This is a genomic window from Allobosea sp. BE125 (genome assembly GCF_031456075.1).
Taxonomy (GTDB): domain Bacteria; phylum Pseudomonadota; class Alphaproteobacteria; order Rhizobiales; family Beijerinckiaceae; genus Allobosea.
The window spans coordinates 452,201-508,325 of the sequence record NZ_JAVDTY010000001.1 but is presented as its reverse complement, the minus strand read 5'-3'; the positions used below and the strand labels follow the sequence as shown (position 1 = coordinate 508,325).

Genomic DNA, 56,125 nt, shown 5'->3' with positions numbered 1-56,125 from the left:
AGGGCGTGCCCTCGGCCATACCCGACGAGAAGCTGCAGAAATCGGCCGATTATGAGATCTATGTCCGCGATCGCACGCCTTCGGTGCGTTTCACCGGCAAGAACTATGTCCTGCCGCGCACCGGCCAGCAGGGCATCCCCGTCGTCTCCGTCAATGCCGACCGGCTCGACCTCGAGGTCATGCGGATCGGCGACCGCAACCTGATCAATTCGGTCCATTCCGACGATTTCCTCGGCCAGCTCGGCTCCTACGCCTCGAAGCAGATCGCCAGCGACAAGGGCCAGAGCGTCTGGACCGGCTCGATGGAGGTGAAGTCCGAATTGAACAAGGACGTGATCACGGCCTTCCCGGTGATCGAGGCGGTCGGCCGCCTGCAGCCCGGCGTCTATGTGATGTTCGCCAAGCCCACCGGCGGCAAGGCGGCAGCAGCGCAGACCGATTCCGACAGCGACTATGACGACGGCACGACGCGCGCGACGCAATGGTTCGTCGTTTCCGATCTCGGCCTGACCTCCTTCTCGGGGCCCGACGGCGTGCATGTGCTGGTGCGCTCGCTCGCCGACGCCTCGCCCGTCGCCAATGCCGAACTCAGGCTGCTCGCCCGCAACAACGAAGTTCTGGGGACGGTGCGCTCCGACGCCAATGGCTATGCCCGCTTCGATGCCGGGCTGGGCAAGGGCCAGGGCGGCAATGCGCCGGGCCTCGTCACCGCGTTGCTGGGAGAAGATTACGGCTTCCTCGATTTGAAGCAGACCGCGTTCGATCTCTCCGATCGCGGCGTCAAGGGCCGTGTCGCGCCTTCAGGCCTCGACGCCTATCTCTACACCGAGCGCGGCGTCTACCGCTCCGGCGAGACGGTTTATCTGACCAGCCTCCTGCGCGATGCCAAGGGCGCGGCTGTGACCGGCCTGCCATTGACCATCGTGGTCAAGCGGCCCGACGGCGTCGAGTATCGCCGCCGCCAGGTCGAAGATCAGGGCGCCGGCGGCCGGGCCCATTCGATCCCGCTGCTCTCGGGCGCGCAGACCGGTACCTGGCGCGTCCAGGCCTATGCCGATCCGAAAGGCCCCGCGATCGGCGAGGCCTCCTTCCTGGTCGAGGATTATGTCCCCGAGCGCCTGGAATTGACGCTGACGCCCAAGACCCCGCTGCTGCAGGCGGGCGAGCCGGCCGAGATCGACGTCAATGCGCGCTATCTCTATGGCGCGCCGGGCTCCGAGCTCGACGTCAACGGCTCGATGACGATCCGCGCCGCCGCCCAAAGCGCGATCCCCGGCTTCGCCGGCTATCAGGTCGGCCTCACCGACGAGGAATTCCAGCCGGTCCAGACCGATTTCGAGGAAAGCACCACGACCGACGCCTCAGGCAAGGTCACGGTCTCGAACCCCGTCGCCCAGCCCGAGACCAACCGCCCGCTCGAGGCTGAATTCACCATCCGCGTCGGCGAACCGGGCGGGCGCGCCATCGCCCGTTCCGTGACGCTGCCGATCGTGCCCAAGGGCGCTGCGATCGGCATCAAGCCGCTGTTCAAGGATGGCGAGCTCGGCAACGGCCAGACCGCCGGCTTCGAGGTCATCATGGCCAACGGCGATGGTCGCCGCCTCGCGCGTCCCGGCGTGAAATGGACCTTGTCCAAGGTCACCCGCAACTATCAATGGTTCTTTCAGGACGGGCGCTGGAATTTTGAGGGCGTGAAGCAGACCCGCCGCGTCGCCGATGGCGAGGTCGCGGTCAGCGCGAATGCCGCCGCCTCGATCTCGGCCCAGGTGCAATGGGGCAATTATCGCCTCGACGTCGCCGCCGACGGCCCTGATTCCACCGAGAGCTCGCTGTCCTTCACCGTCGGCTACGAGGCCGACAAGACCGCCGATACGCCCGATGTCCTCGACGTCGCGCTCGACAAGAACGCCTATGCCGATGGCGAGACCATGCAGGTGCGCCTGGCGCCGCGCTTCGCCGGCAAGGCGACGCTCGCCGTGATCAGCGACCGCGTCAACGAGATCCGTACCATCGATGTCGCCGCCGGCGGCTCGACGGCTTCCATCCCGATCAAGGCCGAATGGGGCGCGAGCGCCTATCTCGTCGTGCTGGCGCACCGCCCGATGGACACCGCCGCCCAACGCCTGCCCGGCCGCGCCATCGGCCTGTCCTGGTTCGCGATCGGCAAGGAGAACCGCACGCTCGCCATCGATCTCGGCGCACCGCCCCTGGTGCGCCCGCTGACGACGCTGTCCTTGCCGGTCAAGGTCACCGGTGCGAGAGCGGGCGAGGACGCCTTCGTCACGGTCGCCGCCGTCGATATCGGCATCCTCAACCTGACCCGCTTCGAATCGCCCGATCCAAGCAAGTTCTTCTTCGGCCAGCGCCAGATCGGTCACGAACTGCGCGACCTCTATGGCTATCTGATCGACGGCATGCAGGGCGTACGCGGCGCGATCCGCACCGGCGGCGACGGCGCGCCTGCACTTGGCGGCGAAAAGCCGACGCAGGAGCCGCTCGCGCGCTATTCCGGCGTGGTCAAGGTCGGCGCCGACGGCATGGCCAAGGTCGATTTCGACCTGCCGGCCTTCAACGGCTCGGTCCGCGTCATGGCCGTGGCCTGGTCGGCCGGACGCACCGGGCAGGCCAGCGCCGATGTGATCATCCGCGACCAGATCGTCGCGCAGGCGACGCTGCCGCGCTTCCTCGCCATCGGCGACCAGTCGCGCTTCCATCTCGCGATCAACAATGTCGAGGGTCCGGCCGGCCCTTATGTCGTCGATCTCGATGTGAGGGGCCCCGTTCTGGTCGCTGCCGACGCGACGCGCAAAACGCTCCAGCTCGCGGCCGGCGCCAAGAGCGAGCTCACCATTCCCGTCACCGCGGCAGGTCTCGGCCGCGCCGAATTCGATGTCCGCATCACCGGGCCTGGCGGCATCGGCACTGTGCAGAATCTTGCCGTGCGTGTGCAGCCCTCGGCCAATACGATCGCGCGGCGCATCGTCAGGCCGATCCCCGGCAATGGCGGTTCGATCACGGTCTCGTCCGACCTGATGGCCGATCTCGTGCCGAATTCCGGGCAGGTCTCCGTCTCGGTCTCGCCGCTCGCCTCGCTCGACGTGCCGGCGCTGCTGAAGGCGCTCGACCGTTACCCCTATGGCTGCACCGAGCAGACAGTGAGCCGCGCCTTGCCGCTGCTCTCGGTCAACAAGCTCGCCACGCTGGAGAACCTTGCGCTCGACGCCAATGCCGATGAGCGGGTCAATGGCGCAATCGAGCGCGTGCTCGCCCGCCAGGGCGCCAACGGCTCCTTCGGGCTCTGGGGCGTCGGCGGCGAGGATCTCTGGCTCGACGCCTTCGTCGCGGATTTCCTGACGCGGGCCCGCGAACGCCAGTTTCAGGTGCCGCAGATCGCCTTCAACCTCGCGCTCGACCGCCTGCGCAATCAGGTCGTCAACACCAGCGAGGTCAACAAGGAGGAGGCCGCCGGCATCGCCTATGCGCTCTATGTGCTCGCCCGCAACGGCCGGCCGGTGATGGGCGATCTGCGCTATCTCGCCGACAACAAGCTCGCCGATTTCGCCACGCCATTGGCGCGCGGGCAGATCGGCGCCGCGCTCTCGGCGCTGGGCGATCGCGGCCGTGGTCGCGCCGCCTTCACCAGCGCGCTCGGCCTGTTGCAGGACGCGCGCGACGATGGTCTCTCGCGCCCCGATTACGGCACGCGCCTGCGCGACGGCGCGGGTGTGCTCGCCTTGATCGCCGAAGCCAATGGCGAGCGCGCCGATATCAGCCGCGCCGCCACGATCGTCGACACGGCGCGCGGCAGCGCGCGCTACACCTCGACGCAGGAGCAGATGTGGATGGTCGTCGCCGCCCAGGCGCTGGCCAAGGACGCCGAGGGCATGACGCTCACGGTCGATGGCGCCGAGCGCAAAGGGCCGCTCTACCGCACCATCTCCGCCGAAGCGCTGGAGGCCAAGCCGTTGACCGTCGCCAATCCAGGCGCGGCCACGGCGCAGGCCGTGATCACCGTCTCGGGCATTCCGACCGGCGCGGAGCCGGCGCTGAACCAGGGCTTTGGCCTGGAGCGGGTGATCTACACCATGAAGGGCGAGAAGGCCGATCCGGCTCGGTTGCGCCAGAACGAGCGCTACGTCGTGGCCTTGAATGTCACCGAACCCGCCTTGCGCTATGGCCGGGTGCTGCTGGTCGATCCCGTGCCCGCCGGGCTCGAGATCGAGAACGCCAACCTGACCGAGGGCGCTTCCGTCGCCGGGCTCGACTGGCTGAAGCAGGAGGTGACGCCGGTGCACACGGAAGCCCGCGACGACCGCTATGTCGCGGCCTTCGATCGCGACGGCAGCTCAAGCCAGAAGCTCGCCTTCACCATCGCCTACATCGTCCGGGCCGTCTCGCCCGGCCGCTATGTCGCGCCGGCGGGCGTGATCGAGGACATGTACAGGCCGGATCGTTTCGGGCGGACCGCGTTCGGAACGGTGGATATTTCGTCGGCGCGGTAGAGGCTTCGCCGTGAAGGCACAGGACGACGAGACGGGCGCGACAGAACCCCCTCTCCCACCCATCTCGGGCTTGCCCGAGATGGGCAAAGAGGAGTGCCAAAGTCGGGAACACCCGACTTTGGCGCGGGAGAGGGTTGGGGTGAGGGAGGGCGAGACCTTGCCGCGCTTCAGCCGACTGCGCCATCACCTCGACCGCATGTTCCCTTCCCTCACCCGTCAGCGCTTCGCGCTGCCACCTTCTCCCCCGAGGGGAGAAGGGATAGGCCCCTACCGCCTTCGCAAGCTGAAGATCACCGCAGCCGCTCTTGGGCTCGTCGCGACAGCCTCCATCGCCGCCCTCCTCGCCTACGCCGCCTCCCTGCCCCCGCTCGACCTCGCCGCCGCATCTGATCGCTCGACCGTCGTACTCGACCGCGAGGGCAAGCTGCTGCGGCCCTTCCTGACCGATGACGGGCGCTGGAAGCTCCCCGTCACCACTGAGGATGTCGATCCGCGCTACCTCGCCATGCTCAAAGCCTATGAGGACAAGCGCTTCGACAGTCACTGGGGCATCGACCCGCTCGGGCTTGCTCGCGCCGCCGGCCAGATGCTGCTGAGCGGGCGCGTGATCTCCGGCGGCTCGACCCTGACCATGCAGGTCGCGCGCCTGCTGGAGCCACGCGAGGAGCGCTCGCTATCCGCCAAGCTGCGCCAGGTCATCCGCGCGATCGAGCTCGAACGCAGCTTCGACAAGCGAGGCATTCTCGACCTGTACCTGACACTCGCCCCCTTCGGCGGCAATCTCGAAGGCGTACGCGCCGCGAGCTTCGCCTATTTCGGCAAGGAGCCGAAGCGCCTCTCGACGGCGGAAGCCGCACTCCTCGTCGCCCTGCCGCAATCGCCCGAGACGCGCCGGCCCGACCGCCTCAACGAGGCTGCCCGCAAGGCCCGCGAGCGGGTCTTGGCGCGCGTCGAGGCGGCGGGGCTGGCGACGACCTCGGAGGTCGCAGCCGCCCGGGCCGAGCCGATCCCGACGACGCGAAAGCCCTTCCCCAACCTCGCTCCCCATGTCGCCGAGCAGGTCGTGGCGGAGGCGCCCGACGCCCATGCCCACAGGCTCGCCATCGATGGCCGCCTCCAGGCCAATCTGGAAAACCTCGCCCGCGAGCGCAGCGCGGGGCTCGCAGCCCAGGTCTCGATCGCCATCCTCGTCGCCGACAATGAGACCGGCGAGATCCGCGCCTCGGTCGGCGGCGTCGATTATTTCGCGGCCGAGCGCGCCGGCTCGCTCGACCTGACGCGGGCGCTGCGTTCGCCCGGCTCGGCGCTGAAGCCCTTCATCTATGCGCTCGCCTTCGACAACGGCATCGCCCATCCCGAGACGATGCTGGAGGACCGGCCGGCGCGCTACGGCATCTATGTGCCGGAGAATTTCGACCTGAGCTTCCAGGGCATGGTGAGCGCACGAAAAGCCTTGCAGCTCTCGCTCAACGTCCCCGCCGTCGAGCTTTTATCCGCGCTCGGGCCGCAGCGCTTCCTGTCGCGATTGCGCGACGCCGGCGCGGCCATTGCCATGCCGAAGGAGGGCGGTGCGCCGGGCTTGGCCGTCGGTCTGGGCGGCCTCGGCATCACGCTGCAGGATCTGACGCGGCTTTATGTCGGGCTCGCGCGCGGCGGCGAAATGACCCCGCTGCGGTTGAAGGCCGAGGCTCAGGCGAGCGAGCCCTCGCCGCGCCTCGTCGACCCGGTCGCGGCCTGGTATGTCACCGATACCTTGCTCGGCGCGCCTGCCCCACTCAACGCGCTGCCCGGGCGCATCGCCTACAAGACCGGCACATCCTATGGCTATCGCGACGCCTGGGCGGTCGGCTTCGACCGCAAGCACACCATCGGCGTCTGGGTCGGGCGGGCTGACAACGGCGCGGTGCCGGGGCTGGTCGGGCGCGTGGTCGCGGCGCCGATCCTGTTCGACGCCTTTGCCCGGGCCGGCATCGACCCTCGCCCCTTCCCGCAGCCGCCCAATGCGATTATCGCGACCGCAGCCCATCTGCCGCCGCCCTTGCGCCATCTGCGCCAGGACGTGCCCAAGACGATCGCCGCGATGACGACGCCGGTGCTGAAGCTCGCCTTCCCGCCGGAGGGCGCGCGGATCGATCTCACTGCCTCCGCGCTCGACGGCCGCAGCCAGCTCAACCTCAAGGTCGCGGGCGGCGCGCCGCCCTATACCTGGCTCGTCGACGGCGCGCCTGTCCTGGAGCCGACCCGCCGCCGTGAAGCTGCCTGGCAGCCACCTGGAAGGGGATTCGTCCGGATCTCGGTGATCGACGGCACCGGCGCGAGCGAGAGCGTGTCGGTGCGGCTGCAATAGGCGCTCACCGCTTCCCCGTCATTGCGAGCGCAGCGCTCGCAATGACGGGGAAGCGCCGACTACTCCGCCGGCGCCGGATGCGGCTCGTGCACCGCATGACCGTGCACCGAGCGCTTCGCCCCCGCCAGATAGGTATAGGCGACCGGCACCACATAGAGCGTCAAGAGCGTGCCGAAACTCATGCCGCCGACGATGACCCAGCCGATCTGCGAGCGGCTTTCCGCGCCAGCGCCATGCGCCAAGGCAAGCGGCAGCGCGCCGAGCACCATCGCGCCCGTCGTCATCAGGATCGGCCGCAGGCGCAGCTCCGCCGCCTCGACCAAAGCATCGGCCATCTCCTTGCCCTCTTCACGCAACTGGTTGGTGAATTCGAGGATCAGAATGCCGTGCTTGGTGATGAGGCCGACCAGCGTGATCAGCCCGATCTGGCTGTAGACGTTCATGGTGCCGCCGGTGAAGTACAAGGCGGCGAGCGCGCCCGTCAGCGAGAGCGGCACCGAGACCATGATCACGACCGGATCAATGAAGCTCTCGAACTGCGCCGCCAGCACCAGATAGATGAAGCCCAGCGCCAGCAGGAAGACGATCGCGATCGACGAACCCGACTGCTTGAACTCGCGGCTCTGGCCGGAATAGTCGATCTGCACCGTCTTGGGCAGCACCTTGGCCGAGGCCTGTTCCAGCACGGCAAGCGCATCGCCCAATGAATAGCCCGGCCCCGGCACCGCCGTGATCGTGGCGGAGCGGAGCTGGTTGAAGCGGATCAGCTCCTTGGGAGCGACGTTCTCCTCGATCGAGACCAAGCTCGACAACTGCACCGTCACGCCGTTGCGGCCCATCAGATAGATCGATTGCATCGCCTGGGGCGTGTTGCGGTCCTGGCCGGCGACCTGGACGACGACGTCGTATTGCTCGCCATTCATGTTGAAGCGCGTCACCTGCCGGCCGCCCAGCAGCGTCTCCATAGTGCGCCCGATCACATCGACGCCGACCCCGAGATCGGCGGCGCGCTGACGGTCGATCGAGACCCTGAGCTGCGGCTTGTCGAGGATCAGGTTGGATTCGATGTTGGTCAGCACCGGCGAGCCCGCAACCTCCGCCAGGACCTGGTCGACATAGCCCTTGATCTGCTCGTAAGGCTCCGACGAGCGCAGCACGAACTCGACCGGCTTGCTGTTGGCGCCGCCCTGGCCGAGCGAGGGCGGGTTCGTTGCGAAGAGCCGGATGCCGGGGATCTGCGAGAGCCCCTTGTTGATCTCGGTGACGATGTCCTGCTGCTTGCGCGTGCGCTCCTCCCAGGGCTTCAGCCGGGCAAAGGCGATGGCGCGCGTCACATCGGGAAAGCCGACGATGACGAGATAGTTCTGCACCTCCGGCAGCTTGGAGAAGAACTCCTCGACACGGCGCGCATAATCGGCGGTGAAGGCCAGCGTCGCGCCTTCGGGCGCCACGCCAATCGCGGTGATCGAGCCGCGATCCTCGACCGGCGCGAGCTCCGAGCGCAGATGCGTGAAGAAGTAATAGCTGCCGCCGGCGACGCAGAGCGCCAGCAGGACGATGACCGGGCGTATCGCGAGCGCCGCCCGCAGCGAGCGGCGATAGCCGCGTGACATCGCCTCGAACCCGGCTTCGAGCAGATTGTAGAGCCGCCCATGCGAGCTTTCATGCTTGAGCAGCTTGGCGCACATCATCGGCGTCAGCGTCAGCGCGACGAAACCCGAAACCAGCACGGCGCCGGCCAGCGTCAAGGCGAATTCGACGAAGAGCTTGCCGGTGCGCCCAGTCGAGAACGCCATCGGCGCATAGACCGCGACCAGCGTCAGCGTCATCGCGATGACGGCGAAGGCGATTTCGTTGATGCCGCGCACCGCCGCCTTGTTGGCCTCCATACCGTCCTCGATATGACGGTGGACATTCTCCAGCACGACGATGGCGTCGTCGACGACGAGGCCGATGGCGAGCACCATCGAGAGCAGCGTCAGCGTGTTCACGGTGAAGCCGAAGGCATACATCAGCGCAAAGGAGCCGATCAGCGAAACCGGAATCGTGACCAGCGGGATCAGCGTCGCGCGCGCCGAGCGCAGGAACAGGAAGATGATCAGCACGACGAGGAGAACCGCCTCGCCGACCGTCCGGTAGACGGCCTCGATCGAACGATCGATGAAGATCGAGGTGTCGTAGGAGGTCTCGATCCCCATGCCATCAGGCAGGTCGTCGATGATCTCGGGCAGAGCGGCGCGGATGCCGGCCGAGACGTCGAGCGGGTTCGCCGTCGCCTGCTTGACGATGCCGATCGTGACCGAAGGCTTGCCGGAGAACCAGGCGGCGTTGCGCTCAGCCAGCGCGCCGAGCTCGACCTTGGCGACATCGCGCAGCTTGACCGGGAAGCCGTTGGCATCCTTGACGACGATCTGCTCGAACTGCTCGGGCGTCGTCAGGCTGGTCTGCGAGAGCACCGTGAATTCGCGATTGTTGCTCTCGATGCGGCCGGACGGGATCTCGACATTCTGCGCCCGCAGCGCCGCCTCGATTTCCTGCACGGTGATGGCGTAGGCCGCCATCCGGGCGCGATCGAGCCAGATCCGCATGGCGTAGCGGCGCTCGCCCTGGATGCGGACCTCGGCGACGCCGGTGATGTTCTGGACGCGGTCGGTGATGAAGCGGTCGGCGAAATCGGTCAGTTCAAGCGGGTTATGACGCGAGCTGATCAGCGAGAGATACATGATCGGCTGGGCGTCGGCCTCGACCTTGGCGATGATCGGCTCGTCGATCTCGGTGGGCATGCGGCCGCGCACGCGGCTGACCCGGTCGCGCACGTCGGAGGCGGCGACATCGGGGTCGACATCCGGGCGGAAACGCACCGAGATGTTGCTGCTCTCCTGCCGACTGGTCGAGGAGATGATCTCGATGCCCTCGATGCCGGCGATCGAGTTCTCCAGGATCTGCGTGACCTGCGTCTCGATGATCTCGGCCGAGGCGCCGGTATAGGTCGTGCGCACCGAAACGATCGGCTCGTCGATATTGGGATATTCGCGAACCGTCAGGCGCGTATAGGAGACGACGCCGATCAGGATGACGAGCAGGCTCAGGACCGTCGAGAGGACGGGGCGGCGGACGAAGAGCTCAAACAGGCTCATCGCAGGGTGCTCGCCGGGACGGTTTCGGCCGCGCTGGTCTGCAAGGCCGGCTGGGCGTTCTTGATCGCCACCGTTGCGCCGTCACGCAGGCGCATCTGGCCGGCGCTGACGAGCTGCATCTGAGAGGTCAGCCCCTTCACGATCTCGACCTTGCCCGGCAGCCTCTTGCCGAGCTCGACCGCGACGCGCTTGGCCTTGCCGTTCTCGACGATGTAGACGATCTTGCCGACGCCGTCGGGCACCACCGCCGTCTCGGGGATGATCAGGGCGTTCTCACGCTGGTCGATGACGATGACGATGCGGGCAAACAGGCCCGGCTTCAGCAGGAGATCGGCATTGGGGATGGTGGCGCGCAGCCGGATGGCGCGGCCATTGACGTCGACGACCGGATCGATCGCGAAAATCTTGCCGGCAAAGTCCCGTCCTGGCACGGCGTCGAGCTTCACCTGAATGGTCTGCCCCACCTTGACCCGGGCGAGGAATATCTCGGGCACGCGGAAATCGACCTTGATCGGGTCGATATTGGTCAGCGTGATCAATTGCTTGCCGACCGAGACATAGTCACCGACGCTGACCGAACGCAGGCCGACGACGCCATGGAACGGAGCGGTCAGGGTCGACTGCGCCAACTTGGCCTGGGAGAGCTGGACGCGGGCCTCGTTGGAGGCAAGCTGGGCGGTCGCCTGTTCGAGGGCGACCTGCGTGCCGGCGCCGCGCTGCACCAGTGACTGGTTGCGCTGGAAGGTGTCGCGCGCCAGGCTCAGATCCGCCTGCAACTGCTTGAGTTCGGCGTCGAGGATGGCCGTGTCGAGCTTGACCAGCTCCTGGCCCTTCTGGACGCGCTCACCCTCCTTGAAGCCGAGCGCGATGACGCGGCCCGCGATCTCGGGCGCGATCACCACCGATTCGTCGGCGGCGAGCGTGCCAAGAGCCTCGACCTCCTCATAGACGGTCGTAACCTCGATCTTGCCGATCTCGACCGGCACGCCAGCCGGCGGCGGAGCAGCCGCACGGGCCTGCGTCGGCTGCAGGCTGGCCTGATAGCGCTGGTAGCCATAGTAGCCGCCACCCGCCAGACCGGCGATCAGGATGAGTAGGATAAACCGCTTCATGACACTGGACGCTCCGGGATCGCGGCACTAACCTAGACTGGACGGTCCAGTCTGATAAGGGCCTATATGGGCGGAAGCATGTCTGAGGCCAACTCTCTGCGGGCCACGCCGACGGATGCGCAGGACTCTGTGCGCATGCCTGCCGAGCTGTCGCGGCCCGACAAGCACAGCGCCATCACCAAGGCCGCAGCCGAGATGTTCCTGGCCGAAGGCTTCGAGCGCTCCAGCCTCGACCAGATCGCCCATCGCGCCGGCGTCTCCAAGCAGACGATCTACAGCCACTTCACCGACAAGCAGGCGCTGTTCCGCGCAATCTGCGCCGAACTCACTGAAAAGCTGACGATTCCGCTGCGCAAGCCGCGCAAGGCCGGCGCCGATCTGGCGAGCATCCTGATCCGTCTCGGCGAGGATACCCTCGCGACGATGCTGCATCCCGCGGCGCTCGATCTGCACCGTTTGGTGCTGAGCGCGGCCGCGCGCTTTCCAGACCTCGGACGGACCGCCTATGAGGCCGGCGTCGAGCGCATGATCAGCGACCTCGCGACCCTGCTGATGCAGCAATCACAACTGCGTGACGGGCTGGCGCAACCCATCTCCAATGCGCAGGCCAGGCGCATGGCCGAGCAGTTCATCGGCATGTTGCGCGGCTTTCATCAGCTTCGCGGATTGCTCGGCATGCCCGCCATCCCCGCCGGCGAGCGCAAGGCCTATGTCCGCTCCTGCGTCGAGATGCTCCTGCGCGGTGTTGCGCCGGCCTGAGTGGAACCTGCTTTTCAAGGAGATTGCGCGGGCTGCGGTTTCCACCTCTGATCGGCCCTTCACCGGAGGAGCCGAGATGTCGCAGCAACGCCCGCCCTTGCCACCTTTCACGGTCGAGACCGCCGCCCAGAAGGCCCGCATGGCCGAGGACGCCTGGAACTCGCTCGATCCGCAGCGCGTCTCCCTCGCCTATACCCAGGACAGCCGCTGGCGAAACCGGGCCGAGTTCTTCTCGGGCCGCGAGGCGATCGTCGCGTTCCTCCAACGCAAATGGGCCACGGAGATCGAGTACCGCCTGATCAAGGAGGTCTGGGCTTTCCACAACGACCGCATCGCCGTGCGCTTTGCCTACGAGCACCATGACGACGCCGGAAACTGGTTCCGTTCGCATGGCAACGAGCAATGGGAGTTTGACGAGAACGGTCTGATGCGCCGGCGTGAAGCCAGCATCAACGACGTGCCGATCCAGCAGAACGACCGCAAATTCCTCTGGGAAGGACGGGTCAGGCCGACGGATCATCCAGGGCTGACGGGCTTGGGATTGTAGCAAGCGGGGACAGCTCCTCTCCCTGTCACTGCCCTGTCATCTGCGCTGGCTAGCTGATCATCCCGTTCGAAAGCGCGACCCTGGACGGCCCTCGGCCGCTCCGGGCGATGTTGCGCTTGGCCGACGAACGGAATTCGGCATGCTTCGGATCGAAGGCCTGACCAAACGCTTCGGCGACAAGAACGCCGTCGACAACGTCACGCTGTCCATCCCCAAGGGCGAGATGGTCGGCGTCATCGGCCGCTCCGGCGCCGGCAAGTCGACGCTGCTGCGCATGCTCAACCGCCTCGCCGACGCGACCAGCGGCAGCATCTTCTGCGAGGAGCGCGACGTGACCGCGCTCAAGGGTGCCGCCCTGCGGGCCTGGCGCCGCGACACGGCGATGATCTTCCAGCAGTTCAACCTCGTCGGCCGCCTCGACGTGCTGACCAATGTCCTGCTCGGCCGGCTGAACCATCGCTCGGCGGCCCTGACCCTGGTCAAGAGCTTCTCGCAGGATGACAAGATCCGCGCCATCGCCGCGCTCGAGCGGCTCGACATGGGCCATCTGCTTGCCCAGCGCGCCGAAACGCTGTCGGGCGGACAGCAGCAGCGCGTCGCCATCGCGCGTGCCCTCGTCCAGGAACCCAAGGTCATCCTCGCCGACGAGCCGATCGCCTCGCTCGACCCGCGCAACACCCAGGTCGTGATGGATGCGCTGTTCCGCATCAATCGCGAGGACGGCATCACCGTCGTCTGCAATCTGCACCATCTCGACATCGCCTCGAAATATTGTGACCGCCTGATCGGCATGGCTGCCGGCAAGGTCGTCTTCGACGGCCCGCCCCATGCTCTGACCACCGAGATCGCGGCCGAGCTCTACGGCATCGAGGCCAAGGATGCCGGCGCCGAGGCGCTCGATGCGCTCGATGCCATCGCGGCTTCCGAGGCCCAGCGCGCCAAGCAGAACGTCGCCTGACCGGGCCAGCCCGGTCGGGAACGCCCGCCCAGAAAACTCAATGAACCCGCAACAGGAGCTCACCATGCTGACCCGTCGTCATACGCTCACCCTCGCGACCGCGGCCTTCGCCGCCTCGCTCGCCGCCCCCGCCTTCGCCCAGGACTGGAAGGCGAAATATCCCGAGATCATCTTCGCCATCATCCCGGCCGAGAACGCGTCCGGTGTCGTCGAACGCTACACCCCCTTCGTCAACTATCTCGCCAAGGAGCTCGGCACCAAGGTCACGCTGCGCATCGCCAGCGACTATGCCGCCCTGATCGAGGGCCAGCGCGCCGGCAACATCCATATCGGCATGTACGGCCCCTCCTCCTTCGCCCGCGCGCTGATGACCGGCGCCAAGATCGACGCCTTCGCGATCGAGACCAATCTCGACGGCACCAAGGGCTACTACTCGGTCTTCTACGTGAAGAAGGATTCGCCCTATCAGAAGATCGAGGATCTCAAGGGCAAGAATCTCGGCCTGGTCGACCCGAACTCGACCTCGGGCAATAACGTCCCGCGCTTTGCCCTCGACGGCATGAAAATCGAGCCCGAGACCTATTTCTCCAAGGTCGTCTACACCGGCAGCCATGAGAACGCCGTGATCGCGCTCGGCCAGGGCACCGTCGACGTCGCCGCCAACTGGTGGAACGACGAGCAGGAATCGAACCTCCTGCGCATGGCCCGCAAGAACATGGTCAAGGCCGAGGATTTCCGGATCATCTACAAATCCGCGCAGATCGTGAACTCGCCGATGGCCTATCTCTCGGAGCTGCCGGAGCCGCTCAAGGCCTCGATCCGCGACGCGGTGTTGAACCTCGCCACCAAGGACAAGGTCGCCTTCGACAAGATCTATGAAGGCAAGCAGGGCCCGCTCGTCGCCGTCGACAACAAGGCCTACGACCCGATCATCGAACTGAACAAGTTCGTCGACGCGCTCCGCAAGAAGAAGTCCTCGTAAGCTTTGGCTTAGCCGTAAGAGGCCCGGGGAACCCTCTCCCGGAGGGAGAGGGCAGGGTGAGGGGTCGGCCGTTTGACGCCTTGGCCATAACCTCACCGCAGCCCGCTGCCATGTCGGCGCTCCACTACTCCGACGGCCGACACCTCACCCCTGCCCCTCTCCTTACAGGAGAGGGGTTCCCCGCGCCTGACGCGGCAAGGGAACGACCCTTCATGACCCTCGCGATCGAACGCAACGACCCTGTGATCAGCGGCCATGCCGAGAGCTATCGCCGCGCCATGTCGGCGAAGCGTCGGCAGACTCTGATCGGCGCGGCGATCTTCCTCGTCTGCGTCTGGCTCGCGGCGCTCGGCTCCGAGGTCGACCCCGGCAAGTTCGTCGAGAACGCCTGGCGCTTCCCGAAATACATCCTCGAGACCATGCCGACCTTGCGCTTCGCGACGCTCAGTGCCGACATGGCCGAATGGTTCTGGGGCATCAAGGGCTGGCTCAAGCTGCTCTGGCAGACCATCCTGATCGCCTATACCGGCACGATCCTGGGCGCGCTCGGCGGCTTCCTGCTCTGCTTCGTCGCCGCCGCCAATCTCGGCAGATCGAGCTGGCTGCGCTTCGCCACCCGCCGTTTCCTCGAATTCTCCCGCACCGTCCCCGAGATCGTCTTCGCGCTGATCTTCGTCATCGCCTTCGGCCTGGGACCGCTGCCCGGCATGCTCGCCATCGCGATCCACACCATGGGCGCCATGGGCAAGCTGTTCTCCGAAGTGGTCGAGAACATCGACATGAAGCCGGTCGATGGCATGACCGCGACAGGTGCCGGCTGGTGGCAGATCATCCGCTTTGCCGTGGTGCCGCAAGTCCTCTCCAATTTCGCCAGCTATTCGCTGCTGCGCTTCGAGATCAATGTCCGTGGCGCCTCGATCATGGGCTTCGTCGGCGCCGGCGGCATCGGCCAGGACCTGATCGAAGCCATCCGCAAATTCTACTTCACCGACATCAGCGCCATCCTGCTGCTGATCATCGTCACCGTGATGCTGATCGACTACGGCACCGAGCGGCTGCGCCACGCCCTTCTCAGCCTGGAGCACGGCCGATGACGCTCGCTCTCTCCGCCGACGACCGCGCCTCGCTCGTCGCCCGCCACAAGGCCGCGATCGACGGTTCGCTCAAGACCGGGATCGTCACGATCGCGATCGTCACCGGGCTGCTTGGCCTGTTCCTCTACGGATTGACGACGCTTGAGGTCTCGCTCTGGAAGATCCTGAATGGGCTCGGCAATCTCGGCACCTTCGTCGCCTTGATGCTGCCGCCCGATCCGGGCTCGTTCGGGCGGGCGCTGCTCTTCGTCAAGGCTTTGTTCGAAACCATCGCGATTGCCTTCCTCGGCACCATCCTGGCGGCGATCCTGGCCTTCCCGCTCGGCTTCATCGCAGCCAAGAACGTCGTCGCCAACCGCGTCGTACATTTCCTGGCGCGGCGCTCGCTCGACACGGTGCGCGGCGTTGATGCGCTGATCTGGGCCTTGATCTGGGTCAATGTCGTGGGCCTTGGACCTTTCGCCGGCATGCTCGCGATCATGACCAGCGATCTCGGCGCTTTCGGCAAGCTCTACTCCGAGGCGATCGAATCGGCCGACCGCAAGCCGGTCGAGGGCGTGACCTCGCTGGGCGGCAGCAAGCTCCACGAGATTCGCTTCGGGCTGATCCCGCAGGTGTTGCCGGTGATCGCGAGCCAGGTGCTCTACTACATCGAATCCAACACCCGCTCCTCGACCATCATCGGCATTGTCGGCGCCGGCGGCATCGGGCTTTATCTGGCCGAGACCATCCGCACCCTGGAATGGCAGCAGGTCTCGTTCCTGATCCTGCTGATCCTGGCCGCTGTGACCGCGATCGACTTCCTCTCCAGCAAACTGCGCTTCGCGATCATCGGGCAACGGGCGGTGTGAGGGCTTTTTCCTCCGCTCGCGAGAGAAGGTAGCTCAATCCGAAAACCAGCAAGCGCGGGAGCCCTCTCCTGTAAGGAGAGGGTTGGGTGAGGTGTCGGCCGTTTGACGCTTTGGCCGTAACCTGACCGCTGCTCCATCGTCATTGCGAGCGCAGCGAAGCAATCCAGGGAGGCGTAGAGCGTGCCCTCCTGGATTGCTTCGCTGCGCTCGCAATGACGGCAAGGTCGTCACACAACTGGTCCAGGGGCCTACACCTCACCCCTGCCCCTCTCCTTGCAGGAGAGGGGTTCCCCGCGCCCTTTCGTCATGGCCGGAACCATGACGGCCCCAGCCCTCACTCCTTGAACGGCTCGACCACCATTTCCATGCGTTCGCCGGTGAAGACGCTGTTGACCAGATGGATCGGCGTCAGATCAGGCAAGGCGTCTATCGCCGCCGAGACCATCACGGCGGCGCCGGGCGCGATCTCGAGCAGCAGCGCCTCGCGCTCACTGGCGAGCCGCGCGGTCAAGCGCGTGGAGAGGCGAACATAATCGTCGATACCGACAGCCTTGAACGCCGCAGTCATCGAGGCGCTCGCCTCGCGGAAGACGCGGTCGAAATCCGGGAAACGCTCGACCGAAAGCCAATGCGTGCCTGTCCCCATCGGCGTACCGTCGGCACGGCTCAGGCCTTCGATCCGCCACAGCGGTGCGCCCGCCTCCAGGTCGAGTTGCGCGCAGGTCTCGGCATCACCCGTCACCATCGCCGTCGACAGCGTCTCGCTCGAGCCGACGATGCCGAGCTTGCCGAAATTGGTGCGCATGCTGACACGCCGGCCGATCGGATAAGGCACGCGCCGCGCGCTGACCTGGGTGCCGCGGCCCCGCGCGACCGTGACCAGCCCCTGCTCGGCCAGATGGCGGAAGGCCTGGCGCACGGTGTGGCGATGCACGCCATAGCGCTCAGCCAGCACGACCGAGGCCGGCAGCGTATCCCCGACAGCGTAATCGCCGCGGCCGATCGCAGTTTCGAGCTCGCCGGCGATGCGGCGCCAGGCCGTGCCGTGCTCCTCGATGGCCTCGCTGACATCCGGGGCAGCGCTCGTCATCAAAATTTCATCCAAAATGTATAGACCTTTCCCGGCAACGAGCCTATCATAGTCTAGACATTAGCGAGTGACCAGACGGCGCATGATGATGACCGACACAGATCCAGGCAAGACGACGGCACGCGAGACGACGGCGCGGCAACGCTGGATGGCGATCCTCGCCCGTGCCTCGCGCGGCGAGATCGAGACATTGGCTGGGGCCGCGCTGCCGACCCATGAAATCCTCAAGGCGCCCGAGACCGGCACGGTGATGGTCGAGGGCCGCGCCGGCGGCGCCGGGCGGCGCTTCAACCTCGGCGAAGCGACGGTGACGCGCTGCGTCGTCAGGCTGGAGAACGGCGCAATGGGTTTCTCCTACGCGCTCGGCCGCGACGGCCGCAAGGCGCGTCTCGCCGCGATCCTCGACGCCAGATTGCAGAGCGAGGACGCCGATGGCGCGCTTCTCGCCGGCGTGACGCAGCTCGCTGCGACGCAGGCCGCGGCACGCGACCACGCCTCGCGCAAGGCGGCCGCCACCAAGGTCGATTTCTTCACTCTGGTCAGGGGCGCGTGATGCAGACCGAAAACCTGATCGCAGCCGGTTTCACCGATCCGGTCTTCCAGTCGCAGGCCGCCTTTCGCGCCGTGCTCGCGGCCTTGTCCGAGCCCGGCACCCTGCAGAGAGTGTCCGGCGCGATCCTGCCGCCGGACGGGCTTTGCGCCGCGACCGCGACCGCCTTGCTGACATTGGCCGACTACGAGACGCCGATCTTCCTGCCGCAACAGCTGCGCGACGGCCCGGCCGGCGCCTGGCTACGCTTCCATTGCGGCGCGGCGATCCTGGACGCTCCCGCCGGGGCGGTCTTCGCGGTCATCGACGGAGCGAGCCCTGCCCCGCCGCTCGCCGCCTTCGACCCCGGCCATGACCAATTCCCCGATCGTTCCGCGACAGTGCTCGTGCAATGCGCCTCGCTCACCGGCGGCGAGAGCGTGACCCTGAGCGGCCCCGGCATTGCCGGCAGCCGCAGCATCGCCCCGCGGGGCTTGCGCCCCGGCTTCTGGGCCGAGGTCGCGGCCAATGCCGAGCTCTACCCGCTCGGCGTCGATCTCATCCTCAGCTGCGGTGACGCCCTGATCGGCCTGCCGCGCACCACGCAGATCGAGGAGACGACGTAATGCCCCACCGGGAGGTCTACTAATGTATGTCGCGGTCAAAGGCGGCGAGGCCGCGATCCTCGCCACGCATGATCTGGTCGCCGAGGCGCGGCGCGGCGATGAGGCCGTGCCGGAGCTCACGGTCGCGCAGATCCGCGAGCAGCAGGGCCTCGCTTGCGCCCGCGTCATGAACGAGGGCTCCCTCTATGACCTCGACCTTGCGGCGCTGGCGCTGAAACAGGCGCAGGGCGACGCGATCGAGGCCGCCTTCCTGATGCGGGCCTATCGCACGACGCTGCCGCGCTTTGGCTCCTCCGAGCCGGTCGATACCGCGCAAATGGCGATCCGGCGCCGGATTTCGGCGACCTATAAGGACCTGCCGGGCGGACAGGTGCTCGGCCCGACCTATGACTACACGCATCGGCTGTTTGATTTCGCGCTGATGGATGAGCCCAACGGTTCGGCCGGCGAGGCCCGCCCGGCCGCAACGGCCCTCGACGCCGCCATGCCACGCGTGCCCGACATCCTCGGCGCGGAGGGGTTGATGGAGGCGGAGGCGCCGCCCGAGGGCGATCCGCGTCCCTTCGACCTCACCCGCGAGCCGGTCTCCTTCCCGGCCGATCGCGATGTCCGGCTGCAGGCGATGGCGCGTGGCGATGAGGGCTTCCTGCTCGGGCTCGGCTACTCCGTGCAGCGCGGCTATGGCGGCAACCACCCCTTCGTCGGCGAGATCAGGGTCGGCGAGGTTTGCGTCGAATTCGTGCCGGAGGAGCTCGGCTTTTCCGTCGATCTCGGCGAGATCACCTTGACGGAATGCCAGATGGTCAACCAGTTCCAGGGCTCGAAGGACGTCGCCCCGCAATTCACCCGCGGCTACGGGCTTTCCTTCGGCCATTCCGAGCGCAAGGCGATGTCGATGTCGCTGGTCGACCGGGCGCTGAAATGCCGCGAGTTCGGCGAGGCCGCCAACTACCCGGCCCAGCAGGACGAGTTCGTGCTCTACCACTCCGACAACGTCGAGGCGGCCGGCTTCGTCGAGCATCTCAAGCTGCCGCATTACGTCGATTTCCAGGGCGAGCTCGAACTGATCCGCCGCATCACCCGCGAGCGCGAGCAGCGACTGGCGCGCGAACAGGACACCCTGCCGGAGGCAGCCGAATGAATGCCCATCAGACGCTTCCGGCCGACGATGCAAAGCCGGCTTATAATTACGCCTATCTCGACGAGCAGACCAAGCGGATGATCCGTCGCGCCTTGCTCAAGGCCGTCGCGGTGCCGGGTTACCAGGTGCCGTTCGGCTCGCGCGAGATGCCATTGGCGCGCGGCTGGGGCACTGGCGGCATCCAGGTCACGGCCGCGATCATCGGCCCCGACGACACGCTGAAGGTGATCGACCAGGGCGCCGACGACACCACCAACGCCGTCTCGATCCGGCGCTTCTTCGAGCGCACGGCCGACGCCCGCACCACCGAGGCGACGGAGGAGGCGACGATCATCCAGACCCGCCACCGCATCCCGGAAGCGCCGCTCAAGGCAGGCCAGATCATGGTCTATCAGGTGCCGACGCCCGAACCCCTGCGCCGGCTCGAGCCGCGCGAGGCCGAGACGCGCAAGATGCACGCCTGGGCCGAATACGGGCTGATGCAAGTCAAGCTCTACGAGAACATCGCCCGCTTCGGCGAGGTCACCACGACCTATGACTACCCGGTCATGGTCAATGGCCGCTATGTCATGGCACCCTCGCCGATCCCGAAATTCGACAATCCCAAGATGCACATGTCGCCGGCCCTGCAGCTCTTCGGCGCCGGTCGCGAGAAGCGCATCTACGCCCTGCCGCCGCATACCAGCGTGAAGAGCCTCGATTTCGAGGATCACCCCTTCCGCATCCAGAGCTGGAACGAGCCCTGCGGGCTTTGCGGCGCGACCGACAGCTATCTCGACGAGGTCGTCACCGACGACAAGGGCGGGCGCATGTTCGTCTGCTCCGACAGCCATCATTGCGAGACGCGGCGGGAGGCCGGCCATCGCGGCACGATGCTGGCCGACGCCTCGGCGCTGCATCTGGTCGAGGAGATGAAGCCATGACCGTCCACGTTTCTCTCCCCGAGGCGGCGCTCGATCCCGAGCCCCTGCTCTCCGTTGCCGGCATCAGCCGCTTCTATGGCGAGCGGATTGGCTGCGAGGGCGTCTCCTTCGACCTCTGGCCGGGTGAAGTGCTCGGCATCGTCGGCGAATCCGGCTCGGGCAAGTCGACCTTGCTGCGCTGCCTCGCCGGCATCGACCGGCCCGACGAGGGCGAGGTGCTGTTCCGGGGCTCGGGCCAGCCGCTCGACATCTATTCGGTGGCCGAGCAGGAGCGCCGCCGCCTGATGCGCACCGCCTGGGGCATCGTCCACCAGAACCCGCGCGACGGATTGCGCATGGACGTCTCGGCCGGCGGCAATGTCGGCGAGCGCCTGATGGATCGCGGCGACCGGCATTACGGCAAGATCCGCGAGCGCGCGCTCGACTGGCTCCAGCGCGTCGAGATCGCCGAGAACCGCATCGACGACAGGCCGCGCCAGTTCTCGGGCGGCATGCAGCAGCGCCTGCAGATTGCCCGCGTGCTGGTCTCCGAACCGCGCCTCGTCTTCATGGACGAGCCGACGGGCGGCCTCGACGTTTCCGTGCAGGCGCGCCTGCTCGACTTGCTTCGCGTCCTGGTGCGCGATCTCGGCCTCGCCGCCATCATCGTCACCCATGACCTGGCGGTCGCGCGGCTGCTTACCGACCGATTGATGGTGATGAAGGACGGCCGCGTCGTCGAGCAGGGCCTGACCGACCAGGTGCTGGACGATCCGCACCACGCCTATACGCAGCTTCTGACTTCGGCGGTGCTGAGTGTGTGACGCCCACCCGTCACACCCTCGTCACTCCGCCCGCACAAGGCACTGACATCATGACCACGATGATTCACGTCGAGAACGTCGCCAAGCATTTCACCCTGCACAATCAGGGCGGCGTCCGCTTGCCGGTGTTCGACAACGTCAATTTCAGCGTCGCCGCCGGCGAAGCGCTGGTGCTGGCGGGCGCTTCGGGCGCGGGAAAATCCAGCCTGCTGCGCATCCTGTACGGCAATTACCGGCCAAGCGCGGGCATGATCGCCATCACCCATGCCGGACGCCAGATCGACATCGTCTCGGCCGTACCGCGCACCGTGCTCGACATCCGCCGCCGCACGCTCGGCTTCGTCTCGCAGTTCCTGCGCGTGATCCCGCGCGTCTCCGCGCTCGACATCGTGCGCGACCCGCTGCTCGCCCGCGGCGTCGATGCCGTGGAAGCCAGCGAGCGGGCCAAGGCCATGCTGGCGCGACTCAACCTGCCCGAACGGCTCTGGGGGCTCGCCCCGGCGACCTTCTCCGGCGGCGAGCAGCAGCGCGTCAACATCGCCCGCTCCTTCGTCGATCCCTCGCCGATCATGCTGATCGACGAGCCGACCGCCTCGCTCGACGCCGCCAACCGCGACATCGTGGTCGCGCTGATCGCGGAGGCCCGTGCTAAAGGCTGCGCCATCGTCGGCATCTTCCATGACGAGGCGGTGCGCGAGGCCGTCGCCACGCGCTATCTCGACATCACCGATTTCAGAAAGGCCGCCTGATGCAAACCGTTCTCACCAACGCCAGACTGATCCTCGAGAACGATGTCGTCTCCGGCACGATCGCCTTCGACGAGACCGGCATCACGTCGGTCGATCAGGGCAAGTCATCCCTGCCTGGCGCCATCGACGTGAACGGCGATTATGTCGCGCCGGGTCTCGTCGAGATGCACACCGACAATGTCGAGAAGCATTTCATGCCCCGGCCGAAGGTGTTCTGGCCGAACGGGCTTGCGGCCGCTCTCGTCCATGACGCGCAGATGGCGGCTGCTGGCGTCACCACCGTCTATGACGCGATCTGCGCCGGCACGCCCTTCTCGGCCAAGGACTACCGCAAGGACATCTTCGCCGATGTGATGAAGGCGCTGGCCGAGGGCCGGCGCGAAAACGTCTTCCGCATCGACCACCGCATCCATATGCGCTGCGAACTGACGAGCCCGGACTTGCTCAAGGACATCGAGCCCTATCAGGAGGACGAACTCGTCCAGCTCGTCTCGTTGATGGACCACACGCCCGGCCAGCGGCAATGGCGCAATATCGAGCACCTCAAGACCTACGCCATGGGCAACGGCAAGACCGAAGCCGAGTTCGAGGCCGATGTCGCCGTCCGCCAGTCGGAGGGCGCGGCCAATGTCTCGCGCAACTGGAGCGCCGTCGTCGAGATGTTCGGCTCGCGTGGCATCCCGATCGCGACCCATGACGACACCACGCTCGAACATGTCGAGGCCGGCATCGCATCCGGCGCCGTAATCTCGGAATTCCCGACCACGATCGAGGCCGCGGAAGCCGCCAAGCAGCGCGGGCTCGCCACGGTCGCGGGCGCACCCAATGTCGTGCGCGGCGGCTCGCATTCCGGCGGCGTCTCGGTCGCGGAGCTGGCCGAGAAGGGCCTGCTCGACGGGCTCTCCTCCGACTATGTCCCGGCAAGCCTGCTCCAGGCCGTGCTGAAGCTCCATGCCAGCCATGGCATCAGCTTGCCGCAAGCCATGGGCATGGTGACCTGGAAAATCGCCGACATCCTGGGCTTGAAGGATCGCGGCCATCTCAAGCCCGCCCTGCGCGCCGACCTCGTGCGCTTCAAGGTGCTGGGTGCGACGCCGGTGCTCGCCGCCGTCTGGTCGAAGGGCGAGCGGGCATTTTGACCGCGCCGCGCTACGCCCTCTACTACGCCCCCGCCGCCGACAGCGCACTCTGGCGCTTCGGCAGCGCGACGCTTGGCTATGACGCGATCGCGGCTGCGGATGCGCCTTTCACGATCCCGGCCGGCTGCGACGCGGAAAGCTGGCCGACGCTCACCGCCGAGCCCCGGCGCTATGGCTTCCACGCGACGCTGAAAGCTCCGTTCGAACTGGCCGTCGGCCGCCAGGAAGGCCAATTGCGTGCCTTCACGCATAATTTTGCCTCGGGGCTGAATGCGGTTCCGCTCAAGGGTCTCAGCGTCACCGCGCTCGGGTCCTTCGTGGCGCTGACGCCTTCAGCCGAGAGCCGGCCACTGCAGGACCTCGCTTTCTCCGTCGTCCAGGCCTTCGAGCCCTTCCGCGCCCCGTTGAGCCCGGCCGATCTGGCGCGCCGTCTCAAGAGCCCGCTGACGCCAGCGCACCGGGCCTATCTCGAAGCCTATGGCTACCCTTATGTCGGCGATGCCTTCCGCTTCCACATGACGCTGACCGGCTCGCTACCGACCGAGCAGGTCTTGGGCGTCAAGCAGGCGCTGACGCAGGCCTATGCCAAACATGTCCCGCCGGCCCCGGTCGCGGTCGACCGGATCGCGCTCTTCAAGCAGGACACGCGCGAGAGCCGCTTCCGCCTGCTCGACAGTTTCGTTCTGGGGTGATGGGCACGGCCGGGCGACCCATTTGCGTTGGCCACCCCCTCAGCCCTCATCCTGAGGAGCCATTCCGCCAGGAATGGCGTCTCAGGAAGAGGGTTCAGGGTGTTCCAGCAGTCATCAGCCCGCGCAGCACAGCGACGAACTCTGTCGCCGCCTCGGCCACGGTACGGTCGTTCTGGATCGTCACCAGCTCGGCGCGCTGCGTCTGCAAGGGCGCCTCACGGGCGAGCCTGGCTGCGATATCGGCCTCGCTCTCGCGGCCTCGCGCGGCGAGCCGCTTCGCCAGCACCGCATTCGGAGCGGTGATGTTGACGACGCTCACCCGCCCGGCCAGCCGCTCGGCAACCGGAATGACGCCACGCGAGATGTTGACGATCACGGCCTGCCCGCACGCGATGCCGGAGAGTTCCGCCGCGGGAATGCCATAGGTCAAGCCATGCGCACCCCAATTCAGCGCCATCTCGCCGCGCGCGACGGCCGCCTCGAATTCGGCTTGGGAGCAGCTGTCGTGATCCTCGGCGCCTGCCATCGCCGGCCGCGTGATCAGGCGGCGGGCAAAGTGGAACCGGGCATCGCCAGCGAGCGCCGCGCGGGCGGCGTCCATCAATGTGTCCTTGCCGGCTCCCGACGGGCCGACGACGAGGATGAGAGCTCCCGGCGCTGCGGCCGGCAATCCTGAAGCGATCTGAGAAGGAAGCGACATCGTGGCCAAGGAAACAGGAAAGAAACTGGGACTGGAACCTCTGATCGACCCGACCGCGCAGGTGCGGCAGGCGACGCTTGGACGCTACACCGAGATCGGCGCGCGCACGTCCTTCGTCGAGTCGACGATGGACGACTACTCCTATGTCGTGAACGATTCCAATGTCATCTACACGACGATCGGGAAATTCTGCTCGATCGCGGCGATGACCCGGATCAACCCCGGCAACCACCCGATGCAGCGGGCCAGCCAGTCGCATTTCACCTATCGCGCTTCGGCCTATTTCGACGATGCGGAGGACGATGCCGCGTTCTTCGCCTGGCGGCGCTCGACGCCGGTGACCATCGGCCACGATGTCTGGATCGGCCATGGCGCGATCATCCTGCCCGGCCGCACGATCGGTACCGGCGCGGTGGTCGCGGGCGGCGCGATCGTCACCAAGGATGTCGCGCCCTACACCATCGTCGGCGGCAATCCGGCCAGGCCGATCCGGCAGCGTTTCCCGGAGCCGATCGCCGAGCGCTTGCTGGCACTGGCCTGGTGGGATTGGGAGCATGCGCGCCTGCGCACGGCGCTGGCGGATTTCCGCAGCCTGTCGGTCGAGGCGTTCCTGGAGAAGCACGGAGGGTAGATCATCCGGCGCACAGCGCAGGGTTGTGAATTTGATCTATATCAACCGGCCTGGAGAGAGACTGTTAACCAAGAGAACGGCTTGATCTGATCGGAAAATAGGCAAAACGTCACCGTTGGGAATGTTGAGATGGACCCTACCGATCACCTCTCCACTCGCCTCAGCTTCATCGAGTTCGATGCAGCCGCGCAACAGCGCATGCGCGACGTCAAGGAGGTGATCGTCGGGGCGCTGCCAGGCGCGCTCGAGGCGTTTTACCGCCAAGCCAGGACCTTCCCGCAGACACGCGGCTTCTTCTCCAGCGAGCAGCATATCGAAAGCGCAAAGCAACGACAGCAGGGCCACTGGCAAAGAATGGCGGATGGCGCATTCGACCAGCCCTATGTCGATGCCGTCACCACCATCGGCAAGGTCCATGCCCGGATCGGGCTGGAGCCACGCTGGTATATTGGCGGCTATGCCCTGATCCTGGAGAAACTGATCGCCGGCGTGCTGGAAGCGCGCTGGCCCCGAAACGCCTTCGGCCGGCAGAGCCCGGGCGCAAGCGAGCGTTCGGGCGAGATTTCGGCCATCGTCAAGGCCGCCCTGCTCGACATGGACTACGCCATCTCGGTCTATCTCGAGGCATCGGAAGCCGCCCGCCTCAAGATTGAGGCCGAAGCGCGTGCGATCGAACAGGCCAAGGCGGGCGAGCGCGACAAGGCCATAGCCTCCGTCAGCGAAGGACTGGCCGCGCTTGCCGGCGGCGACCTGACCTTCCGGATCGCCGAAAACATTCCGGAGGAATACGCGTTGATCCGCGATAATTTCAACGCCGCCATGATGCGGCTGGAGGACATGGTCTCGACCATCCAATCGACGTCGGAGCTCATTGTCGGCGCCTCTCAGGAGATCAATACCGGCTCGCAGGACCTGTCGATGCGCACCGAGCAGCAGGCGTCGGCGCTGGAGGAGAGCGCTGCCACGACCGAGGAACTCGCCGCCTTCCGTCAAGACGTCGGCCCAGTCCTCCCGACTGTCAGTTTCGCTCTCCGACGAGGCGAGCTCCATCGCCCGCACCGGCGGCACCATCGTCAACGACGCGATCGACGCCATGTCGCGGATCGAAGAGGCTTCGACCCGAATCTCGGAAATCACCACGGTCATCGACGGCATCGCTTTCCAGACCAATCTGCTGGCGCTCAATGCCGCTGTCGAGGCCGCCCGGGCAGGCGACGCAGGGCGCGGCTTCGCCGTGGTCGCCGCCGAGGTACGCGCGCTCGCTCAGCGCTCCGCCGCCGCGGCCAAGGACATCACAGCCCTGATTGCTTCCTCGGACGCCGAGGTGACAGGTGGCGTGAAGCTGGTGCGGCTGGCTGGCGAAACGCTGGAGAAGATCGTCGACGCCTCGGTCCGCGTCTCCACGACGGTTCAGGAGATCGCCGCCGCCTCGGGTGAGCAGGCCAACGGCATCGACGAAATGAGTCAGACCGTGGCGCATATGGACGAGATCACCCAGCAGAACGCCGCGCTGGCCGAGGAAAGCGCGGCAAGCGCCCGTGCGCTGCTCGACCACATTGCGCAGCTCAACCGGCTCGTCAGCGCCTTCCGGACACAGGATACACGCAGTCCCGCCCGTCCGATGCGACGGGTCGCCTGAGGCCGATGATTTAGTCGCGCAAGCGCCAGACCGAACTCTGCTTGATCTCGGCGTCCTCCAGCGAGCGCGTCACCGGAACCTGATAGGTCGCCAGCGCCTCCAGCCTGTCCCGAGGCAGATAGCTGCGGCCGGGATCGCCGATCAGCACGGTCGCGCCGCGCGCCTGCAATAGCGAGAGCCAGTCAATGATGCTCTCCGCCATCGCGCGCTCATAGCAGACATCGCCGGCGCAGATGACCTCCCAGCCCGCGTCACGGCCGATCAGATCGTCGAGCAGAACCTCGACGTGAACGCCATTGGCCTGCGCGTTGAGTCCGATCGCCTCGCCGGCGAAGGCGTCGATGTCGCAGGCTTCGACCCGCGCTGCACCGGCCTTGGCGGCGGCAATCGCCACGAGCCCCGAGCCGCTGGCGAAATCGAGCACGCGCTTGCCGGCCACGATTTCGGGCTGGTCGATGAGATAGCGCGCCAAGGCCTGTCCGCCGGCCCAGGCAAAGGCCCAGAAGGGCGGCGGCAGGCCAATGGTGGCAAGCTCATCTTCGGTCTTCTGCCACAGCTCCGTCGCCTCCTCGGCGACATGGAGCAAAATCTCCGGCGCATGCGGCACCGGCAGCAACCGCGTCTGCGCCAGGATGAAGCCGCGCCGGTCGAGCCCGATGGCTACTGCGCTCACGCCGCGACCTCGGTCGTCGGCTGGTCCAGCAGGCCGCGATAGAGCGCCTTGACCGCGTTCATCACATCGCGCTCGGTATAGCCATCGATCAACCTTGCGCGCGCGCTCGTGCCCATGCGCTCAGCCAGCGCCGGGGCGCCGGCGAAGGTGATCAGTGCCTTGGCGAGCGCGGCGGCGTCGTCGGCGGGCACCACGATCCCGTCGCGCCCGTCGCGGACGAAGCTGCGGCAGCCCGGCACATTCGTGGTCAGGATCGCGCGGCCGCAGGCCGCCGCCTCCAGGATGGTGCGTGGCAAACCCTCGCCGCCGCGCGAGGGCAGGATGCAGAGATGGTGCTGGCGCCAGACGCCCTCGATATCGCGTGTCGGGCCGGCCCAGTTGATGCCCGGCTGGACCGCCCATTGCTTCAGCGTCGCCTCGGGAATCGCCTTGGGATTGGACGGGTCGGGCGCGCCATGCACCGTGAGCTCGACGCGCGCGCCTTCTGCCCGCGCCAATCGCACCGCCTCGACCGCGAGATCGACGCCCTTCGACCAGAGCATGCGCGCGACCAGCGCGACCTTGAGCGGCGGGGTCGCCGGCATCGGCTCCGGCATCAGGATCAAGGGATCGACGCCCGCGCCGCCGACGATAGCGACCTTGCCCGCATCCTGCGGATCGAAGCCCAGCGAGACGGGATCGTCGGGGTTCTCGAACAGGAAGCGGGTTTGCGGCCCGTCGATCGCAGCGCGCAGCCAAAACCGGACGGCGAGCCGCGCCGCGCCCGCGACCAGGCCCTGCTTGGCGCCGAGAAAGCCCAGGCCCGTCAGCGCATAGACGCGGCGCTCGACGCCCGCGAGCTTGCCGGCGAGGCCGGCGAGCACGATCGGCTTCAAGGCGATGCAATGCAGGATGTCGGGCCGCTCGGCCTCGATCAAGCGCTTCAGCGCCGTGATCTGGCGGTAAAGCGCGCGCGGATCGAGGCTGCGGCGCTCGGCCTCCAGCGCGATCAGACGGGCTCCCGTCGCCTCGATGACGCGGCGGTGATGACGCTCACGGGCGATGACGACGACCTCGAAATCAAGCTCGCGCGCAGCCCGCGCCATCGGCAGGAAATGCGAGGCGAAGAACCAGTCTTCCGTGGCAACGAAAAGGAGTTTGGGGCGGCGCATGGCGCGACATCAGGCGCAAGCGGCGCGGAAGGTCAAGCGGGTGGAGAGCACGAGGATCGGGAGAAGACGGTTTGCGCTGCGGCTTCCACCCATGGTGGACCCTAGAAAGTCCGGCGGCTAACTCTTATTGGCTTCGGGGCTGTGTCCTTGGCGGAGGGCTCCATGCCTCGCATACACATTCTCGGCGCATCCGGTTCGGGAACAACGACGCTCGGCGAAGCGCTCGGAATTCTTCTCGATGTGCCGCACATGGATTCTGACGCGTTCTATTGGCTCCCGACCGACCCTCCGTTCCAGACGCCTCGGCCGCTCTCGGTGCGGCAGACCCTGCTTCTCGATCAATTGAAGCCGGACGCGAGCTGGATCTTGTCCGGCTCCGCGCTCAAATGGGCCCAACCATTGGAGCCGCTATACGAGCTGATCATCTATCTGCGGCTCGATCCCGCACTTCGCATGGAGCGGCTGCGCAAGCGTGAACTGGCGCGCTATGGCGAGCGGGTCTCTCCGAACGGAGACATGGCCGCGACAAGCGTGGCGTTTCTCAATTGGGCAGCCGCTTATGATACTGCTGGCGCCGAGCAACGTAGCCGTATCGCGCATGAGGAATGGCTCGCCACGCAAACCGCGCCCGTTCTTCGCCTCGATTCATCCAAGCCAGTGAAACATCTGGCGGCTGCGGTACAGGCGGCCATCCAGTGAGGCGAGAGCGGGTTGAGCGCAGCACAGTGACAACCGGAAAGGTCATCCTCCTCAACGGTGCCTCCAGCAGCGGGAAATCCACCCTCGCCCGCGCTGTCCAGGCCAGGATCGGCGAGCCCTTCTGGCACATCTCCATCGACCATCTGCGCGATGCCGGCGTCCTTCCCTCCGCTCGCATCAAGAGCGGCGAATTCAAATGGGCCGAGATCAGGGGCGGCTTCTTTGCTGGCTTCGAACGCTCGCTGACCGCCTATCTCGATTGCGGCAACAATCTCATCGTCGAATACATCATGGAGAATCGCGAATGGCTTCAGCGAACCGCCCGGCTCCTCAAGGGATATGACGTGTTTTTCGCAGGCATCCATTGCTCGTTGGAGGAGCTGGAACGCCGCGAAATCGCCAGAGCCGATCGACCGATCGGCGATGCCCGCCGGGACTATCACGCCATCCACGCCTATTGCGCCTACGACGCCGAATTCGACAGCACCTTGCCGCCTGACGAGAACGCCGAGCGCTTGATCGCACTCTGGCAGGCCCGCTCGGGCCCTTCGGCCTTGGAACGGTTCGCTGTGGTCGAAGCCTGACTTCCTCCACAAAGCGCCGACGGCTCCCTCGGCGTTTAGCCAAGGGAGCCGATCGGACGATCCATCGTGAAGCGCGGTCTCAGTAGAGCGAGCAGACCTTGCGGTAGCCGGTGACCTCGCCGAAGCGGTTGACGCGCTCGACCATCTCGCAGCGGCGCACCGGAGCATCCTCCTCATAGACGGGCTCGGCATAGGCGCGGTTGGCGGAGGCTGCGAGCAGGCCGCCGACGGCGAGCGCTCCGACGATGCCGGCGCCGACGCCCCAGCCACGATGGCGCGGATAGGCCTCGGCGCTGCCCGCGCCGGCGAGAATGGCGGTGGAGAGGGTGAGTGCGGCCAAAGCGGCGGTCGCGGTCTTCTTGAAGCTGGTCATGATGGTATCTCCCGAGGTCCAGTCGGGGGCGAACCATTCGCCCTCCATGAGCATTGGTCGCAGCGGACGAGCGGGAGGTTCAAAGGGAGACGATTATTTTTTCAGTCTCCGGAACGAGCATCATATTCGCGCGTCATCCTGGCCGAAGCCCTCGGGTCCGACCTTCGGTCGGCCCGAGGACAGGCTCCGCGGAGCGCCGGGATCCATCGGAGGGCCAATCTTTTGCAGGGCCAGGCTCTACGGTGGATCCCGGGACGACCTGCGGTCGCCCAGGATGACGCGGTGTTTCAGAGCTCGATTGTAAGAGGACTCAGGGCCGCGCCGCCGAGACCGGCAGCACCCGCGCCAGGGCGGCCGGCGCATCGACGCGGCCGGCGCCGAAGATCGGGTTGCGGCCCTTGCCGCCGAGATCGATGGCGCTCTCCATCAGGAGCTTGCGCACGCCTTCCAGGTCGAGGTCCGGGCGCTTTTCCAGGAGCAGCGCCACCAGCCCCGAGACATGGGCGGCCGCGATCGAGGTGCCCGAGGAGAAGGCGTAGCGCCCCTCCGGCTCGGCCGCGAGCACATCGACGCCCGGCGCCGCGACCGCTATATAGCTGCCACGATTGGCCTGTGCGAAGGGCTTGTCCTGGGCGTCGGTCGCGGTGACCGCGATGACGTTGGGATCGGCGCCGGGATAGAGCGGGGCTGCATTCGCGCCGCCATTGCCGGCGGCAGCGACCGCGACCATGCCCTTGGTCTTGGCTCCAGCGAGCGAACGCGACAGCAAGCGGTCCTGCGGCCCCGCAAAACTCAGATTGACCACCCGCGCACCCTCCCCCGCCGCCCAGTCGAGCGCCGAGAGGATGTGGTAGGTCGTGCCGTTGGCCGAGGCTGGCGCGCTGTTGCCGGAAAACGCGCGCGCGGCAAGCAGGCGCGCCGCCGGCGCGACACCCTGCAGCTGCGCCTGCGCCATGATCGCGCCCGCCATCGCCGTGCCATGGGCATGGGGCGCGGTATCGCCGCCAACCGCGTCGAAACTGCCGGCGAGCACGCCTTGCAATTCGGGATGAGCCAGATCCGCGCCGGAATCGATCACCGCCACACGGATCTTGTCGCCACGCGCCAGTTTGTGGATGGCGTCGTAATGCAAGGTCTCGGCGACGTATTGCGGCTGCAATTCGCGCTTGGGCGCGACGGAGACCAATGGCGCGACCGGCGGCAGATCGGGCGATGCGATGACGGGCGGCGCGGCCAGGACCGGCGCCGCATCCTCGGGTTTCGGCAGCGAGGCGACCGGCTCGGCGGCAGCGCTTGCGGCTTCAGGCACGGCTTGCGCGGCCTCGTCCTTGGGCGCTTCCGGCCTCAGCGCATCCTGCTGGAGCGTATAGAGGTAGTTCGGCTGCGCGCTGGCGATGCGGGCATCGCCCGCCATCTGCGACAGCACGGTGCGGGCGCTGCGGCCATCGTTCAAACGCGCCCGGATGATGGTCACACCAGCCAGATCGAAGCGGCGGCTCGACATCAAGGTGGCGCGATGACGGCGCAGGACGGCATCGGCCTGAGCATTGGGCGCCAATTCGACCAGGATCTCGTCGGCCACGAAACGGCGCTCGCTTGCTGCGGGAACGATGATGCGCGGCTGCCCGGGGGCGGGGCGCGCGGTCTGCGCCGGGGGCGGCGCCCGGCGCGCTGGTGCGGCGGCTTGCACAGGAGCGGGCCGGCGCGGATGGCGCAGCACCGGCTCGTCGAGATCGTCACCATCGAGGATGATCGGACGCCTCGGGCGGCGCGGCTGCGGCGGCTCGGGCTCATAGGGATCATAGACCGGCCGCCGCATCGCCTGGTCGAGGATGATGCCGCCGATAATTCCTGCGCCGATGCCGGCCGCTCCCCGCCCCCAGCCGCCGGCTCGGCCCGGATAGCGCGACGGACGGCCGGGCCGCCCGGTTTCGACGCGCCCGCCCCTGCCAGGATAGGCGCGGCCGGGCACGGCACTCTCACGGGATGTCGGGATCGCGGTTTGGCTGCGCAGCGCCGGCTGGGCGCGCGTGACGCCCTGCCGCGTCGCCGGATAGTCGAAGTCGCGCCCACCATACGTCTGGGCACGGAGCTCACTGACAGGTGCGATCAGGCCAAGCAGGAGCGCCAGCGCAACGCCATGCCGAAAGCGCAGACCAGCGCGGATCATGACGAAGCGATCGACAAGGCGTGACATCACCTTCGCCCCTCTTCCAGGTTCATAATAGTAGCACAGACGTCGTTTCGGCGGCGCATGATGCGGTGTCAGGGTGCCGGCGCCACGAAGCTGACGATGGCGCCCTCCGCCTTCATTCGCGCCGCGATGGCGTCGACTTGCGCCGGCGTGAGCTTCGCATCGCCGATGCGGACCTTGAAGAAGCCATTGGCGCGCGGCCCATCGACCACCGAAGCATCATAGCGCTTGAAGAAGGCGGCGATGTCGCCCGCCTTGGCCTCCGCAGCAAAACTCAAGAGCACATAGCGGTCAGAGGATTGCACGCCCGGTACCGAGGCGGTCTGGAAACCGCCGCCACCGCCGCGTAAGGCAAGACCGGTGATCGCCACACCCTGGAGCGCGATCAGCGCGAGCGCTGCGGCGCTGGCATAAGCGATCCGACGCGGCGGCTGGGCCGCGAGCCACTGCCCGAACCAGCCCAGGAGGCCGCTCCTGGCGCGGGACAAGAGCGGCGCCTGCCGCGGCTCGGCCTCGATACCGGCCATCAAACGATCGAGTGCCCGAGGTGACGGCGCGCCGAGCTGCTCGTTGAACAGGATGGTCTCGGCCATGTCGTCACGGATGATGTCGAGCCGCAGGCGCAGTTCGGGATCAGCCGCGAGCGCCGTCTCGACGCGCAGCTTGTCGGCCGCCGAGATCCGGCCATTGGCATAGAAGGGCAGCAGCTGTTCGAGTTCGACGCGCTTGGGGTCGGCCGCGATATTGTCAGTCATAGCGTACCTCCCCAACAGATCGTTCGAGCATTCGCCAGCGTGAGTCGGCTGGCGTGGCTTTCGAGAACCCGGGCGGAACGGACATCGGTCCGTGAGCACCGGAAGCGCAGACGATCGCGCCAGACGGCCGCGATGGTGGAATGATCGAGCGGTCTGTCATGGCCAGCCCCGGTCGATGCCTGCCGCCTTGAGCAGTTCGCCCAGCTTCTTGCGGGCATGGAAAAGCCGCGTCTTGACCGTGTTCTCCGGGATGCCGACGATGCGGGCGACCTCCTCGACCGAAGTCTCGTGATAATAGACCAGGTCGATGACCTCGCGATGCTCGAGGCTGAGCTTGCCGAGGCAGGCGCGGATCGCCAGACCCTTATCCTGCTTCTGCAGCACGATCTCCGGGTCGTCGGCTTCATCCTCGAGGCTTTCGGCAAAGTCGTCGTCGAGCCCAGCCTCGCGCCGCTTGCGCAGCAGCGAATAGGCCTTGTTGCGGGCAATCGCGAGCAGCCAGGTCGCGACCGAGGCGCGTGCCTCGAAACGATCGGCCTGGCGCCAGAGATCCATGAAGACGTCACTGATCACATCCTCCGCCATCGTCTCGTCGCGGACGAGCCGCAGCACGAAACGGTAGACCCGAATTTGGTGCCGCGAGAACAGCACCTGCATTGCGAGCCGGTCGCCGGAGGCGATCCGTTTGACGAGGTCGTCGTCCGATTCCGTATGCATCGCCCTCAAGGCCCGGCATTCCGGCTCGCAAGGGTTGGTCGCAGCGAGCGCGTGAAAGGTTCAATCGGAAACGAGATTAATCGGCCCCGCGCATTGCGCCAGTGTTTCCGTTTGTTGCGGGACAAGTGGAGCGCGTAACAATAAGAAGGCGTTGGCTCAGCGAGAGGCGGACCGTGATCAAGAGATTGATCGAAATGGCGTTCGCGGCGACGTCTCGATATCGGGAAACTGCCGACGAAGCGTTTCGCCCGAAGCTGCTGCCGCCCGAGCCGTTCAGCAAGGGCGTTCCAACGCTGCAGGCCGGCGTCTATCGGCCCGTCAGCCCCATGCTGAAGGAGCGCTTCGAGCGATGCGGCCGCTGGACGGTCGCCAGCCACGGAGACTGGCTCTCGGCTGCAGACATGGAGAGCCTTTGGTCGGAAGCCGATACGGCCGCCGACGCTCTGCTTTGCGGGATAAAGCAATCGCAGATCGCAGCGGCGGAAGGCTGGCCGAATGACGCCTCCACCCTGTTCCGGCCAGAACGGCTCTCCCTCTTTGCCGGCAGCGAGTACAGCTATGAGAGGATCTATCTGCTCTGGATCGAGTTCGAGGACGAGCCGGAACTCTGGGTTTACGACGCCAATGGCGAATCCCGCTATCGTGACCTGGCCACCTATCTGCAGGCCTACCTCGCGGAGGATGTCAGCGCGGCCTCGCAGTCCTGGCGCGCCTGACCATCGCTGGCCGAGCTTCGGAGTCTCTCTCCCGAATCCTCGGCAGGGAAACCTCGTTTGCAGATACCGCCATCCCGCGTGATGGCGGCCCAAATCACTTACACGCCCGGCGCAGCGAAAACGGCTGGCAAAATGCCCGCATGGTCGCCGCGGCGACGATCCTGCCGCGCAGCCACTGATCAGGACAAGACGAGGTCGGGGGCGAGCGCCGCCAGGAAGTTCCGGGCGTCGAACAACGCGCCCGGAGCGAAGACGCCGCTTTGTGCCGTCTTGCTGCTCAGGATTCGCTCGGCGGCCTCGACGACCAGAGGCGCGGTGATCGCGTAGATGTCCCGTCCGCGGGCCGCCGCCCGGCGCACCGTACTTCCCTGCCGGATTTCGACCTCCACGAGGAAGGTTTGCGCCGAACGTCCCGACGCGTCGGCCGCGACCGGCGCAGGGGTTGTCGTGTCTCGAAGATCGCGCAGCGGCGCCGTGTTCAGAAAAGTGTGGAGTTCGGAGAGCTGAAGATGGCGCCCGATCAGGACCGCCTCGGTGAAGGGCAGTTCGACCATCTCCTGCGCGCCGAAGGGTTCCGCAAACGACCAGATGGCATTCGGCGCCGGATCGGCCAGCGGCTGCAGCGTCCCGCCGGAGATCGTCACGCGACGGGCCGTGTTGCGCTGCCCTGTGGCGCGCGTCCCCTCGGTCGGCTCCCAACTGTCGAGGGCGATCCCGATGCGCGCCTCATCGGCGTGGCTCCAGTCCCCCATGGCGGCAGTCGCCAGCAGGTCGCTCAGGCCGCCATAGAAACCCATGGCGGGGATGACGACGACGCCGGCCGCTTCGGCCGCCGAGGCGTAGCGCGCAAAGGTCGCCTGGGCGCTGCCTTGCTCGGCCGTCACGTCGAGATAATGGATGCGTGCCTGCAATGCCGCCGAGACCAGGGGCTCGGCCGTATCGAGGAACGGTCCAGCACAGTTGATGACCGCGGCGGCCCCCTTGAGGGCGCGGGCGAGCGAGGCGGGATCTTCGAGGGTGGCGACGACCTGTCTGACGCCCCTGGGAAAGCCGGCCGCCGCCAGCTTGGCTGCGTCACGCCCGATAGCAATGGCCGTGAAGCCGCGTCGCGACAGCTCCCGGACCACGAAGCGGCCGGTATGTCCGGAGGCCCCGTAGACCGCAACCGCCGGCCGGCCGCCCTCTGCTCTCAAAAGCTGATCAGTCATATTGTCCTCCGCGCTACAGACCTGTCTGTTCTATTTAGTTACAGACAGGTCTGTAGCGCGTCAAGCACGAAGCTGCTATCTCTGCCGGCGCCAGGAGAACGACACAGGAGAACAGCACATGAGGACTGAGCAGGAGGGCGGCCGGCCAACCGCGGAAACCGGCCAGGTCGACATGCGCGAGCGGATCCTCGCGATCGCTTCCGACCTGTTCTACCGCCGGGGCGTGCGCGCTGTCGGCGTCGATCTGGTCGTCGAGGCGGCAGGCATCGCGAAAACGAGCCTCTATCGTCACTTTCGAACGAAGGACGACCTCATCGCCGCGTTTCTGCAGCGGGAGGACGAGGATTTCTGGGCGTGCTGGGATGGCGTGGCGGCGCGCCATGGACAGGACGGCGAAGCCGAGCTCGCGGCGCAGATGGCCTGGATCGGAGAGCGCGTCGGCCGCCCCCATTATCGCGGCTGCCCCCAGCTCAACGTCGCCGCCGAGTTTCCCGACGAGGATCACCCGGCCCGGATCGTCGCCCGGATGCACAAGCAGGAACTGCGTCGCCGTCTGCGCGGCATCGCCGAGCGATTGCGGGTCGACCGGCCAGACGAGCTCGCTGCCCAGTTGGCGGTGGTCATCAATGGGGCCTTTGTCAGCTCCCAGATTCTGGCCGACGACGACGCGACGTCGATCCTCCTCCACATGGCGCATGCCCTGATCGCCGCGGCCAGAGGATCGCGAACTTGACCGCGGGAATCCGAACCCTCATCACGCGGTGGACATGGCAGCAGGAGAGGCTTGCATGAGCCGCTATTGGTCGGAGCTTGCCCGGGGTCTGTCGCCCTATGTGCCGGGCGAACAGCCCCGGATTCCAGGGTTGGTGAAGCTGAACACCAATGAGAGTCCGTTTGGGCCATCCCCAATGGCGCTCGAAGCCATTCGGTCCGCCGCCACTGATGCGCTGCGCCTCTATCCGGACCCGCAATCCACATGCCTGCGGGAGGTGCTGGCCGAGCATCACGGCGTCGCGCCCGAACAGGTTTTTGTCGGCAACGGCTCGGACGAGGTGCTCGCCCACAGCTTCGCGGCGCTGCTGAAGCAGCCTGGGCCCCTGCTGTTTCCCGACGTCACCTACAGCTTCTATCCCGTCTACTGCCGGCTGTTCGGCATCGCGCATGAGACGGTCCCGCTCGACGGCGCGATGCGCGTCCGCATTACCGATTATCTCGACCATGGCGGCGCCATCATCATTCCCAACCCGAACGCGCCGACGGGGATCGCACTGCCGCGGGCGGAGATCGAACAACTCGCGAGCAAGCGGGCCGATGCGCCTGTGGTGATCGACGAGGCCTATGTCGATTTCGGCGCGGACAGCGCCATTCCCCTGATCCGCGACCATCCCAATCTGCTCGTGGTCCAGACCCTGTCGAAGTCGCGTGCGCTCGCCGGCCTTCGCGTCGGCTATGCGATTGGCGACCAGGCGCTGATCGAAGCCCTGACGCGGGTGAAGGACAGCTTCAACTCCTACCCGCTCGGGCGCCCGGCCCAGGCGGGCGCCATCGCCGCCATCCAGGACGAAGCTTATTTCCAGGAGACGCGATCGGCCATCATCGCCAATCGGGAGAGCCTGGCTGCGTCTTTGGTCCGGCTTGGCTTCGATGTGCTGCCGTCCAGCGCCAACTTCGTCTTCGCTCGCCACCCCGGCCACAGCGGCCAGGCGCTCTCGGCGGCGCTGCGCGAGCGCGCTGTTCTCGTCAGGCATTTCTCCGGTCCGCGCCTATCCGACTTCATCCGGATCACCATCGGATCGAAAGCGGAACTCGGCCGCCTGACGGAGGCGCTGGCAGAGTGTCTTGCGACGCCATCGCCAGCCTAGAGTGTTTTCGAGCGAAGTGGAGACCGGTTCGCGTGAAGAAAACGCGTTAAAACAAAGAGCTAGATCTGTTTTACGATCCAATTGGATCGGAAACTGCTCTAGCGGCCGCGGTCAGCCAAGCCGAAAGCACGCCTCGAATGCCGGCTTCGCCAGCGAACGCGCAGTAGAAGCAGCCAAGGAGGAGCGACGATATGAAAAAGAGCGCAACGACCACGGGCGAATCCCCTTCGAGCGAATCCCCTGCGCGATTGATCGATGCGAAAATCGCGGAATTGGACGACTGGAGGGGCAAGACGCTCTCCCATATCCGTGCGCTCATCAGGCAGGCGGACCCAGACGTGGTCGAGGAGTGGAAATGGCGGGGTGTGCCGGTGTGGTCTCACGCCGGAATCATCTGCACCGGCGAGACCTATAAGAGCGTGGTCAAGCTGACCTTCGCCAAGGGCGCCTCGCTCGCGGATCCGTCAGCCCTGTTCAACTCCAGCCTCGAAGGCAACACCAGACGCGCCATCGATCTCCGCGAGGGCGAAGAGATCGCTCAAGACGCCTTCAAGGCGCTCATCCGTGCTGCCGTGGCCTTGAACGGAGCTTCGGGCCGATAAGCGCATGCGGCGGCATGCTCACGAACGCCCAATAGAAAAGCCCGCCGGACTTGGGACGCCGGGCGGGCTATTCTTGTATCAGGACAGGATCGTGTCCGATCTCGGACTAACGACCACTAAGCCCGAGCAGCGACCTTCTTTGCCTTTTCGGCGGCCTTGGCGAGCTTTTCCGCCGCCTTGGCGATCTTGTCGGTGCTCGCCTTGGTCTTGGCGGCTTTCGCTGCGGCCTTGGCTTCGATCTGCTCGGCCTTGGCTTGTGCCTGCTCAGCCGCAACGATCGCCGCGGTCTCGGCTTCCACCGCTTCCTTGGCGAGGCGCTGCGCACGCAGGCGGGCGGTCTTCTGCATCACGGCGTCGCGTTCGGCCTGTTCGGCCTCCATCGCGCGCGATGCTTCCTGTTTACGTGCGTCGGCCTTGTCGAAGGCCATTTGCGCCCGCCGCTTGATTTCGTCGGCGGAGAGTCCTCGCGTCGCCATGGCGGCTCGCTCCGATGCTGCGCTTGAGCCGAGAGGCGAATTCGCGTTTTGGACCGTTACGGCCCGAAACGACCCGTCTCTCTGAGAGGAGGCGTGTCACGCCGGCCGGGGCGCAGGGGCCAAGGCCGGAATCGTCGACTGCCGAGCCTCCTGCCGCCGATCGGCCGCGAGCGAGAACCCCGTCAGCTAGAGCGTTTTCAAGCGAAGCGGATACCGGTTCGCGTGAAGAAAACGCTTTGATATAAAGACTAGAGCGGTTGAACGATCCACTTGGATCGGAAACTGCTCTAGAGCATCGTCAAGCGAGGCAGCTCTCGCCGCTTCACCTGAAGATAATGCACTCAAAGTAAGAATCCAGGGCAACCGAGCGATCCAAGCGGACCGGATCGCCCTGGCAATCGTCTGATATCAGCGGCGGCCCTTGCCGGCGGCGCGGAGCTGGGCGTACTGCACGGCTTCCAGCAGCACCTTGCGCGGACGCTCGGCGTCGCGGCGGGCCTGCTCGGCCTTGCGGGCGACTTCGCGGGCGATCTCGGCCAGGCGCTCTTCCTCGGCGAGGCGGGCGGCCTCGATGGCGGCCAGGCGCTCGGCTTCGACCCGGGCGGCGGCCTTCTCTGCATCGCGAACCGCGCGCGCATCGGCAATGGCCTGGCGCTCCGCGCGGCGCTGCTGCATGATCGGGTCATCGGGCCCCGGCCTCGCCTTGAAACGCTCAAGGAGCGCCTGCTTGGCGGCCGCCGAATTGGCCTTGCGATCAGTGAAGCTGCGGTCGTTCGGGTTCTTCAAGGCTAGCCTTCTCTCGTGTTGTCACGGGCGCGATCCGTGCCCCGCGAGGGGCCAATAATCCAGATCGCGCCGAATTGGTATCCAAATCAACGCGCAGGCGCTGCGCCTCCAGCGCGGACCGGCTTCGGCTTGGGCTTCGGCGCGGCGATCAAGCCTTCGCGCTGCATCTGCTTGCGCGCGACCTTGCGGGCGCGGCGAATGGCGTCGGCCTTTTCACGGACGCGCTTCTCGGACGGCTTCTCATAAGCCGAACGGCGCTTCATTTCGCGGAAGACGCCTTCGCGCTGCATCTTCTTCTTCAGGACCCGGAGGGCCTGGTCGACATTATTGTCGCGGACGAGAACCTGCATGCCTGTCTCCTGCGTTTATAGTGACGGAAAAAGGGCCGGGCTATGAACCCCGACCCCTCGTCGAACCGCATCGTCGTTGGACCGGAAGGTTCAGGCGCCAGTACATCCGTGGTCGCCGAACCCAAATTCCGATGCCGACAGATGCGGCTTAGCGGCTCACTCAGCGCGGAGCTGGTCGGCAGACATCTTGCCCGAGCGCTTGTCCTGAACCATCTCGTAGGAGATCTTCTGACCTTCCCGGAGATCGCGCATGCCAGCGCGCTCGACGGCGCTGATGTGGACGAACACGTCCTGCCCGCCATCATCCGGCTGAATGAAGCCGAAACCCTTGGTGGAGTTGAACCATTTAACTGTGCCAGCGGCCATAACGAAACCTTTCGCTAAGTATGTGGGAGCGCGTGATCGCTCACGCGCAAATTTTCGATTTTTTGAGCGGTGAAGGTCGTCAGCAGGCGCACTCTCATGCGCGGGGCCACGTCGTTCGGCCTAAATATCGACAGGCGTCATATGGGCGCTTGAATCGCCCTTGTCAATGCAACCAGCAGATGAAACCGCTTTCGGCATGGCCGCGCCGCCATTGGCAGTGCTTTACAAGCGCGCCGTTTTCGCCAACAGCCAAAGCCGCAAGTCTTGAAAGTTCAACAAGTCCTGAAAGTTCAAACCGGTCGCAGCCGTGAAGACGCCGTCACTGAACCAGTTCCGCCGCATCGTCGTCAAGGTCGGCTCCAGCCTGCTCGTCGACCGGGCGCGCGGCCGTTTGCGCCAGGCCTGGCTCGCCGCGCTGGCCGAGGACCTCGCCGAACTGCATCAGCGCGGCGCCGATGTGCTCGTCGTCTCATCAGGTGCCATCGCACTCGGGCGCACCGTGCTCGGCCTGCCCGCAGGCCCGCTGCGGCTGGAGGAAAGCCAGGCGGCGGCGGCCGTCGGCCAGATCGCGCTCGCCCGGACCTGGGCCGAGGCGCTCAGTCATCACGGCCTCACCGCCGGCCAGATTCTGCTGACGCTCGCCGACACCGAAGAGCGCCGGCGCTATCTCAATGCACGTGCGACGCTGGGCCGCCTGCTCGATCTGCGTGCGATCCCCGTAATCAACGAGAACGACACCGTCGCCACCGCCGAGATCCGCTATGGCGACAATGACCGGCTCGCCGCCCGCGTCGCGACCATGGCCGGTGCCGACCTGCTGGTGCTGTTCTCCGATATCGACGGTCTCTATACCGCCCCGCCCCTCAGTGATCCCGGCGCACGCCATATCCCGCTGGTCGAGCGCATCACGCCGCAGATCGACGCCATGGCAGGCGGGGCTGCCTCCGAACTTTCGCGCGGCGGCATGCGCACCAAGATCGAGGCCGGCAAGATCGCGGCCGCCGGCGGCACGCATATGCTGATCGCCGACGGGCGGGGAAAGAACCCGCTCAGCGCCATCGCCGATGGCGCGCGCTGCACCTGGTTCCTGACCGCCTCCACGCCCGCGACCGCGCGGAAAACCTGGATCGCCGGCTCGCTCGAGCCGCGCGGCGCGCTCCATGTCGACGAGGGCGCGGCGCGGGCCCTGCGCGGCGGGGCGAGCCTGCTGCCGGTCGGCGTCAGCCGGATCGAGGGCGATTTCGCGCGTGGCGACGCCGTGCTGATCCGCGATCCGCACGGTGCGGTGCTCGGACGCGGCCTCGTCGCTTATGATGCAAGCGAGGCGGCGCTGGTGCTCGGCAAGGCCTCGCGCGACATCGAGGCCGTCCTGGGCTATCCCGGCCGCGCCGAGATGATCCACCGGGACGACATGGCGCTGGGCGTCGGTTAAGGTCTGAAGGCATAAAGGGTTTGGATAGGCCGGTCATGACGAGCGAGAGCGCCCTGCGCGTGGTCTCTTCCGACAAGGAGCGCGGCGATGTCGCGGCGCTGATGGGCGATCTCGGCCGGCGCGCGCGCGCCGCCGCGCGCCTGACCGCGCTCGCCCCGGCGGCGAAACGCGATGCCGCGCTCGTCGCGATGGCCGCGGCCCTGCGCGCAAACGTCGCGGATATCCTCGCAGCGAACGCGCTCGATATCGCCGACGCCAAGGCGAGCGGCCAGAACGCCGCCTTCATCGACCGGCTGCTGCTCGACCAGCCCCGCCTCGACGGCGTGGCCGAGGCCGTCGCTTCCGTGGCCGCCCTGCCTGACCCGGTCGGCCGCGTGCTGGCGAGCTGGACGCAGCCCAACGGCTTGCGCTTCGAACGTGTCGCGACGCCGCTCGGCGTCATCGCGGTGATCTTCGAGAGCCGCCCCAATGTCACGGCCGATGCCGGCGCGCTCTGCCTGAAGAGCGGCAACGCCGCGATCCTGCGCGCCGGCTCCGACAGCTTCCGCACCTCGTCGGCGATCGCCGCCGCCCTACGCCAGGGGCTGGAAGCGGCGGGTTTGCCGGCTGACGCGATCCAGCTCGTGCCGACCCGCGACCGCGCGGCTGTCGGCGAAATCCTCAAAGGGCTCGACGGCCATGTCGACGTCGTCGTGCCGCGCGGCGGAAGGAGCCTCGTCGCCCGCGTCCAGAGCGATGCCCGCGTGCCGGTCTTCGCCCATCTCGACGGCAACTGCCATGTCTATGTCCATGCCAGCGCCGATCTCGCAATGGCCCGCGACATCACCCTCAACGCCAAGCTGCGCCGCACCGGCGTCTGTGGTGCGGCCGAGACCCTGCTGGTCGACGAGGCCTGTGCGGCAACGCATCTGAAACCGCTGGTAAGCGCCCTGCTCGACGCCGGCTGCGCCGTACGCGGCGACGTCGCGACGCAAGAACTCGACGCCCGCGTCACCCCCGCGACCGAGCAGGATTGGGCGACGGAATTCCTCGACCGCATCATTGCGGTGAAGCTCGTCGCCGGCCTCGACGCCGCGATCGACCATATCGAGCGCTATGGCTCGCATCATACCGAGGCGATCATCGCCAGCGACGCGCAGGCGGCCCGGCGCTTCCTCGCCGAGGTCGATTCGGCAATCGTGCTGCACAATGCCTCGACCCAGTTCGCCGATGGCGGCGAATTCGGCTTCGGCGCCGAGATCGGCATCGCAACAGGGCGCATGCATGCGCGCGGGCCTGTCGGCGTCGAGCAGCTCTGCTCGTTCAAATACCGTGTCCATGGCGACGGCCAGATTCGTTCGTGACGCAGAATCTAGCCTTGAGCAGCGATCACCTGCGGCTGCCGCCCCATGCGCCGGGCCTGCGCATCGGCCTGTTCGGCGGGAGCTTCAACCCGGCCCATGACGGCCACCGCATGGCGAGCCTGACCGCGCTGCGCCGACTCCAGCTCGACCGCGTCTGGTGGCTGGTGACGCCCGGCAACCCGCTCAAGGACAACGCCGCCTTGCCGCCTTTGGCTGAGCGCGTCGCCTTCGGGCGCGAGATCGCCGACCACGCCCACATCCATGTCACCGGGATCGAGGCGCGGCTGCGCACCCGCTACACCGCCGACACGCTGCGCGCCCTGAAGCTGCGCTGCCCCGGCGTCCACTTCGTCTGGCTGATGGGCTCGGACAATCTCGCCAGCTTCCACCGCTGGAACGAGTGGCGCGCGATCGCCCGGATGATGCCGATCGCGATCATCGACCGGCCGGGCTCGACCCATAGTTCAGTCGCCTCGCCCGCCGCCAACTGGCTCTCGCGCTGGCGGATTTCGGAAAGCCAGGGCGCCGCGCTCGCCGGTGCGAAGCCCCCCGCCTGGATCTTCCTGCATGGCCGCCGCTCCGGTCTCTCCTCCACGCAATTACGCGAACAGGCCGAATCCGATTGAATTTTGGCCTCGCTGAGCGTAATTTGATCAGGTCGCGCTGTGAGCGCGTCGTGATCGAGAGGATACGGAACTGAACCGTTCAACCCTTGGTGAAGCCGAGCCCAAGCCGCTTCCCCAGGCCGCTGTGTCGGAAAACCCATCCGCCGACAGCGTAGCCCTCGCATTGCATGTTCTCGAAGAGATGAAGGCCGAAGACGTCACCGTCATCGACCTGGTCGGCAAGACCTCACTGGCTGATGCGATGATCATCGCGTCGGGCCGGGTGAACCGTCATGTCGCCTCCATCGCCGACAGCCTGGTCGAAGCCCTCAAGGCGTCAGGCCTGCCCACGCCCAAGGTCGAGGGCATGCCGGCCTGCGACTGGGTGCTGATCGACACCGGCGACATCATCGTCCACGTCTTCCGCCCGGAAGTGCGCCAGTTCTACAATCTCGAGAAGATGTGGGGCGCCGACAGGCCCAACGAGCGCCTCGTCAGCTGACCAACGCAGAATGCGAAAAGCGGGAACCGGTTTTCGCATTCTGCTCCAACTTTCCGGAACGAGAGACGCGCGCCGTTGCGCCTCGCCATCATCGCCATAGGCCGGCTCAAGGACGGGCCGGAACGTGAGTTGTGCGAGCGCTATCGCGAGCGCGCGCTGGCGCTCGGGCGCGGGCTGGGCTTGTCCGGTCCCGAGATCGTCGAGCTCGCCGAGAGCCGCGGCCGCCGGCCCGACGAGCGCAAGCGCGACGAGGCCCAGGCCATCACCGCCAAGCTCATGCCCGGGCTGCTGATCGCGCTCGACGAGCGCGGCCGCAGCCTGACCAGCGACGCCTTCGCAGCCAGGATCGCGACCGCGCGCGATGCCGGCACGGCGGCAGCCACCCTCGTCATCGGCGGCGCCGACGGGCTCAGCGACGAGATTCGCGATCGGGCCGATCTGACGATCGCCTTCGGGGCCTTGACCATCCCGCACCAGATCGTGCGCGCGCTGGTGCTCGAACAGCTCTACAGAGCCATGACGATCATCGCCGGACACCCCTATCATCGCGCATGAGACTATTCCGGCCCCTGATTCGCGGATGGCGCAGCCCGGCCTGCTCACGGCATCGCGGCATGCCGTCGGATAAAGACTTCCGCACGTCCTGCAGGCAGGCCTGCAAAGCCTTTGTCGCCCTGTCACTGGCCTTGGTCATCGCCTCTCTCCCTGCCGCCGCCCAATCCCCCGATCCCGAGCAATTGACCCGCGAGGCACAGGCCAAGCAGGTCGAGAAACAGGCCCGCGAGACAGAGCTCAAGGCGATCGAGCAGCGCCTGGCCGGCAATGCCGAGGCGCGTGGCAAGCTGGAGGCCGAGATCGCCGGCATCCGCGCCGACCGCGCCGCCCTCAACAAGGCCCTGCTCGAGGCGACCCAGCGCACCCAGGCTGTCGAGCGGCGCATCGGTGCGATCGAGGACCGGCTCGGCCTGCTGCAATCCAGCGAAGCGGCGATCCGGCGCTCGCTCGAAGGCCGGCGCGGCTTGATCTCCGAAGTGCTGGCGGCGCTGCAGCGCATCGGCCGGCGTCCGCCGCCGGCGGTACTGGTGCGCCCCGAGGATATTCTGGAAGCGGTGCGGGCCTCGATGCTGCTGGGCGCGGTGGTGCCCGATCTGCGCCAGGAGATCGAGATCCTGGGTTCCGATCTCGGCGAACTGGTGCGCCTGCGCGAGAACATCACCGGGGACCGCAAGGCCATCACCACCGAGCTGGAAGGCCTGGCGACGGAACGTCAGCGCCTGGCCTCGCTGATCGAGGCCAGGCGCGAGCGTGAAGCGGGCGCAGCCCGCGACGTCGAGGAGCAGCGCAGCGTCGGTGGCGAGCTCGCGGCGCAAGCGCGCTCCCTGCGCGATTTTGTCGAGCGCATGGAAAAAGAGATTTCGACGGCCAATCGCGCCGCCGAGGCCGCGCGCCAGGCCCTCGAATCGGAAACCCGCGAGCAGCGCCAGCGTATGGCCGCGCTCGCCTTCAAGGACCCCGCACGGCTCGCGCCCAAGATCGCCTTCGCCGAGGCACGGGGCTTGCTTCCATTGCCGGCTGCGGGATCACAATTGCGTGGTTTCGGCGAAAGTGACGGCGCAGGCGGCACGACGCGTGGAATATCTGTGAGTACGCGCCCCAATGCCCTAGTTTCGGCACCTTCGGACGCTTGGGTAGTTTATGCGGGTCCCTTCCGCTCCTTCGGGCAACTCTTGATCCTGAATGCCGGCGGGGGGTACTATCTACTGCTGGCCGGAATGCAGCGCATCGACGTATCGCTGAATCAGTTCGTCCTCGCGGGGGAACCGGTTGCGGTGATGGGCGAAACGTCGGAAGCTGCCGCGACGATCGTAGGTTCTGGGACCGGACAACCGGTTCTTTATATAGAGTTCAGAAAAGACGGCGTTTCGGTCGATCCGACGCCGTGGTGGACGAAATCGCAAGGCGAAAAGGTTCGCGGATGATGCGCAAGGTTTCCCTCGTTTTCGCCGGTGCGGTCATGGGCGCCGGCCTGACCGGTCTGGTCACCCAGACAAAGCTGTTCACCTCGACCAGCGCGGTCGCGGCTTCCGCCGAGGTCTATCGCAGTCTCAACCTGTTCGGTGACATCTTCGAGAAGATCCGCACCGATTATGTCGAGAAGCCGGATGAACAGAAGCTGATCGAGGCCGCGATCAACGGCATGGTCTCCTCGCTCGATCCGCATTCAGGCTATCTCGACGCCAAGAGCTTCCGCGACATGGACACCGACATGCGCGGCCAGTTCGGCGGGCTCGGCATCGAGGTTACGATGGAGGACGGCGTCCTCAAGGTCGCCAAGCCGATCCGCGACACGCCCGCCTCCAAGGCCGGCATCCTCTCCAACGACATCATCCGCCAGATCGACGGCGACGAGGTCAAGGGCCTGAGCCTGACCCAGGCCGTCGAGAAGATGCGCGGCATCATCAACACCCAGGTCAAACTCAAGATCGAGCGCCCGGGCAAGACCGACCCGCTCGAATTCACCCTGACCCGCACCACCATCGTGGTGCCGGCTGTCGAGGAACGCGTCGAAAACGACGTCGGCTATATCCGCATCGGCACCTTCAGCGAACAGACCTATGAGGGTCTGCGCAAGGGCATCGAGAAGGTCAACACCGAGATCGGCAAGGACAAGATCAAGGGCTACGTCATCGACCTCCGCAACAATCGCGGCGGCCGTCTCGACCAGTCCGTGCTGGTCTCCAACGCCTTCCTCGAGCGTGGCAAGATCGTCTCGACGCGCGGCCGCAACGCCGAGGAGACGCAGGTCTTCAACGCCAAGCCCGGCGGCGACCTGACCAAGGGCAAGCCCGTCGTGGTGCTGATCAACGGCTCCTCCGCCTCGGCAGCCGAGATCGTCGCCGGCGCGCTGCAGGACCACAAGCGCGCGACCATCATGGGCACGCGCTCCTTCGGCAAGGGCTCGGTCCAGACCGTGATCCCGCTCGGCGCCAATGGCGGCCTGCGCCTGACCACGGCGCGCTACTACACCCCGTCCGGCAACTCGATCCAGGCGAAGGGCATCACGCCCGATGTCGAGGTCGCGCAGGAGATCCCGGCCGAGCTCAAGGACAAGCTCGGCGAGAGCAAGGGCGAGGCCTCGCTCAAGGGCCATCTCAAGACGGTCGACGGCAAGGAAGAGCAGTCCGGCTCGGCCTCCTACGTGCCCAACGATCCGTTGAAGGACACGCAGCTGATCGCGGCGCTCGACCTGCTGCGCGGCGTCAAGAAGGACGCCGCCGCGCCTGCGCCGGCGCCCGCCCCTGAGGCGCCGAAGCCGAACTGAGCACGGGAGACGCGCCGCCCGGCACTCGACGCGCGGCTCGCCACACGACAAGACTAGACGCGCGGGCCGTTGATTCGGACCGCGCGATCGTGCTGCCGGGAACCGGACCCGCTCTCGGGGACCAGCATGCTTGCTTCAGGTCTTTGCTCTCTTAGCTGAGGACGGCTGCCCTTGGCCGGAACGCCGCTCACCGAGCTCAATCGGCCGCTTGGCCAGAATCGCCCCGCGCCTCATGGCAAACCATGGGGCCTTTGGCTTGCCCTGGGCGCGAGCGGCGCTGTCGGCCTTGCGGTCGTCGCCCTCCTCTTCCTCGTCGCGACGCGCCGCGATCCCGATGGCGGCCAACCGATGGCGACGGCGCTGATCGAAAAGCGCCTCCCCCAATCGCAAGCGGCATCGCCAACGCCGGCGGCCTCCACCCCGGAAGTCCGAACCCAGGCCAGCGCCAGCCAGCTCGAAACCGAAGCCGGCGTGACCGTGGTGCGCCCGGGTGCGGGCGCAGAAGCGCCGGGCTCGATCGTCATCACCATTCCCGACAGCGCCGCGACGACAAAGCTCGCCTCCTCCCCCGACAGCCGGCTGGTCGAGCGCACGCGCCACGGCCTGCTGCCGAAGACCGGCCCCGACGGCGCGACGCCGGCCCAGATCTATGCCCGCCCGCTCGGACCGCAGCCCGCCACCAAGCCGGCAGGGCGGATAGCCCTCCTCGTCGGCGGCCTCGGCATCAGCCAGAGCGGCACTGCCGACGCAATAGCAAAGCTGCCGGGGGCGGTGTCGCTGGCCTTCGCGCCCTATGGCACGGAGTTGGAGCGCACGGTCCAGCGCGCGCGCGGCGAGGGCCACGAGATCTTCCTCCAGGTGCCGATGGAGCCGTTCGACTATCCCGACAACGACCCTGGCCCGCAAACGCTGCTGACCGGCCCGAAGGCGGCTGAGAATATCGACCGGCTGCAATGGGTGCTCGGACGCTTCACCGGCTATGTCGGCATCGTCAATTTCCTCGGCGGGCGCCTGACGGCGGACGATGCCGCGCTCTCGCCGATCCTGCGCGAGATTTCCGGGCGCGGGCTGATCGTCGTCGATGACGGCTCGTCTTCGCGTAGCCTGCTCGCGACCTCGGCCGCGCGCGCCCAGATTCCGGCGATGAAAGTCGATCGCGTCATCGACACGGTCGCCCGGGCCGACGCGATCGACAAGGAGCTCGCCATGCTGGAAGCGCTGGCGCGCGAGCAGGGCATCGTCATCGCCTCGGCGAGCGCCCTGCCCGTCTCGATCGAGCGGATCGCACGCTGGGCCCAGTCGCTCGAGGCCAAGGGCATCCTCGTCGTGCCGGTCAGCGCAGCGCGCGGCTTCCGAAACCCGTCCTCGACAGGCTCCCTGCGATGATCGCTTCCCCACCCAAGGGCTATCGTCCCTGCGTCGGCCTCGCACTGTTCAATGCGCAGGGCCTCGTCTTCATGGGACGGCGCGCCAATCGCAGCCTGCGCGAGCACGTTGCAGACGGCCATGAATGGCAGATGCCGCAAGGCGGCATCGATGCAGGCGAGACACCGCTTCAGGCGGCAAGGCGCGAGTTGCAGGAGGAGACCAACGTCACCTCCGCGACCCTGCTCGCCGAGGCGCCCGGCTGGCTCAGCTACGACCTGCCTGTCGATATCGGCAAGGAAGCCTGGAGGGGGCGCTGGCGCGGCCAGGCACAGAAATGGTTCGCCTTCCGCCTCGACGGCTCCGACGACGAGATCAACACGCTCACCCCCGCCGGCGGCCACAAGGCCGAGTTCGATGCCTGGCGCTGGGAGAAGCTGGAGCGGACACCTGCCTTGATCATCCCGTTCAAGCGCGAGGTCTATCTCCAGGTCGCGACATTGTTTGCACCCTTCGCCCAACCTTAGAGCATCGGCCCGAAAAGTGGAATCCGGTTTCCGGAAGAAGTAGATGCAGACTCAAAGAGTTACAACATCGGACCGATGCTGTAACGGCCGCGCCTCCTGCGCAATCGCCGCCAATTCTCCTTCCCCTTGGGCATATCCGCGTTAAATTGAGCCGACGAATGATTCGCCCGTCGAACTTAGTCCGACGCGGCTGTCATGAAACCCACATGCGGCGGGGTGACGCTCTGGGAATGGTTGATTCGGTCAGTAGATTGCACGCCGCCGTCCTCGCAGCACGTTCGCGCGATCCCGCCTTTTCGCGCACCGCCAAGCTGCTCGGCGAAGGCATGCCTAAAATGGCCAAGAAGGTCGCCGAGGAGGCCGTCGAGGTTGGCCTCGAAGCCGTGCAGGGCGACCGCCGCCGCACCATCCTCGAAAGCGCCGACCTGATCTATAATCTGGTGGTGCTCTGGAGCGAGATCGGCATCGCGCCTGACGATGTCTGGCGCGAGATCGACCGCCGCGAGCAGCTCTACGGCATCGCCGAGAAGCTGCCCAAGGGCCGCCCGATCAAGCTCGCCCAGCCGATCGACGTGGGCTGACGGCCAGCCCCTCTCCCTCAGCTCAGCATCCGCGTATCGCCGCAGACAGAAACCTCCTGGCCAGAGATCGTCTTGCCGAAGGGCGAGGCCAGGAAGACGATCTGCTTAGCGATATCGTTTGGATCGACGAAGCGCTTGATCGAGACACCGGCAAAGAGCCGCGCCGCCATCTCGTCATGCGAGATATTCATGCTGCGCGCCTTGTTAGCGATGACGCTCTGGATGCGCGCGCCGTCGACCAGCCCCGGGCAGATCGCGTTCGCCCTGATGCCGAACTCCCCGAGTTCGGCGGCCAGCGCCTTGGTGAAGCCGATCACGCCCCATTTCGCCGCAGCATAGGGCGAGCGCAGGGGAAAGCCGTGCTTCCCTGCCTGGCTCGACAGGTTGACGATGCTGGCATTGGCGGATTGCTTGAGATGTTCCACCGCAAGCCGCGTGCAGTTGAACTGGCCGGTCAGGTCGATGGCGACGCAAGCGTCCCAATCCGCCGGGTCGATCTCGTCGACGCGGCCCGTCGGGCCTGCGATGCCGGCATTGTTGACCAGGCAGTCGAGCCCGCCCAATGCCGCCAGCGCCTCCCCGAACATCCCGCCCACGGCCTTGCGGTCGGAGACGTCGCAGACCGATTGCGTGATCGCCGGATCGCTTTGCGCCATCGCGGCCAACGCATCGCGATCGACGTCGCAGATATGCACCCTCGCCCCCTCGGCAGCGAAGGCGCGCGCCGTCGCGCGCCCGATACCGCCCGCGCCGGCGGTGACGAGCACGCGCAAGCCCTCGATCTGCAAATCCATGACGCTCTCTCCCTGTGCTGCGGGCTCTAGCCCTTTGTTTTGACGCGTTTTCTCCGCGCAAACGCTTCGCGTTTGTCGCGAGGGAACCGGTATCCACTTCGCTCGAAAACACTCCCGTGGAATCAACCCGATTCCTTGAGCTGCTCTGTCTGTTCGATATGTGCCGCTGCCGCGCCGATATCGGCTTCCAGCGCCGCCCGCGCCGCCGCTGCATCGCCGCGCCGCAAGGCCGCGAGCAGTTTCTCATGCTCCTGCATGGCGCGGCCGCCCTTGAGCCGGCGCGGCTCATGGCGCATATCGAGATTGAGGATCGGCCCGGCCTTGAGCCAGAGCCGCTCGATCATCTCGACCAGGCTCGGCATGCCGGCCGCCTCGTAGAGAGAAAAATGCAGGTCGCGATTGGCGGCGACAGCGCCGGCCGGATCCGGTGCCTCGGCGCTCGCAGCTTGCCTGAAGGCGGCCTCATGCGCCGCGATCCGGACGAGCTGATCCGACGTCACCTTGCGCGCCGCCTCCTCGGCGGCGAAGCCCTCGACGACCAGCCGCAATCGTGTCAGCTCCCGGAACTGCGCCAGCGTCAGCACCGGCACGCGCACCGCCCGCCCCGGCAGCACCTCGAGCGCTCCATCGGCGGCAAGCCGACTGACCGCCTCGCGCACCGGCATCATCGAGACGCCGAGCGCCTCGGCGACGCGGCGCAGCGACAATTTCTCGCCCGGCGCGAGACGGCCTGCGACCAGGAGCGCGCGCAATTCGGCGGTGACCCGCTCGCCCAGGGTCTCGCGCGCCAGCGCGCCGACCTCCTCAAGCGCCCAGGGATCGCGCACCGCAGCCGCCGCATCGGAGGCGTCGTCGCTCGTCGCTGCGGCAGGAACGGGTGAGGGCTGGACATGGCCAATCATGTCTGCCAACCTAACTGTGATCACAGATCACGACAAGCGGCTCCAAGACCGCGAATTCAAAAAGACCACGGCTCGACAATCCAGCGCAAAGCGCGGAACCGTTCTGGGAGGAACGCCTATGACAGATCGACAGCCATCGAAATTCCGCGTCTCGCGCCGCCAGGCGCTGGTCGGCATCGGCGCGGGCGCAGCCACCGGGCTGATCGCCAGCCCCGCGCTGATCCTGGCGCAGACGCCCGACGCCATCCGCTACGGGCATCTGACGCCGCGCACCGGCTTCCTCGGCCCGCTGGGAGAGTACGGCGTGATGGCCGTCGATCTCGCGGTCGAGGAGATCAATGCGGCAGGCGGCGTCAACGGCCGCAAGCTCGAGGCGCTGAAGGAGGATTCGGTCAATCCGCAGACCGCCTCGACCAAGGCCGAGCGCATGATCGAGCGCGACAAGGTCGCCTGCATCCTCGGCGAGATTTCCTCGGCCTCCTGCCTGACGATCTCGCAGGTCGCTGCCCGCAACAAGACGCTCTTCGTCAATACCGGCGGCAATTCCGACGCGCTGCGCGGCGAAAGCTGCAACCGCTACATGTTCCATGTCGAGCATCAGAACTCGATGTATGTGAAGAGCTGCGGCCGCTCGCTGATGGCGCAGGGACTGGTCAAGGGCAAGAAGTGGTTCTCGCTGACCGCCGACTACGCCTTCGGCCATGACCTGCTCAAGGTCGCCAAGCGCTTCATGGAGGCCAATGGCGGCCAGTTCGCCGCCGACAAGCTGGTGCCGACCGATGCCACCGACTTCTCGGCGCTGCTGATCGAGATCCGCGCTGCCAAGCCCGATTTGGTGATCTCCAACCTCGCCGGCAACCAGATCACCAATTTCCTGAAGCAGTATTCCGAATTCGGCCTGACCTTCCCGGTCGCCGGCTTCGGCTTCGACACGGCGCTCGCCTGGGCCGCGGGCAAGGACAATTTCGGCGGCGTCTGGCCCTGCGTCTGGCATCACCTGATCGACACGCCCGAGACCAAGAAATTCGTCGCGGCCTTCACCAAGAAATACGGCAAGCCCCCGGAGAACCAGGCCTGGGGCGACTACATGGCCGTGAAGATCATGGCCCAGTCGATGAACGAGCTGAAGAGCACGGACACCGCAAAGATCCTCGAATATTGGGAGAAGGGCGCGAAGTTCGACGTGATGAAGACGCGGCCCGGCTATTTCCGCGCCTCCGACCACCAGCTGATGAGCGAGATGTACACGATCACCGCTCTGCCGGCGGCGCAGGTGAAGAACCAGTGGGACCTCTTCACCTCATCGCCACCGGTTCCCGGCCCGAGCGAGGATCTCGAGGTCATCGCCACCCAAGGCGACGAGGCCATCTGCAAGATGAGCTGAGAACGCTCCGTCTTTGCCAAATCCGCGCCGTCGTCCCGGACAAGCGGCGAAGCCGCGCCGATCCGGGATCCATGCCTGAAGCGTTCCGGCATGGATCCCGGGTCTCCCTTCGGTCGCCCGGGATGACCGCGCGGTAGATTGATCGAAACTGCAAAGGCCAACCCTTGCTCACCCTCTTCATCCAGCAGGTACTGAACGGGCTGCTCGACGGGGTCTATTACCTCCTGATCGCGCTTGGCCTGTCGCTGATCTTCTCGCTCGGCGGCATCGTCAATCTGGCCCATGGCGCCTTCTATGCCATCGGCGCCTATCTCACGATCGTGCTCGCGCCCCATATCGGCTTCGGCGGCGCGATCATCGCCTCGCCGCTGCTGGTGGCGCTGATCGGCATCGTCGTCGAGCGCGGCCTGTTCCAGCGCTTCTACCGCTCGGACCCGATCCTCTCGCTGCTCCTGACCTTCGGGCTCGCCATGGTGGCCGAGCAGTCGCTGCGCATGATTTTTGGCGCGCCGCCGCTCTCCTTCTCGATTCCTACCGCATTGCGCGGCCAGATCTTCCTCGGCGAGTTCATCTATTCCCGCTACCGCGCCTTGCTCTTGCTGATTGCGGCAGCCTGCGTGCTCGGCCTCTGGTTCCTGCTCCAGCGCACCGCCTTTGGCCGGGTCGTGCGCGCCGGCGTGCAGAACCCCGACATGGTCGGCGCGCTCGGCATCTCGCTGCAGCCCTATATGGTCGCGGTCGCCGGCCTCGGCATCGGGCTTGCGGGGCTCGCCGGCGTCTTGCTGGCACCGATCTATTCGATCCACCCGGCCATGGGCCAGGAGATCATCACGCCCGCCTTCGTCGTCGTCGTCATCGGCGGCTTGGGTTCCTTCTGGGGCGTCGTGGTGGCGGCGCTGATGGTCGGCCTGGTCAAGGGCATCACCATCGGGCTCGGCTATACGCAATGGTCGACCGCCGTGATCTATCTGATGATGCTGCTCGTTCTGCTGTTCAGGCCCCGCGGCCTGTTCGGCGAACGCATCCAGCGCTTCGAGTGAGGGACGCCATGACACCCTCCCCGCGCGACTATGCGCCGCTCCTGATCGCAGCCGCAGGCCTCCTCGCCTTGCCGTCGCTGATGCATGCGATCGGGCTCGGCACCACCTCGGCAACCGAGATCGTCGTCTTCGCCATCGCCTGCATGGCGCTGAACATCCTGGTCGGCACGACCGGGCTCGTCTCCTTCGGCCATGGCGCCTGGTTCGGGCTTGCCGCCTATGCCGCAGGATTGATGCAGCGCAACTGGTTCCCCGGCCAGTTCGCCTTGCCGATTCTGCTCGCGGTCGCCTTCGTGGCGCTCATCGCCTTCGCCTTCGGGGCGCTGATCCTGCGTCGCAAGGGCGTGTATTTCTCTTTGCTGACGCTGGCGCTTGCCGCCATGACCTATTCCGTCGCCTTTCGCTGGACAGCGGTGACAGGCGGCGAGGATGGCCTGGGCGGCATCAAGCGCCCGCTCTTCCTCGGCATCGATTTCGAGGCGGCCCTGCCCTTCTACATACTCGTCGCCACCATCGGCATGGCGGTGGTCTTCGCGCTCTGGCGCTTCCAGCGCTCGCCGGTCGGCACCGTGCTGGTCGCGATCCGCGAGAACGAGCAGCGCGCCCGTTTCCTCGGCTATGCGACCGACCGCTACAAGCTTGCGGCCTTCACGCTTTCGGCCGGGCTGACCGGGCTTGCCGGTTCGCTCCTGATGTTCAACAACCGCATGACCTCGGCCGACCCGATCTCGGTCGCCTTCTCCGGCGAATTGCTGGCCATGGTCGTCATCGGCGGCATGCGCTCCTTCCTCGGCCCGGCGCTGGGCGCGCTCTTCTTCGTCATCTTCCGCGACTATCTCTCGAGCGCGACCGAGAACTGGCTGTTCTGGTTCGGCCTGCTCTTCGTCGCCTTCATCGTCTTCTCCCCGACCGGTCTCGTCGGCGTCGGAGAGCGCCTGCTCCGCCCTTTCCGCAAGCAGCTTGATGGCGACGCGGCGATGTCGGCCCGCCAGGCTGGCGCGGTGACGCTGCCGGCCTTCATGAAACCCGTCGACAGCGTCAATGGGCCGATCCTGCGCGCAACCGGCCTCGCCAAAAGCTTTGGCGGCATCAAGGCCGTCGAGGGCGTCGACATCGCGATGCAGGACCGCCGCCTGCATGCGCTGATCGGCCCCAACGGCGCCGGCAAGACCACGGCCTTCAACCTGATCTCGGGCCTGTTCAAGCCCGATCGCGGCGAGGTCCGCTTGCGCGAGCGCCAGATCGCCGGGCTCTCGCCGGAGGCGATCACCCAGGCCGGCATCGGCCGCGCCTTCCAGATCACCAACCTGTTCCCGACGCTCACGGTCGCCGAGAATGTCCGGCTTGCCGTGCAGGCGCGCTCAGGCGAGCGCTTCGCGCCCTGGCGCGCCGCCGCCTCGCTGGCGCAGGTCAATGACGAGACCAGCCAGGTCATCGACACCATGGGCCTGCGCGGCATCGAGGGCGCGGAAGCAGGTTCGCTCAGCTATGGCGGCCAGCGCCTGCTCGACATGTCGCTGGCGCTGGCGACCAAGCCGCGCGTGCTGTTGCTCGATGAGCCCCTGGCCGGCCTCGCCGCCGCCGAACGCGAACGCGTCGGCAATCTGATCAAGTCGATCTCGACCGATTTGCCCGTGCTGCTGGTCGAGCATGATATCGACCGCGTCTTCGCCATTGCCGACCATGTCACGGTGATGAACGAGGGCTCGGTACTGGTCGACGGCACCGTCGAGGATGCGCGTTCATCGCCGCGCGTGCAGGAGGTCTATATCGGCTCGGGCGCCCATGCGCTCGCCGAAAAGCCGCGCGAGAGCGCGGCGCGCGAAGCCGTGCTGCTCGGGCTCGACGGCGTCGACACCTATTAC

At 66.7% G+C, this 56,125-nt stretch carries 54 protein-coding genes and 1 pseudogene (2 of these 55 cut by a window edge); 38 read left to right on the top strand and 17 right to left on the bottom strand.

Features of this window, described 5'->3' with window-relative positions; translation table 11 throughout:
- Positions 1-4,502: the 3' portion of an alpha-2-macroglobulin gene (locus J2Y55_RS02345; RefSeq protein ID WP_310147192.1), read on the top strand. It extends 751 nt beyond the left edge of the window; 4,502 of the gene's 5,253 nt are visible here — the last part of the coding sequence; its start codon lies beyond the left edge, outside the window; it ends in the stop codon at positions 4,500-4,502.
- A gap of 196 nt (positions 4,503-4,698) precedes the next feature.
- Complete coding sequence (pbpC, locus tag J2Y55_RS02340; RefSeq protein WP_310148657.1) at positions 4,699-6,849, top strand: penicillin-binding protein 1C; 2,151 nt, start codon at positions 4,699-4,701, stop codon at positions 6,847-6,849.
- A gap of 59 nt (positions 6,850-6,908) precedes the next feature.
- Here pbpC and J2Y55_RS02335 read toward each other — a convergent pair whose 3' ends face one another.
- Both J2Y55_RS02335 and J2Y55_RS02330 read right to left on the bottom strand, forming a co-directional pair.
- Positions 6,909-9,986, bottom strand: a complete 3,078-nt coding sequence (locus J2Y55_RS02335) for an efflux RND transporter permease subunit (protein ID WP_310147190.1) — start codon at positions 9,984-9,986, stop codon at positions 6,909-6,911.
- Positions 9,983-11,098: an efflux RND transporter periplasmic adaptor subunit gene (locus J2Y55_RS02330; protein WP_310147188.1), complete on the bottom strand. Its 1,116-nt coding sequence runs from the start codon at positions 11,096-11,098 to the stop codon at positions 9,983-9,985. The genes J2Y55_RS02335 and J2Y55_RS02330 overlap by 4 nt, the downstream gene beginning before the upstream one ends.
- A gap of 135 nt (positions 11,099-11,233) precedes the next feature.
- On the opposite strand from J2Y55_RS02330, the gene J2Y55_RS02325 reads away from it, so the two are divergent.
- From J2Y55_RS02325 to phnE (J2Y55_RS02300), 6 genes are all read left to right on the top strand, one after another.
- Positions 11,234-11,857: a TetR/AcrR family transcriptional regulator gene (locus tag J2Y55_RS02325; protein WP_310147186.1), complete on the top strand. Its 624-nt coding sequence runs from the start codon at positions 11,234-11,236 to the stop codon at positions 11,855-11,857.
- A 76-nt stretch (positions 11,858-11,933) separates the two neighbouring features.
- The gene (locus J2Y55_RS02320) at positions 11,934-12,404 is read left to right on the top strand and encodes a nuclear transport factor 2 family protein (RefSeq protein ID WP_310147184.1); all 471 of its coding nucleotides are present in this window, start codon (positions 11,934-11,936) and stop codon (positions 12,402-12,404) included.
- Between the two features lie 139 nt (positions 12,405-12,543).
- Positions 12,544-13,362 carry a phosphonate ABC transporter ATP-binding protein gene (gene phnC / locus J2Y55_RS02315; protein WP_310147182.1) on the top strand — a complete coding sequence of 273 codons (819 nt, stop codon included), beginning with the start codon at positions 12,544-12,546 and terminating at the stop codon, positions 13,360-13,362.
- Positions 13,363-13,426: 64 nt separating this feature from the next.
- Positions 13,427-14,344, top strand: a complete 918-nt coding sequence (gene phnD / locus J2Y55_RS02310) for a phosphonate ABC transporter substrate-binding protein (RefSeq protein WP_310147180.1) — start codon at positions 13,427-13,429, stop codon at positions 14,342-14,344.
- A 212-nt stretch (positions 14,345-14,556) separates the two neighbouring features.
- Complete coding sequence (phnE, locus tag J2Y55_RS02305; protein WP_310147178.1) at positions 14,557-15,438, top strand: phosphonate ABC transporter, permease protein PhnE; 882 nt, start codon at positions 14,557-14,559, stop codon at positions 15,436-15,438.
- Positions 15,435-16,289: a phosphonate ABC transporter, permease protein PhnE gene (phnE, locus tag J2Y55_RS02300; RefSeq protein WP_310147176.1), complete on the top strand. Its 855-nt coding sequence runs from the start codon at positions 15,435-15,437 to the stop codon at positions 16,287-16,289. Before phnE (J2Y55_RS02305) ends, phnE (J2Y55_RS02300) begins: the two co-directional genes overlap by 4 nt.
- Positions 16,290-16,623: 334 nt before the next feature.
- Here phnE (J2Y55_RS02300) and phnF read toward each other — a convergent pair whose 3' ends face one another.
- Positions 16,624-17,379, bottom strand: a complete 756-nt coding sequence (gene phnF / locus J2Y55_RS02295) for a phosphonate metabolism transcriptional regulator PhnF (protein WP_310147175.1) — start codon at positions 17,377-17,379, stop codon at positions 16,624-16,626.
- An 88-nt stretch (positions 17,380-17,467) separates the two neighbouring features.
- Here phnF and phnG point away from each other — a divergent pair, with 88 nt between their 5' ends.
- The 8 genes from phnG to J2Y55_RS02255 are packed head-to-tail and all read left to right on the top strand — an operon-like array spanning position 17,468 to position 23,981.
- Positions 17,468-17,932, top strand: a complete 465-nt coding sequence (gene phnG / locus J2Y55_RS02290; protein ID WP_310147174.1) for a phosphonate C-P lyase system protein PhnG — start codon at positions 17,468-17,470, stop codon at positions 17,930-17,932.
- Entirely contained in the window at positions 17,932-18,534 is a 603-nt protein-coding gene (phnH, locus tag J2Y55_RS02285; RefSeq protein WP_310147173.1) for a phosphonate C-P lyase system protein PhnH, read from the top strand. The genes phnG and phnH overlap by 1 nt, the downstream gene beginning before the upstream one ends.
- Positions 18,535-18,556: 22 nt before the next feature.
- Entirely contained in the window at positions 18,557-19,675 is a 1,119-nt protein-coding gene (locus J2Y55_RS02280; RefSeq protein ID WP_310147172.1) for a carbon-phosphorus lyase complex subunit, read from the top strand.
- Entirely contained in the window at positions 19,672-20,598 is a 927-nt protein-coding gene (locus tag J2Y55_RS02275; RefSeq protein ID WP_310147171.1) for an alpha-D-ribose 1-methylphosphonate 5-phosphate C-P-lyase PhnJ, read from the top strand. The genes J2Y55_RS02280 and J2Y55_RS02275 overlap by 4 nt, the downstream gene beginning before the upstream one ends.
- A complete protein-coding gene (gene phnK, locus J2Y55_RS02270; protein ID WP_310147170.1) occupies positions 20,595-21,401 on the top strand; it encodes a phosphonate C-P lyase system protein PhnK in 807 nt (268 codons plus the stop codon). The genes J2Y55_RS02275 and phnK overlap by 4 nt, the downstream gene beginning before the upstream one ends.
- Positions 21,402-21,451: 50 nt before the next feature.
- A complete protein-coding gene (gene phnL, locus J2Y55_RS02265; protein ID WP_310147169.1) occupies positions 21,452-22,150 on the top strand; it encodes a phosphonate C-P lyase system protein PhnL in 699 nt (232 codons plus the stop codon).
- Entirely contained in the window at positions 22,150-23,289 is a 1,140-nt protein-coding gene (locus J2Y55_RS02260) for an alpha-D-ribose 1-methylphosphonate 5-triphosphate diphosphatase (protein ID WP_310147168.1), read from the top strand. Before phnL ends, J2Y55_RS02260 begins: the two co-directional genes overlap by 1 nt.
- Entirely contained in the window at positions 23,286-23,981 is a 696-nt protein-coding gene (locus J2Y55_RS02255) for a DUF1045 domain-containing protein (protein ID WP_310147167.1), read from the top strand. The genes J2Y55_RS02260 and J2Y55_RS02255 overlap by 4 nt, the downstream gene beginning before the upstream one ends.
- A 94-nt stretch (positions 23,982-24,075) precedes the next feature.
- Here the strand turns inward: J2Y55_RS02255 and phnN are convergent, their stop codons facing one another.
- Positions 24,076-24,651 (bottom strand): phosphonate metabolism protein/1,5-bisphosphokinase (PRPP-forming) PhnN, encoded by a 576-nt coding sequence (gene phnN / locus J2Y55_RS02250; RefSeq protein ID WP_404978818.1) that lies wholly within the window; start codon positions 24,649-24,651, stop codon positions 24,076-24,078.
- A 31-nt stretch (positions 24,652-24,682) separates the two neighbouring features.
- Here phnN and J2Y55_RS02245 point away from each other — a divergent pair, with 31 nt between their 5' ends.
- From J2Y55_RS02245 to J2Y55_RS02235, 3 genes and pseudogenes are all read left to right on the top strand, one after another.
- Complete coding sequence (locus J2Y55_RS02245) at positions 24,683-25,312, top strand: transferase hexapeptide repeat family protein (RefSeq protein ID WP_310147165.1); 630 nt, start codon at positions 24,683-24,685, stop codon at positions 25,310-25,312.
- Positions 25,313-25,441: 129 nt separating this feature from the next.
- Positions 25,442-25,885, top strand: a pseudogene (locus J2Y55_RS30075) (protoglobin domain-containing protein); the annotation flags it as partial.
- Between the two features lie 298 nt (positions 25,886-26,183).
- The gene (locus J2Y55_RS02235; protein WP_404978817.1) at positions 26,184-26,951 is read left to right on the top strand and encodes a methyl-accepting chemotaxis protein; all 768 of its coding nucleotides are present in this window, start codon (positions 26,184-26,186) and stop codon (positions 26,949-26,951) included.
- A 10-nt stretch (positions 26,952-26,961) separates the two neighbouring features.
- Here J2Y55_RS02235 and J2Y55_RS02230 read toward each other — a convergent pair whose 3' ends face one another.
- Both J2Y55_RS02230 and J2Y55_RS02225 read right to left on the bottom strand, forming a co-directional pair.
- Complete coding sequence (locus J2Y55_RS02230) at positions 26,962-27,624, bottom strand: class I SAM-dependent methyltransferase (protein WP_310147164.1); 663 nt, start codon at positions 27,622-27,624, stop codon at positions 26,962-26,964.
- On the bottom strand, positions 27,621-28,775 hold the full coding sequence (locus J2Y55_RS02225) for a glycosyltransferase family 4 protein (RefSeq protein ID WP_310147163.1): 1,155 nt from the start codon (positions 28,773-28,775) through the stop codon (positions 27,621-27,623). Before J2Y55_RS02225 ends, J2Y55_RS02230 begins: the two co-directional genes overlap by 4 nt.
- A gap of 162 nt (positions 28,776-28,937) precedes the next feature.
- Between J2Y55_RS02225 and J2Y55_RS02220 the strand changes: the two genes are divergently transcribed.
- Both J2Y55_RS02220 and J2Y55_RS02215 read left to right on the top strand, forming a co-directional pair.
- Positions 28,938-29,474 (top strand): P-loop NTPase family protein, encoded by a 537-nt coding sequence (locus J2Y55_RS02220; protein ID WP_310147162.1) that lies wholly within the window; start codon positions 28,938-28,940, stop codon positions 29,472-29,474.
- A gap of 26 nt (positions 29,475-29,500) precedes the next feature.
- Positions 29,501-30,058, top strand: coding sequence for a chloramphenicol phosphotransferase CPT family protein (locus J2Y55_RS02215; protein ID WP_310147161.1), 558 nt, complete (start codon positions 29,501-29,503; stop codon positions 30,056-30,058).
- Between the two features lie 79 nt (positions 30,059-30,137).
- Here J2Y55_RS02215 and J2Y55_RS02210 read toward each other — a convergent pair whose 3' ends face one another.
- The 4 genes from J2Y55_RS02210 to J2Y55_RS02195 form a co-directional block, all read right to left on the bottom strand.
- Positions 30,138-30,431, bottom strand: a complete 294-nt coding sequence (locus tag J2Y55_RS02210; RefSeq protein ID WP_310147160.1) for a hypothetical protein — start codon at positions 30,429-30,431, stop codon at positions 30,138-30,140.
- A gap of 310 nt (positions 30,432-30,741) precedes the next feature.
- Complete coding sequence (locus J2Y55_RS02205; RefSeq protein ID WP_310147159.1) at positions 30,742-32,628, bottom strand: S8 family serine peptidase; 1,887 nt, start codon at positions 32,626-32,628, stop codon at positions 30,742-30,744.
- 68 nt (positions 32,629-32,696) lie between these two features.
- Positions 32,697-33,380, bottom strand: a complete 684-nt coding sequence (locus J2Y55_RS02200; RefSeq protein ID WP_310147158.1) for a hypothetical protein — start codon at positions 33,378-33,380, stop codon at positions 32,697-32,699.
- A gap of 156 nt (positions 33,381-33,536) precedes the next feature.
- Positions 33,537-34,106: a sigma-70 family RNA polymerase sigma factor gene (locus J2Y55_RS02195; RefSeq protein WP_404978793.1), complete on the bottom strand. Its 570-nt coding sequence runs from the start codon at positions 34,104-34,106 to the stop codon at positions 33,537-33,539.
- A 185-nt stretch (positions 34,107-34,291) separates the two neighbouring features.
- Here J2Y55_RS02195 and J2Y55_RS02190 point away from each other — a divergent pair, with 185 nt between their 5' ends.
- Positions 34,292-34,813 (top strand): hypothetical protein, encoded by a 522-nt coding sequence (locus tag J2Y55_RS02190; protein WP_310147157.1) that lies wholly within the window; start codon positions 34,292-34,294, stop codon positions 34,811-34,813.
- A gap of 179 nt (positions 34,814-34,992) precedes the next feature.
- Here J2Y55_RS02190 and J2Y55_RS02185 read toward each other — a convergent pair whose 3' ends face one another.
- The gene (locus tag J2Y55_RS02185; protein WP_310147156.1) at positions 34,993-36,021 is read right to left on the bottom strand and encodes a saccharopine dehydrogenase family protein; all 1,029 of its coding nucleotides are present in this window, start codon (positions 36,019-36,021) and stop codon (positions 34,993-34,995) included.
- Between the two features lie 118 nt (positions 36,022-36,139).
- Here J2Y55_RS02185 and J2Y55_RS02180 point away from each other — a divergent pair, with 118 nt between their 5' ends.
- The 3 genes from J2Y55_RS02180 (at position 36,140) to J2Y55_RS02170 (ending at position 38,485) form a co-directional block, all read left to right on the top strand.
- Positions 36,140-36,754, top strand: a complete 615-nt coding sequence (locus J2Y55_RS02180; protein ID WP_310147155.1) for a TetR/AcrR family transcriptional regulator — start codon at positions 36,140-36,142, stop codon at positions 36,752-36,754.
- Between the two features lie 55 nt (positions 36,755-36,809).
- On the top strand, positions 36,810-37,883 hold the full coding sequence (hisC, locus tag J2Y55_RS02175) for a histidinol-phosphate transaminase (protein WP_310147154.1): 1,074 nt from the start codon (positions 36,810-36,812) through the stop codon (positions 37,881-37,883).
- A 191-nt stretch (positions 37,884-38,074) separates the two neighbouring features.
- Entirely contained in the window at positions 38,075-38,485 is a 411-nt protein-coding gene (locus tag J2Y55_RS02170) for a DUF1801 domain-containing protein (RefSeq protein WP_310147153.1), read from the top strand.
- A 116-nt stretch (positions 38,486-38,601) separates the two neighbouring features.
- On the opposite strand, the gene J2Y55_RS02165 is transcribed toward J2Y55_RS02170, so the two are convergent.
- The 4 genes from J2Y55_RS02165 to J2Y55_RS02150 all read right to left on the bottom strand — a co-directional run bounded on the left by J2Y55_RS02165 (position 38,602) and on the right by J2Y55_RS02150 (position 40,463).
- Positions 38,602-38,961 carry a hypothetical protein gene (locus J2Y55_RS02165; RefSeq protein WP_103720977.1) on the bottom strand — a complete coding sequence of 120 codons (360 nt, stop codon included), beginning with the start codon at positions 38,959-38,961 and terminating at the stop codon, positions 38,602-38,604.
- Between the two features lie 408 nt (positions 38,962-39,369).
- A complete protein-coding gene (locus J2Y55_RS02160) occupies positions 39,370-39,747 on the bottom strand; it encodes a DUF6481 family protein (RefSeq protein WP_310147152.1) in 378 nt (125 codons plus the stop codon).
- Between the two features lie 86 nt (positions 39,748-39,833).
- Positions 39,834-40,097, bottom strand: a complete 264-nt coding sequence (gene rpsU, locus J2Y55_RS02155; protein WP_069693190.1) for a 30S ribosomal protein S21 — start codon at positions 40,095-40,097, stop codon at positions 39,834-39,836.
- A gap of 156 nt (positions 40,098-40,253) precedes the next feature.
- A complete protein-coding gene (locus tag J2Y55_RS02150) occupies positions 40,254-40,463 on the bottom strand; it encodes a cold-shock protein (RefSeq protein ID WP_068179468.1) in 210 nt (69 codons plus the stop codon).
- Positions 40,464-40,770: 307 nt separating this feature from the next.
- Between J2Y55_RS02150 and proB the strand changes: the two genes are divergently transcribed.
- The 10 genes from proB (at position 40,771) to hisE (ending at position 50,140) form a co-directional block, all read left to right on the top strand.
- A complete protein-coding gene (gene proB / locus J2Y55_RS02145) occupies positions 40,771-41,895 on the top strand; it encodes a glutamate 5-kinase (RefSeq protein WP_310147151.1) in 1,125 nt (374 codons plus the stop codon).
- Between the two features lie 101 nt (positions 41,896-41,996).
- Entirely contained in the window at positions 41,997-43,238 is a 1,242-nt protein-coding gene (locus J2Y55_RS02140; RefSeq protein ID WP_310148652.1) for a glutamate-5-semialdehyde dehydrogenase, read from the top strand.
- 14 nt (positions 43,239-43,252) lie between these two features.
- On the top strand, positions 43,253-43,864 hold the full coding sequence (locus J2Y55_RS02135) for a nicotinate-nucleotide adenylyltransferase (protein WP_310147150.1): 612 nt from the start codon (positions 43,253-43,255) through the stop codon (positions 43,862-43,864).
- Between the two features lie 124 nt (positions 43,865-43,988).
- Positions 43,989-44,345: a ribosome silencing factor gene (gene rsfS, locus J2Y55_RS02130; protein ID WP_244546325.1), complete on the top strand. Its 357-nt coding sequence runs from the start codon at positions 43,989-43,991 to the stop codon at positions 44,343-44,345.
- Positions 44,346-44,420: 75 nt separating this feature from the next.
- A complete protein-coding gene (rlmH, locus tag J2Y55_RS02125) occupies positions 44,421-44,900 on the top strand; it encodes a 23S rRNA (pseudouridine(1915)-N(3))-methyltransferase RlmH (RefSeq protein WP_310147149.1) in 480 nt (159 codons plus the stop codon).
- Positions 44,901-44,959: 59 nt separating this feature from the next.
- Positions 44,960-46,324, top strand: a complete 1,365-nt coding sequence (locus J2Y55_RS02120) for a murein hydrolase activator EnvC family protein (RefSeq protein WP_310147148.1) — start codon at positions 44,960-44,962, stop codon at positions 46,322-46,324.
- A complete protein-coding gene (locus J2Y55_RS02115; RefSeq protein WP_310147147.1) occupies positions 46,324-47,667 on the top strand; it encodes a S41 family peptidase in 1,344 nt (447 codons plus the stop codon). Before J2Y55_RS02120 ends, J2Y55_RS02115 begins: the two co-directional genes overlap by 1 nt.
- Positions 47,668-47,838: 171 nt before the next feature.
- Complete coding sequence (locus J2Y55_RS02110; protein WP_310147146.1) at positions 47,839-49,053, top strand: divergent polysaccharide deacetylase family protein; 1,215 nt, start codon at positions 47,839-47,841, stop codon at positions 49,051-49,053.
- Positions 49,050-49,559: an RNA pyrophosphohydrolase gene (locus tag J2Y55_RS02105; RefSeq protein WP_310147145.1), complete on the top strand. Its 510-nt coding sequence runs from the start codon at positions 49,050-49,052 to the stop codon at positions 49,557-49,559. The genes J2Y55_RS02110 and J2Y55_RS02105 overlap by 4 nt, the downstream gene beginning before the upstream one ends.
- A gap of 230 nt (positions 49,560-49,789) precedes the next feature.
- Positions 49,790-50,140 (top strand): phosphoribosyl-ATP diphosphatase, encoded by a 351-nt coding sequence (hisE, locus tag J2Y55_RS02100; RefSeq protein WP_310147144.1) that lies wholly within the window; start codon positions 49,790-49,792, stop codon positions 50,138-50,140.
- A gap of 17 nt (positions 50,141-50,157) precedes the next feature.
- Here the strand turns inward: hisE and J2Y55_RS02095 are convergent, their stop codons facing one another.
- Together J2Y55_RS02095 and J2Y55_RS02090 are read right to left on the bottom strand one after the other, a co-directional pair.
- Positions 50,158-50,934, bottom strand: a complete 777-nt coding sequence (locus J2Y55_RS02095; RefSeq protein WP_310147143.1) for an SDR family oxidoreductase — start codon at positions 50,932-50,934, stop codon at positions 50,158-50,160.
- Between the two features lie 122 nt (positions 50,935-51,056).
- Complete coding sequence (locus tag J2Y55_RS02090) at positions 51,057-51,836, bottom strand: GntR family transcriptional regulator (RefSeq protein WP_310147142.1); 780 nt, start codon at positions 51,834-51,836, stop codon at positions 51,057-51,059.
- 118 nt (positions 51,837-51,954) lie between these two features.
- On the opposite strand from J2Y55_RS02090, the gene J2Y55_RS02085 reads away from it, so the two are divergent.
- The 3 genes from J2Y55_RS02085 to J2Y55_RS02075 all read left to right on the top strand — a co-directional run.
- A complete protein-coding gene (locus J2Y55_RS02085) occupies positions 51,955-53,220 on the top strand; it encodes an ABC transporter substrate-binding protein (protein WP_310147141.1) in 1,266 nt (421 codons plus the stop codon).
- A 164-nt stretch (positions 53,221-53,384) separates the two neighbouring features.
- On the top strand, positions 53,385-54,260 hold the full coding sequence (locus J2Y55_RS02080; RefSeq protein WP_310147140.1) for a branched-chain amino acid ABC transporter permease: 876 nt from the start codon (positions 53,385-53,387) through the stop codon (positions 54,258-54,260).
- An 8-nt stretch (positions 54,261-54,268) separates the two neighbouring features.
- A protein-coding gene (locus tag J2Y55_RS02075) for a branched-chain amino acid ABC transporter ATP-binding protein/permease (protein WP_310147139.1) crosses the window boundary here: on the top strand, positions 54,269-56,125 show its 5' portion. The gene runs 669 nt beyond the window's last position; the window shows 1,857 of its 2,526 coding nt (coding positions 1-1,857); its start codon is at positions 54,269-54,271; the stop codon falls past the right edge of the window.

Bases quoted from the DNA above. Each gene is read 5' to 3' on its own strand.
- J2Y55_RS02165 (WP_103720977.1), bottom strand. From the start codon at position 38,961: ATGGCGACGCGAGGACTCTCCGCCGACGAAATCAAGCGGCGGGCGCAA.
- J2Y55_RS02260 (WP_310147168.1), top strand. From the start codon at position 22,150: ATGCAAACCGTTCTCACCAACGCCAGACTGATCCTCGAGAACGATGTC.
- J2Y55_RS02090 (WP_310147142.1), bottom strand. From the start codon at position 51,836: ATGATTGGCCATGTCCAGCCCTCACCCGTTCCTGCCGCAGCGACGAGC.
- J2Y55_RS02330 (WP_310147188.1), bottom strand. From the start codon at position 11,098: ATGAAGCGGTTTATCCTACTCATCCTGATCGCCGGTCTGGCGGGTGGC.
- J2Y55_RS02220 (WP_310147162.1), top strand. From the start codon at position 28,938: ATGCCTCGCATACACATTCTCGGCGCATCCGGTTCGGGAACAACGACG.
- J2Y55_RS02115 (WP_310147147.1), top strand. From the start codon at position 46,324: ATGCGCAAGGTTTCCCTCGTTTTCGCCGGTGCGGTCATGGGCGCCGGC.
- J2Y55_RS02085 (WP_310147141.1), top strand. From the start codon at position 51,955: ATGACAGATCGACAGCCATCGAAATTCCGCGTCTCGCGCCGCCAGGCG.
- J2Y55_RS02210 (WP_310147160.1), bottom strand. From the start codon at position 30,431: ATGACCAGCTTCAAGAAGACCGCGACCGCCGCTTTGGCCGCACTCACC.
- J2Y55_RS02150 (WP_068179468.1), bottom strand. From the start codon at position 40,463: ATGGCCGCTGGCACAGTTAAATGGTTCAACTCCACCAAGGGTTTCGGC.
- J2Y55_RS02140 (WP_310148652.1), top strand. From the start codon at position 41,997: ATGGGCGATCTCGGCCGGCGCGCGCGCGCCGCCGCGCGCCTGACCGCG.
- pbpC (WP_310148657.1), top strand. From the start codon at position 4,699: ATGTTCCCTTCCCTCACCCGTCAGCGCTTCGCGCTGCCACCTTCTCCC.
- J2Y55_RS02185 (WP_310147156.1), bottom strand. From the start codon at position 36,021: ATGACTGATCAGCTTTTGAGAGCAGAGGGCGGCCGGCCGGCGGTTGCG.
- phnF (WP_310147175.1), bottom strand. From the start codon at position 17,379: ATGACGAGCGCTGCCCCGGATGTCAGCGAGGCCATCGAGGAGCACGGC.
- phnL (WP_310147169.1), top strand. From the start codon at position 21,452: ATGACCACGATGATTCACGTCGAGAACGTCGCCAAGCATTTCACCCTG.
- J2Y55_RS02095 (WP_310147143.1), bottom strand. From the start codon at position 50,934: ATGGATTTGCAGATCGAGGGCTTGCGCGTGCTCGTCACCGCCGGCGCG.
- J2Y55_RS02170 (WP_310147153.1), top strand. From the start codon at position 38,075: ATGAAAAAGAGCGCAACGACCACGGGCGAATCCCCTTCGAGCGAATCC.
- J2Y55_RS02280 (WP_310147172.1), top strand. From the start codon at position 18,557: ATGTATGTCGCGGTCAAAGGCGGCGAGGCCGCGATCCTCGCCACGCAT.
- J2Y55_RS02105 (WP_310147145.1), top strand. From the start codon at position 49,050: ATGATCGCTTCCCCACCCAAGGGCTATCGTCCCTGCGTCGGCCTCGCA.
- phnE (WP_310147178.1), top strand. From the start codon at position 14,557: ATGACCCTCGCGATCGAACGCAACGACCCTGTGATCAGCGGCCATGCC.
- phnG (WP_310147174.1), top strand. From the start codon at position 17,468: ATGACCGACACAGATCCAGGCAAGACGACGGCACGCGAGACGACGGCG.
- J2Y55_RS02120 (WP_310147148.1), top strand. From the start codon at position 44,960: ATGCCGTCGGATAAAGACTTCCGCACGTCCTGCAGGCAGGCCTGCAAA.
- phnD (WP_310147180.1), top strand. From the start codon at position 13,427: ATGCTGACCCGTCGTCATACGCTCACCCTCGCGACCGCGGCCTTCGCC.
- J2Y55_RS02320 (WP_310147184.1), top strand. From the start codon at position 11,934: ATGTCGCAGCAACGCCCGCCCTTGCCACCTTTCACGGTCGAGACCGCC.
- rpsU (WP_069693190.1), bottom strand. From the start codon at position 40,097: ATGCAGGTTCTCGTCCGCGACAATAATGTCGACCAGGCCCTCCGGGTC.
- J2Y55_RS02190 (WP_310147157.1), top strand. From the start codon at position 34,292: ATGGCGTTCGCGGCGACGTCTCGATATCGGGAAACTGCCGACGAAGCG.
- J2Y55_RS02275 (WP_310147171.1), top strand. From the start codon at position 19,672: ATGAATGCCCATCAGACGCTTCCGGCCGACGATGCAAAGCCGGCTTAT.
- phnE (WP_310147176.1), top strand. From the start codon at position 15,435: ATGACGCTCGCTCTCTCCGCCGACGACCGCGCCTCGCTCGTCGCCCGC.
- J2Y55_RS02225 (WP_310147163.1), bottom strand. From the start codon at position 28,775: ATGCGCCGCCCCAAACTCCTTTTCGTTGCCACGGAAGACTGGTTCTTC.
- J2Y55_RS02200 (WP_310147158.1), bottom strand. From the start codon at position 33,380: ATGACTGACAATATCGCGGCCGACCCCAAGCGCGTCGAACTCGAACAG.
- J2Y55_RS02325 (WP_310147186.1), top strand. From the start codon at position 11,234: ATGCCTGCCGAGCTGTCGCGGCCCGACAAGCACAGCGCCATCACCAAG.
- phnC (WP_310147182.1), top strand. From the start codon at position 12,544: ATGCTTCGGATCGAAGGCCTGACCAAACGCTTCGGCGACAAGAACGCC.
- hisC (WP_310147154.1), top strand. From the start codon at position 36,810: ATGAGCCGCTATTGGTCGGAGCTTGCCCGGGGTCTGTCGCCCTATGTG.
- hisE (WP_310147144.1), top strand. From the start codon at position 49,790: ATGGTTGATTCGGTCAGTAGATTGCACGCCGCCGTCCTCGCAGCACGT.
- phnH (WP_310147173.1), top strand. From the start codon at position 17,932: ATGCAGACCGAAAACCTGATCGCAGCCGGTTTCACCGATCCGGTCTTC.
- phnK (WP_310147170.1), top strand. From the start codon at position 20,595: ATGACCGTCCACGTTTCTCTCCCCGAGGCGGCGCTCGATCCCGAGCCC.
- J2Y55_RS02335 (WP_310147190.1), bottom strand. From the start codon at position 9,986: ATGAGCCTGTTTGAGCTCTTCGTCCGCCGCCCCGTCCTCTCGACGGTC.
- J2Y55_RS02205 (WP_310147159.1), bottom strand. From the start codon at position 32,628: ATGTCACGCCTTGTCGATCGCTTCGTCATGATCCGCGCTGGTCTGCGC.
- J2Y55_RS02180 (WP_310147155.1), top strand. From the start codon at position 36,140: ATGAGGACTGAGCAGGAGGGCGGCCGGCCAACCGCGGAAACCGGCCAG.